A 44,178-nucleotide genomic window follows, 5' to 3' on the forward strand; every position below is an offset into this window, starting at 1 on the left:
GGAACATTGATTTCCATACGCCGGACAGGTGATGGATTTCACCCCGGATTATTCAACTTACTTGTATCAGGAGGGGTACAAGCCCCTCCTGATAAACTGCGGAACAGTTATTCGGTTATGAGCAAGTAGCGAAAGCGGATTGCGAATATCCGATTGACCCAATTGATCATTTTCCGACAGACTGCTTTATTCTTTTTTATAATCACTGCTTTTTAAACGTACGATAAATTTAATACCTTTATCCATCATATGTATAAACGCAGGTGTAGAAGGATATCCTCGGTCCATGATAATGATAAATGGAATATTTCCTATTGTTTCCGGTATTCGCTCTAATTGCTTTTATGCCAGGCGCATCTCATCAAATTTTACTTTGTTACAATCACTTTCTAGTATCATGCGATTCATTACATCATAGATACAGCCTAATCCTATTTGAGCCTGGGGTTTTGTATTTTTTCGGCTTGCAGAACCATACAGTTCCAGCGTTTCAGCAGTGGTAGGAATATTAATGTCTGAGCCGTCTGCCGACAAAATGCCTTAAATTCATTAGAACTCATTTTTTCTATGTCCATGAATGTACGTTTTTGAGAATGTTTCATCAGCATCACATCCTTTTCTGCGGCAGGTTCATGGTTTTTTTTTACAATATAAGCATATAAAAAAAAGCAGAAGACATCTAATTTTTTTAGAATAAATATCGTCTGCTTTAAGTTAATGACATTGCATAAAATCAAGGCTTCACAAATTCTTCACAAAATAATTAGCACTCACCTCTTGACAGTGCTAATAATGCGTGTTATAGTACATACAGAACAAAGGAAGAGAGAAAAAGAAATCTTCCGGAGAAAGTTCTTACAGAGTTTTCAGAAACAGTAAATTAAAAACGCCTGCATAATATGCAGCGAATATAGATCAGGAGGAATGAGTTATGTTAATGCCAAGTATTTTCGGAGAAGATTTATTTGATGATTTTATGGGATATCCTGCAGGCCGTCAGGCAGCTGCCAATGCTTATCCTCAGGTGAAAGATATGATGAAGACAGATATCCGTGATGTTGACGGAAATTATGAACTGGATATCGATCTTCCGGGATTTAAGAAAGAAGATGTGAAGATCCAGCTGAAGGATGGTTATCTGAACATCCAGGCAACCAGAGAAGAGAAAAAGGATGAGAAGGACGGTAAAGGTAAATATGTTCGAAGAGAACGTTACACTGGAACCTGCAACAGAAGCTTCTATATTGGTAAGAGTATCAAGCATGAAGACATCCATGCGAAATACGACAACGGAATCCTTCATCTGACATTCCCGAAAGAAGAGACCAAGAAAGAAGTAGAAGAGAAGAAATTCATTGCCATTGATTAAGTAATAACAATGTCCGGAACAACCCAAACAGACATTGGATACGTTTCAAAACTCCAAATTGCACATTGCATTTGTTTAAATAAATGTAACCCCCTTTTTTTCACCCCTCTGCCATGCCCCGGCAGAGGGTTTTTTTCATATCTTTACACTTTTTTTCGACTCTGTTATACTTGAGGACAGGTAAACAGCGGAAATAAAAATTATTACAGCAGAGTTTTTCAGGACAGTATATATAAATTTCGGGAAGGTTTTTACAAGGGTGAAGATATGGGAGAGAAAATAAAGGTTATCATGGACTGCGATCCGGGGATCGATGATGGTATTGCACTGGCGTATGCAGCAGCGCATCAGGATGAGATAGAACTTCTTGCAGTAACAACGTTTGCCGGAAATCAGACCATCGATAAAGTAACGAAGAATGCATTGGAACTGGTAGATTTTTACGGACTGAAAGTACCGGTGGCAAGAGGACAGGAACGTCCCCTCGTAAAAGAAGTGATTCATGCAGAAGAATTCCACGGGGAAACAGGACTGGGACATTGCGTACTTCCGGAAACAGGAACGAAGGCTGCATCAGACAATGCAGTATTTTTTATCAGAGAGATACTGGATGATCTTCCGGAAGGACAGCAGGTGACTTTTATCGAGACAGCACCTATGACCAATCTTGCGCTGCTTCTGAGAGTTTTTCCGGAAGTAAAAGATAAGATCCGAAGGATCGTATTTATGGGCGGTGCTGTGAAAGGCGGAAACGTTACTCCGGCAGCGGAATTTAATATTTATGCGGATCCGGAGGCTGCCAAGATCGTGTTTGAGGCAGGGATTCCCCTTGTTATGTGTGGACTGGATGCCACGATGAAATGTAATCTTACCAGAAACCAGATCATGAAGCTATGTCAGTCCGGTAATCCGGTTGCCAGAGCCTGCGGCGATATGGCAGGATATGTTCTTGAAAATTCATCCAAATACCGTTGCGTGGCAAGTATCCATGACGCAGTACCTTTCATGTATCTGCTTCATCCGGAATTCTTTAAGATGGAAAAAGCGATCCTGGATGTGGACTGTTCTGACGGAGCCGGACGAGGTGCCATGCTGTGTGATTTCCGCTGGTGGCTGCACGATGAAGAAAAAATAAAAGATATGATCCTGACAGACGCAGATACCGAAAGCTTTCAGCAGGAATTGTTTGAAGCAATTTATTCAGTAACCGGACAGAAAGCGTGAAGTAGTCTGTGACCGGGAAACGGGATACCGGTTTGAAACTGTCAGATAAGAGGACAGAAAACCCATGAACTATATTGTATTTGACCTGGAATGGAACCAGAATCCGGATGGAAGAAAACATCCGGACAGTCGACTCCCTTTTGAGATCATTGAGATCGGGGCAGTAAAATTAAATGAAAAAAGAGAGATCATCGACACCTTCCAGTGCCTGATCAAGCCCAAAGTGTACCATTGGATCCACGACAGCATTCATGAAGTGATCCATGTGGATTATCATGAGCTTGAAAAAGGAATTCCCTTTCCACGAGCGATCCGCAGATTTCTGGACTGGTGTGGAGAGGAGTACCGTTTTTTTACCTGGGGGAATCAGGATGTAATGGAGCTTCAGCGTAATATGAAATATTATAATCTTCTGAAGCTGATCCCGGGCCCGGTACATTATTACGATGTGCAGAAGCTTTTCAGTGTGAAATTTGAAGATGGAATTGCCAGACGTTCCCTGGAATATGCCATCGATTATCTGAAACTGCCGAAGAACCGGGATTTTCACCGGGCACTGGCTGATGCCAGCTATACGGCAAGAATCCTTCTGGAGATTGATGAAGCCTGCATGATCCGTCATCCATCCCTGGATGTATACCAGAATCCAAAATCAAAAGAGAAGGAAATTTATATTTCCTATACAGATCATGATAAGTTTGTATCCAGGGAATTTGTATCAAAAGAACGCCTGATGAAGGACCGCACTATGGTGAGCACGGTGTGTCCTATCTGCAGATGCCCTGCCAAGCGGAAGATCCGCTGGTTCAGTACCAACAATTCCAAGGTATATTACAGCCTTGCCCTCTGCCACGAGCATGGACCCGTTGCAGGGAAGATCAGAATCCGAAAAACCGATGAGGGAAAATATTTCGGGGTAAAAACCCTGAAAGCAGAAGATACAGAAGCAGCGGATGAAATCCGTGAAAAGCACGAATCTCTCCGCCGCAGAAAAATCTCAAGAAGCCTGGACAAGAAGATCTGATACGACATTCCGTTCGTATTGCATTCCCCAGCCAACCATTTGTTTTTTGTAATAATATTTGCTTTTCAGACGCAGCGGGCCGGCAGCATTCTGGAGAACGGCCTGGCGTTTGGTAAGCTGTGATTTGTCAATTCCTTTTGGTAAAGTCACATAAACCTTTGTCTTATAATAAAACGGATAAGTATTTCCGTTGTTCTTAAGAATATATTTATCACATGGAAGTACCTTAAACGGGACTGGTTCCATGGACACTTTCATATCTGTTTTTTCAAAATTTCCAAAACCATAATCAAACAGGGAAGCAGTGTCACCATAGGCGTTTGCGGCAGAAGTAGAATTCAGGATCACTGCTACAAGTGTTGTATTTCCACGCCTGCAATAGGTGACGAGTGTATTTCCGGATGCATCTGTGTAACCTGTTTTTCCACCAAGAACACCTTCGTAATAATATTCCCCGTTTTTGATCATCTTGTGGTGGTTCAGAAGCTGCCTTGCTTCCGCAAATTTGTTTGTAGGAGGAATCTCATAGTAACGTCTGGTGCAGAACTTGCGGTAAAGCGGGTTCATCCAGGCAGATTTCGCGATTTTTGCCATGTCGGAAGCAGTGGTGTAATGGTTTTCATCAGGGAGACCGTTGGGATTATTAAAATGCGTATTTTTGCAGCCGAAAAGCTTCGCACGCCAGTTCATAAGCTCTGTGAATTTTTTTACGGAGCCGGAAACTTTCTCGGCAACAGCTACGGACATTTCGTTGGCAGACTGAAGCATCACTGCCATCAGTGCCTGGTCTCTGGTGAATTTTTCTCCGGCGGCAGCATAGATGCTGGAATCTCCGGCAGATACGCTGGCAGCCGCGCTTTCGGAAACAACGATGCTGGACTTTTTGCTGATGTTTTCACAGGCCAGAAGAGAGGTCATGATCTTTGTGATACTGGCCGGGTAAAGCTGCGTATCCCCATTCTTGGAATAAAGAACGGCTTCCGTGTTTACATCCATAAGAACGGCAGCCTGGGCTTCTATGCTGGGGCCTGTGGGCCAGCCGTCAATGGAATCTGTATCGGCAGCCTGGGCATAATAAGCGGAGTGTGTGACAGCAGCCTGCGTACTCTGGCCGGCCTGACTATCCGGAACCGGGGTTGCGGTGACAATAGGATCGCCGTATTCATCATAGCCCAGGGGTGCGGAAGCACTGCAGGGCACAGCGCCTGTAAACAGAACTCCCATACAGAGAATACCTGCAAAGATCCGGCGCATGGATCGTTTTTTCATAATGTTCATCATAAAATACCTTTCAAATAATAAACGAGATTCTGTAGTAGTATACCACTTTCTTTTTGGAAAAACCACTTGCAGTCTGTGAAATTTCCATTAAGAGAGAGTGAACATACATATAATAAGAGGAAAACCACCGAAATCCGCCAAAAACACTTGACATATGGATTTTTCTCAACCTATAATATACACCGTATATAGAAAAAGCAATGACGGAGACAGTATGTTATACGGAAAGCCTTACAGCAGATGCTTTCAGCGAACGGGGATGGTGTGAGCCCGTGGTGAATAAGTATGGCAGAATATCACTCCTGAGCTTCAGCTCTGAAGTTTGCCGGCAACAGCCAGGAGCAGTTTTTCAGCGTATGTATGCGGAACTGCATTTAAGTAAGAGCTGACGGATTTCCTCCGTTACAGGGAACATATATCGGCAGATACGATAATGTCCGCCATGGGAAGACATGGCACAGGAGCCTGGCAGCTTAAGAATAAGAGGGCGCAGGGAACCGGACAACAGGCCCGTATAATGTAACAGGTGGTACAGCGAATCAGACTTCGTCCTTTTACAGGATGGGGTCTTTTTTTATAAGTGCCCGAAAGAAACACTGGCACGAACAAGTATCTGTGAAGAAATAAACCGCTGCATCTTATAAATGAGACAGCATCCAGTAATCAGACACAGGAGGTAAAAATTGTGTATCGTAAAGTTGACACGAATCTGAATTTTGTTGACCGCGAAAAAGAAGTTGAGAAATTCTGGAAAGACAATAAGATTTTTGAAAAGAGTATGGACAGCCGTAAAGAGGGCGAGACATACACATTCTATGACGGACCGCCTACCGCTAATGGTAAGCCACACATCGGACACGTTCTGACACGAGTTATCAAGGATATGATCCCGAGATACCGTACAATGAAGGGATACATGGTTCCGCGAAAAGCAGGATGGGATACTCACGGACTTCCGGTTGAGCTTGAGGTTGAGAAGAAGCTTGGTCTTGACGGAAAAGAGCAGATCGAGGAGTACGGAATTGAGCCATTTATCCAGCAGTGTAAAGAGAGCGTATGGAAATACAAAGGAATGTGGGAGGATTTCTCCTCTACCGTTGGTTTCTGGGCTGACATGGAGCATCCGTATGTAACATACGACAACAACTTCATCGAGTCCGAGTGGTGGGCACTGAAAGAAATCTGGGACAAAGGCCTTCTTTACAAAGGTTTCAAGATCGTTCCTTACTGCCCGCGTTGTGGAACTCCGCTTTCCGCACAGGAAGTTTCCCAGGGATACAAAACTGTTAAAGAGCGTTCCGCAATCGTTCGTTTCAAGGTTGTCGGTGAGGATGCATACTTCCTGGCATGGACAACAACACCGTGGACACTTCCATCCAACGTTGCACTTTGTGTAAACCCGGATGAGATCTACTGCAAGGTAAAAGCTGCAGACGGCTACACATACTACATGGCAGAGGCGCTTCTGGACAAAGTTCTCGGCAAGCTTGCAAAGGATGACGAGCCTGCATATGAGATTCTTGAGAAATACAAAGGAACAGACCTTGAGCGTAAAGAATACGAGCCGCTTTTTGCATGTGCAGGAGAGGCAGCAGCAAAACAGCACAAAAAAGCTCACTTCGTAACCTGCGACAGCTACGTTACCATGAGCGATGGTACTGGTATCGTTCATATCGCACCTGCATTTGGTGAGGATGACAGCCGTGTTGGCCGTGATTATGATCTTCCGTTTGTACAGTTCGTAGACGGACAGGGTAACATGACCAAAGAAACACCATACGCCGGTGTATTTGTTAAGAAAGCGGACCCGATGGTCCTCACAGATCTTGACAAAGAGGGCAAACTTTTTGACGCACCGAAATTCGAGCATGATTATCCGCACTGCTGGAGATGTGACACACCGCTGATCTACTATGCACGTGAGTCCTGGTTCATCAAGATGACAGCAGTGAAAGATGATCTGATCCGCAACAACAACACCATCAACTGGATTCCGGAGAGCATCGGTAAGGGACGTTTCGGTGACTGGCTTGAGAACGTTCAGGACTGGGGTATTTCCAGAAACCGTTACTGGGGAACACCACTGAATATCTGGCAGTGTGAGTGCGGACATATGGAATCCGTAGGAAGCCGCCAGGATCTCTATGAGAAGAGTGGTGACGAGCGTGCGAAGACTATCGAGCTTCACCGCCCATACATTGATGATATCACCATGAAGTGCCCGGACTGCGGCAAGACCATGCACCGTGTACCGGAGGTAATTGACTGCTGGTTTGATTCCGGAGCAATGCCTTTTGCACAGCATCATTATCCATTTGAGAACAAAGACCTGTTTGAGCAGCAGTTCCCGGCAGACTTTATTTCTGAGGCTGTTGACCAGACAAGAGGATGGTTCTACTCCCTTCTTGCTGAGTCCACACTGCTTTTCAACAAGGCTCCATATAAGAACGTAATCGTTCTGGGACATGTACAGGATGAGAATGGACAGAAGATGAGTAAGTCCAAGGGAAATGCCGTTGATCCGTTTGACGCACTGAACAAATATGGTGCAGATGCCATCCGCTGGTACTTCTACATCAACAGTGCTCCGTGGCTTCCGAACCGTTTCCACGGCAAGGCAGTTGTAGAGGGACAGAGAAAGTTCATGAGCACTCTGTGGAACACCTACGCATTCTTCGTACTGTATGCGAACATTGACAATTTTGACGCAACTAAATATACTTTAGATTACGATAAGCTTCCGGTTATGGATAAATGGCTGCTCAGCAAGCTGAATACCATGGTGAAGACTGTCGATGAGGATCTTGGTTCCTACAAGATTCCGGAAGCTGCAAGAGCACTTCAGGAATTTGTTGACGATATGAGTAACTGGTATGTAAGAAGAAGCCGTGAGCGTTTCTGGGCAAAGGGCATGGAGCAGGATAAGATCAATGCTTACATGACACTTTACACAGCACTGGTAACAGTTGCCAAGGCTGCAGCTCCGATGATCCCGTTCATGACTGAGGATATCTACCAGAACCTTGTAAGAAGCATTGATGCAAACGCTCCGGAGAGTATCCATCTCTGCGATTACCCGAAGGTAAACGAGGCATGGATCGACAAGGATCTTGAGGCAAACATGGAAGAGCTTCTTGAGATCGTTGTTCTCGGACGTGCATGCAGAAATACCGCAAACATCAAGAACCGTCAGCCGATCGGAACCATGTATGTAAAAGCTGAGAAGAAGATGGATAAATTCTACACAGATATCATCGCAGATGAGCTCAATGTAAAAGAAGTGAAATTTGCAGATGATGTGGAATCCTTTATTTCCTACAGCTTCAAACCGCAGCTTCGTACAGTAGGACCGAAATATGGTAAACTTCTGAACGGCATCCGTACCGCACTCTCCGAGATCGACGGAACCGCAGCAATGAAAGAACTGAGAGAAAATGGTGTTCTCGTTCTTGACATTGACGGAAACAAAGTTGAGCTTGCAGAGGAAGACTTATTGATCGAAACAGCCCAGACCGAGGGCTATGTTACAGAGACAGACGGTGAGACATCCGTTGTCCTTGATACAAACCTTACACCTGAACTGATCCAGGAGGGCTTTGTCCGCGAGATCATCAGCAAGGTTCAGACCATGCGTAAAGAGGCTGGTTTTGAAGTCATGGACAAGATCATTGTCTATGCAAAAGATAACGATAAGATCATGGATATCATGAAAGCAAACCAGGATGAGATCAAACGTGAAGTACTGGCAGAAAACATTATTCTGGGAGAAGCAGAGGGTTACACCAAGGAGTGGAACATCAACAAAGAGGCTGTAACACTGGGAGTATCCAAAGTACAGGAGGAAAACTAATGATTGACAAGCAGTTTGAGAAAGAGGAATTCAAAAAAAGTGTAAAAGAAAACGTAAAATTCCTTTATCGAAAAACACTGGAAGAGGCTACACAGGAGCAGATCTTTCAGGCTGTAAGCTACACTGTGAAGGACGTGATCATTGACAACTGGCTCAAGAGCCAGAAGGCGTATGAAAAACAGGACCCGAAGATCGTATATTATATGTCCATGGAGTTCCTTATGGGCCGTGCCCTTGGAAACAACCTGATCAACCTTGGTGCATACGGCGAGGTTAAGGAGGCTCTTGAGGAGCTTGGACTTGACATTAACTGCATTGAAGACCAGGAGCCGGATCCGGCTCTTGGAAACGGTGGACTTGGAAGACTGGCAGCATGCTTCCTGGATTCTCTTGCAACTCTGAACTACTGTGCATACGGATGCGGAATCCGTTACCGTTATGGTATGTTCAAGCAGGAGATCCGTGACGGTTATCAGGTAGAGGCACCGGATAACTGGCTGAAGAACGGCTATCCTTTCGAGCTCCGTCGTCCGGAGTATGCAAAAGAGGTTCATTTCGGCGGATATGTACGCGTTGAGTGGGATCCGGTGAAGAACGAGAATAAATTCATCCATGAAGGATATCAGGCAGTTAAGGCTGTTCCTTACGATATGCCGATCACAGGTTATAACAACGATGTTGTAAACACACTTCGTATTTGGGATGCAGAGCCGATCGTAGACTTCAACCTTGACTCTTTTGACAAGGGTGATTATCACAACGCAGTAGAGCAGGAGAACCTTGCACGTACTATCGTAGAGGTGCTTTATCCGAATGATAACCATATGGCAGGTAAAGAGCTTCGTCTGAAACAGCAGTACTTCTTCGTATCTGCCAGCCTTCAGGCAGCGATTGCCAAATACAAAAAAACACACGACGACATTACCAAGCTTCATGAGAAGGTTGTATTCCAGATGAATGATACTCATCCGACAGTTGCAGTTGCAGAGTTGATGCGTATTCTTATCGATGAGGAAGGTCTTGGCTGGGATCAGGCATGGGATATCACAACAAAATGCTGTGCTTACACCAACCACACCATCATGTCCGAGGCACTTGAGAAATGGCCGATCGAGCTGTTCTCCAGACTGCTTCCGCGTGTATACCAGATCATCGAGGAGATCAACCGTCGTTTCATTCTTGAGATCCAGCAGAAATATCCTGGAAACTTCGAGAAAGTTAAGAAGATGGCGATCATCTATGACGGACAGGTTAAGATGGCTCACCTTGCGATCGTTGCAGGCTACTCTGTAAACGGTGTTGCACGCCTTCATACCGAGATCCTCAAGAATCAGGAGCTGAAGGATTTCTATGAGATGATGCCTGAGAAGTTCAACAACAAAACAAACGGTATCACACAGAGACGTTTCCTTGCTCATGGAAACCCGCTTCTGGCTGACTGGGTAACAGACAAGATCGGACCGGACTGGATCACAGATCTTTCCCAGCTTTCCAAGCTTAAAGTTTACGCAGACGATGAGAAGGCTCTTCAGGAGTTCATGACCATCAAGTTCAAGAACAAAGAGCGTCTTGCAAAATATATCCTGGAGCACAATGGTGTTGAGGTTGACCCGCACTCTATCTTCGATATCCAGGTTAAGAGACTTCATGAGTACAAACGTCAGCTTCTTAACATCCTGCATGTGATCTATCTGTACAACCAGATCAAGGCACATCCGGAGATGGATTTCTATCCAAGAACATTTATCTTTGGTGCAAAAGCTTCCGCAGCTTACGCACGTGCAAAGAAGATCATCAAGCTGATCAACTGTGTGGCAGATGTTGTAAACAATGATGCTTCTATCAACGGTAAGCTGAAGGTTGTATTCATCGAGAACTACCGTGTATCCAACGCTGAGATCATTTTTGCGGCAGCAGATGTTTCCGAGCAGATCTCCACAGCAAGTAAAGAGGCTTCCGGTACAGGTAACATGAAATTCATGCTGAACGGTGCTCCGACACTTGGAACCATGGATGGTGCTAACGTTGAGATCGTACAGGAGGTTGGCGAGGAGAATGCATTTATCTTCGGTATGAGCTCCGACCAGATCATCAACTATGAGAACAACGGCGGTTACGATCCGGACTTCATCTACAACACAGATCCGGAGATCCGTCAGGTACTGATGCAGCTGATCAACGGAACCTTCTCCAGCGATACAGAGATGTTCCGTGACATCTACAATTCACTTCTCGACAAACGCAACATGCCGAGACCTGACCAGTACTTCATCCTTGGCGACTTCCGTTCCTATGCAGAAGCACAGAAACGTGTTGAGGCAGCATACAAAGATGAGAAACGCTGGGCGAAGATGGCACTTCTGAACACAGCATGCAGCGGTAAGTTCACATCCGACAGAACCATTCAGGAGTATGTAGATGATATCTGGCACCTGGATAAGGTTATCGTAAAAGAGAACTAAAAAACATTTGATTTGACAACACCTGACTTCATTTGTATAATGAAGTCAGGTGAATAATTGAATGAAAGGAAGCTTTCAGGCGAACAGGTGAGATTCCTGTACAGGAAAATGCGTTGTCGTACAGTCGGCGGGCCGGAGCTTTTTTTAAAAAGATAGTGACTACAGAAGTCAGTTTGCGCATAAAGAACGTCTATCAGGTAACAGAAATCCCGTAAGGGACTTTTTCTGTTACCTTTTTTGTTGCCCTCGTGGCATCATGATCTTTCAATTAAAACAGCAAAAAAGAAAGCTGTCACCGAAAAATCAAAAGGAGGAAAGGTTATGAAACGCAAAAAAATTCTCAGTATTCTTCTTGCAAGTGCTATGATCGGCACTGCTCCGGCATCTGCCTGGGCCGCTGATTTCACAGACACAAATGTGGTTGACGCAGAAGAAGTAACAGAGGAAGCTACAGAGGAGGACGTTCCGGAACAGCAGGAGGATGACGCAGAAAGCATTGATCTGGAAGCAGATGACGCAGAAGATCTTTCACAGGATGAAGACGCAGCAGCTGTTTCCACACAGGAGAGCGAAGATCCGTTTTCCGCAGGAGAGGCTGTAGCAGCATTTGCAGATGGTGAGGAAAGCGGAGATCTGACACTGGCAGGAACCGGTACAGAGGCAGATCCGTACCTGGTTACATCCACAGCTGACATTCAGGCAGTTGCAGATTATGTAAACAACGGAAAAGGTACTTTTGCAAACCAGTATCTGAAATTTACAGAGGATATCACACTTCCGGAAGGATGGACTCCGATCGGAATAAAAACATCCAAATTCCAGGGAAATCTGGACGGAGACAACCATCTGCTGACAGTACCGAAAGGGGAGAAATGTCTTCTTGGTTATGTAGCAGATTCTACTCTGAAAAATCTGAATATCTATGGAGAGCAGATCGCGTCTGACGGTGTTGTCTGTAATTATGAGGTTGATCACAGTTCCAGAAACCCGATCAAGATCGACAATGTAACTTTAAAAGCAGGAACACAGACTTTGAAATCCGGATTTATCGGAGGATATGCATCCGGACAGAACCAGATCACCATCACCAACAGTACTGTAGAAAAAGGTGTTGTGATCGGATATGACAAAGCACAGTCCAATATCGGTTCCTTTGGTGGTGACTTCAACGGAACTATCGAGAACTGCGTAAGTTACGCAGATGTCTACGGAACAAAATACGTAGGCGGTATCAGCGGAAACAAAGGTCAGTCTATGGGAACCTATGCACTGAAAAACTGTAAGTTCTACGGAACCGTAACTGCAAGCGGAAATTACGCAGGTGGTATTTCCGGCGGCGGATACGGCGGAACACGGTGGGGTGAATCTTCTGCGCCGAACACACCAGGTGTAACGATTCAGGACTGCTATTCCAACGGAACGATCACAGGAAATGACTATGTAGGTGGTATCCTTGGTTCTGAGACCGGTATGGTACAGTGCTGGGACAACGGTATCCAGTATATTCAGAACAACTCCTTTGAGGGAACGGTAAGCGCAACAAACGGAACACGTGTCGGCGGTGTGATCGGTTACATCAAAGGTATTGATAAATACAACATCATCGAGAACAATGAGTATACCTGTAAAGATGTAAAAGGAATCGGAGCGATCGATTTCGTTGATACAAATTATGCAAATCCCACACCTGTGGAAGGCGTAACTTATTACAATTCAGAAAACGGAAGGCCAAGTATTTCCGGTGCAACGAAAGCACAGCATAACCGTACCGATGATCCTCTCGGTGCAGATGCAGATAAGCTTACCAAACTGGTAGTGCCGAAGATCAAAGTTTCCCTTACGATCTTAGGTGACCAGGTTCACGACAGTGATAAAGATCATCAGTATCATACCTACTATGCAGGAAATCTGGAGACCTGGCTGGAGCAGAGTGAGTATACCGTTGTAGAAGGCTCTACGGCAAAAGATGTCATTGACGCAGCATTACTTGCCAACAACATGACATGCGAGAATCCATCCGGAAACTACATTGCGTCCATCACAAAAGGTGATGTTACACTTGGCGAGTTTACAAACGGAAAATACAGCGGATGGATGTATACATTAAACGGCTCTTATCCGGATCTTGGAGTTTCCGAGCAGGAAGTAAAGAACAATGACCAGATCGTTCTTCATTACACAGACTACTATCCGGAAGAAGAGAATCATGTCTGGGAGACAGCATGGACATTTGACAAAAACGCCCACTGGCATGAATGTGCAAATTCCAAAAACGAAAATTCCTGGTGCAACATCTCCAGCAATGAGAGAAAGAACGGATATGCAGCACATACCTATGACAAAGGTAAAGTAACAAAAGCAGCTACCTGTACAACAGCAGGTGTGAAAACATATACCTGTACAGTCTGCGGCGCAACAAAGACAGTAAGTATCCCGAAGACAAGACATACTTACACCTGGAAAACAACAACAAAAGCAACCGTATTCAAACCGGCAGTACAGACAAAAGTCTGCTCCAAATGCGGTTATAAAACAAAGACAACCAGACCTTACGGCAAAAAACTGACTCCAACCCTGAAACTGAACGCAACAAAGATCACTCTGAAAGTAAATCAGTCCACATCCAGAGTGAAAGTAACAGGACTTGCCAACGGTGATGCTGTAAAGGCATGGGGAACTACCAACAAAAAGATCGTAACTGTAAGCAGCAAAGGTGTGATTAAAGCCGGAAAAACAGCTGGTACAGCAAAAGTTTCCGTAACCTTAAAGAGCAAAAAGAAAGCTTATATCACAGTAACTGTTCAGAAATCTACAGTAAAAACAACAAAGATCACAGGTGTAAAATCTGCCCTTACTCTGAAAAAAGGAGCAAAGACAACCCTGAAACCGGTACGTACACCGTTCACATCCGGTGAGAAGATTACTTACACTTCTTCCAATAAGAACGTGGCAACCGTAAGCAGCACAGGTGTGATCACAGCAAAAAAAGCAGGAACAGCAGTGATCACCGTAAAGAGCGGAAGCAAAAAAGTAACATGCAAGGTAACAGTTAAATAAAGCTGTTATCCCCTGAAAAATAAAAGCGGCATTTTTTCACAGAATGAAATGTGAAAAAATGCCGTTTTTGATCATTTGATCATAAATATTCAACTTTAAAATCAAATTCCTTACAATACTCATCTACTTTGGAACCTTTATAACACCGGATGGTACAGGCACGGTTGATGATCCATGGCCCGATAAAATCGGGATCGTGTCGGATCTCCAGATATTTCATACGGTTACATCCGTGGAATACCCATTTGCCGATATAATGGATATTTGTGGGAAGACAGACATAAGTAAGATTCATACACTTAAAAAATGCGCTTTCGTCCAAAAATTCCAGGGACTGGGGAAGATGAAGTTCTTCTATGGCACAAAAATAAAAAGCCTCTTTTCCGATACGTTTCAGACCTTCCGGGAAATCCACGGAACGGAGATTTTTACAGCGGTAAAAAGCACGGTCTTCGATGAGGGTAAGTGCGGAAGACAGCTGAAGGGATTCCAGGGAGGTACACTGTGAAAAAGCTTCGGAGCGGATCCGGGAAATCTGTGAATCATGGGGAAAGATCACACATCCAAGCTTTCGGTTCTCCTGAAAGGCGGCTCTCGGGATAGAAGAAAGTGCCTGAGGAAGAATGACTTTTTTCAGGGAATTACATTGAGAAAATACGTTGGATCCCATATTTTCCACCTGGGTGGGAAGCAATACTTCTTTCAGAAGAGTGCAGCCCTGAAAGGTTCTGGCGCCGATATTTTTAAGCGTGTCCGGAAAACAGACAGAGGAGATCTTGGTCTTTTTCTGAAAAGCTTCCGACGCGATATATTCAATTGGCGCAGGGATCTTTACATTTGAGGAAAGATAGTTTCTTGCGTTGTTTTTGGAAATGACACGACTGGATCTGTAATAAGTACCTGACATAAAAAAGTCTCCTTCAACATAAAAAAAGACACCGCATCACAGGCAGATACGATGTCAAAAAAGAATTCTCCATTTATCATACGTGTAATAGCCGGCAGTATTTCCAAGCAGATCTCCTGACTTATGCAGTCACGTTTATCCCCTTCTTATACGATAAATTACAATGGTTCACGGATAAACTAAGCAAATACAGTAGCACGTCTGTTGAGGATTCTCACCTTATTCCCTTTTAATCCGGTTTTCTGCAGGAAAAAACCGGAACTTGAAAACGTCTATATTTAATATTTTTGGGTGTCTGATTATTATATCACAGAAAAAGGACAGATACAATTGTTTTCCGGGTTTTCGTTTGACAGACAAGAGGAAATAAACTATAATTTCAGTATAAAATTTCATAGAAAAGAAAGACGTGCAAACAGGTGTGATTCCTGTACATGTAAGTGCGATGCCGTACAGTCGGCGGGCGGTTTTTCTTTCATGTAAGGTAGCATTGGTTTGCGCATAGGAACATCTATCAGGTAACGGAATCCCCTTGGAAAAGAGGGATTATTTTCCGTTACCTTTTTTGTTGCTTTTTTTGTGCAGAGAAAAGGAGGAAGAATGGAAAGTAAGAGGAAAAAGACGCTGTTTAATGTGATCATGGTAGTACTGATCCTGGTCATTGCCGGATGCGGAGTGATGGCAGTGGGAAATCTGAAAGGATGGTTTGATAAAGGATCGGACAGCGTTCTTATGACAAAGAACGTAAAAGGTGTGGCCAATATTCAGAGAAACGGTGTGGGCTACGGCCTGGAAAAAAATGTGGCATTGAGAGCCGGAGATATTCTTGAGACGAAGAACGGAACCACAGCGGAGCTTTCAGCCGGAGAAAACAATACACTTTCACTTAACGCAAATACGAAACTTACTGCGGAATCCGTAGAAAAAAACAATTTGAAACTTACTGCGGATCAGGGAGAGGTTTTTGCGGATCTTACGGATTCTGTGGGAAAAGCAGAGATCGCTCTTGATGAAAATACGCTTACCTTTGAGACAGGAGTCTTTTCCGTAAGCGCACAGTCCGGAAGCGGCGCTGTGTATGTATTTAAGGATGAAGTGGAACTGGCCGGAGCGGACGGAAAAACCACAACCGTAACAGCCGGCGAAAGTGCTCAGATGACAAAAAGTGAGGACGGAAGCTGGAAAGTAGAAACAAGTAAGATCTCAGCAGGAGCATTAAATGAATATATGATCCAGCAGCTGCTGGGATGCGCAGATAAAGACAGTTTATGTTTTACACCGGAGGAACTTCAGAAAGTTCTGGATGACAGAGCCGCAGAGAAGAAAGCAGCTCTTGAGAAGAGTTTAAATTCTACAAACAAGATTCCGAAGACTTCAGAAAAATCGGATGATAAAAAGTCTGCAGATGGATCTGCGAAACAGAATTCCGATACAACAGACGGAAATACCGCAGACACTGCAGGCAGCGGAGAGAACACAACACAGGAATACACACCGGATGCTTCTCAGGATGAGACGGATTCTTCCGGAGAAGACACCGCAGGCAGTGATGGAGATGTATCCGATGACGGCAGTTCTGATGATGGTTCCGGTGACGGGGATTCTCAGGATACCAAGCAGTGTACCATCACGATCCTCTGCGATACCATCCTTAATAATATGGACAATCTGACAGCCGGAAAAGAAGCTTATGTGCCGGCAAACGGAGTGATCCTGGATACCAGTACCGTAGAGTTTACAGAGGGAGAAACCGTTTTTGAAGTACTTCAGAGAGTTTGTGAGTACGCCGGAATCCAGCTGGAATATTCCTGGACGCCTATGTATGACAGTTACTATATTCAGGGAATCAACAACCTGTATGAATTTGACTGTGGAGCACAGTCCGGATGGATGTATAAAGTAAACGGATGGTTCCCGAATTACGGATGTTCCAAGTACACACTGGAGGACGGAGACGACATTGTGTGGTGCTTTACCTGCAATGGTCTTGGCGCGGATGTCGGTGCGGAATATAACGGTGAGTGACAGCAAAGGGAGTAAAAGATATGCAGAGAAAAAAATTTCTGGCACTGATGCTGACGGCTGCTCTTGTGGGGCAGCCGGGAGCTCCTGTTTCAATTATGGCGGCAGAAACAGACGAAAGTTCCGATTTCGGATCGTTTGGATCAGAAGCTTCTGACACAGCAGAAAAAAAATTGCCGGTGATCACGGAGGACCTGTCGGAGGAGACCATTACATATGATCTCAATGAAAAGGCAGAGCCTTTAAAGGTTCAGACGGAAGAATCCGGCAAGCTGAAATATCTGTGGCTGAAAAGTGATGACAACGAGAATTTTTACAAAATAGGAAAGTCCGACAGCCAGGAAAAGACAAAAGAAGAACAGACCGGGGAACAGCAGGGGGAAAACAGCCAGCCGGAGTATGAAGATACACAGGAGTATACACCGGTTACAGATACAGCCGGAACCTTCTACTACAAAGTCCGGATCTGGAATTCAGAAGAAACAGACGAAAACGCTTACGTAGAAAGTAAGACTGTCTGTCTTCAGGTGTTGGATCCGTCCGCTGAAGACCATAGTGGATTGGATGCTACAGATGGGAAAAAGGACGGAGAGCAGAAGGATCCGGCAGCATTGGATAAAGAAGATCCGGCTGCAGATCATACATCAGGTGATACCGCAGAAAATTCGGGGAACGAAAAAGATGCGGATCCGGACGGCGAAAATTCCGGAAGTGAAGACAGTGGAAATGCGGCTGATGACGGGAAAGATTCCGGCAATGAAGCTGGTGAGAACACCGGTAACGAAGAGGACAATACCGGAGAATCTGGTGGTGAGAACATCGGAGATGAAGATCCTGCCGCTGAAGATACCGATAAAAAAGACACGGACATCGCCGAAAACGATTCCGAGAATCATCTTCCCAAACGTCAGGAAGACATCCCGGAAAGTGAAACTTACGAAACCGAAGGTTACTGGAACGTATCTCTCAGTGAGATCTTTCAGGATCCGGACGGAGATGATCTGACCTATTACGAAAAAGGAGAAAGAGATGAGGACTGGACTCCTGTAGACGGAGATTCTTACCTTTGTCACCTGGAAGAAAATCAGGAGACCTATCTTTTTACCGCAAAGGATCAGGAAGGTTACGGAGATGTTTATGCCGTAACTCTGAAAAAGAAAGACGCGGCGGAACTGGAAGTATCAGAAGCACAGAAGGCTCAGGAGAAATCCGCGGCAAAGGATACGGAAGAGGAACTTTTCTCATCCGGAGACGCAGAGGCAGCTTCTGCTTCCAATACGGCAAGTTTTAATACCATTTATAAAGAAACCGGAGAACATCTGGCATCCATGGCAGAAAAAAGCGCACCTGTAAACGGAACGCTGTGCGGCGAATGGATGGTGATCGGCCTTATGCGAAGCGGCCAGCCTGTGGACGCATCGGTTTACAGCCGTTATAAATCCAATCTTGTGGATGTGGTGAAACAGAAAAAAGGTGTACTCCATGATAAAAAATATACGGAATATTCCAGGGCAGTTCTGGCGCTTACAGCCATTGGAGAAGATGTTACCGATGTAGGAGGATACAATCTTCTGCAGCCGCTGTCCGATTTCGACCAGACAGTATGGCAGGGAGTTAACGGAACGATATGGGCTCTGATCGCCTTTGACAGCCATGATTATGAGATCCCGAAAGCAGCGGTCGGAAAAACGCAGACAACCAGGGAAAAACTGATCAACAACATTCTGTCGCAGGAAGTATCCGGCGGCGGATGGAGCATCATGGGCGGAGCAGACAGTGACGTGACAGGAATGGCACTGCAGGCTCTGGCACCATATTATAAGAGTAATTCTTCCGTAAAAGCGGCAGTAGACAGAGCGCTGAAAAAACTTTCCTCTATGCAGCTTTCGGACGGAACTTTCGGAACTATGGGACACAGCACCTCCGAGAGCTGTTCCCAGGTAGTGACCGGACTTTCGGCACTTGGTATCGACTGTGATAAGGATTCCCGCTTTATCAAAAACGGAAAGTCCCTTCTTCAGGGATTATTAAGTTACTACGACGGAAAAGAGGGATTTCTTCATGTTGCCGGAAATGGCTATGACCAGATGGCAACGGAACAGGCATACTACGCAATGACTGCATACAGCCGAATGAAAAACGGGAAAAATTCCCTTTATGATATGACCGATGTGGCGATCAAATCAGACAAGGAAAAAGCGGCAGAAGTGACGAAACTGATCGAGGCACTTCCGTCAAAGATCACCATGAGTAATTTCCAGAAAGTGATCACTGCATATGCCGCATACAATGGACTGAATTCCACACAGAAAGCGGTTATCTCCAAGACAAATAAGGATAAGCTTCTCAAAGCCTATGCGGAGGCTCAGGATGTGGAAGTGAAGTATGTGGAAGGTCTGATCTCAAAGATCGGAAAAGTAACATTGTCCAGTGAAGAAAAGATTACAGATGCAAAAACAGCCTATAATTCCCTTTCTTCCGCTCAGAAAAAGAAGGTTACAAACTATTCTGTTCTGACAGCAGCGGAGAAGGCACTGCAGCAGTTAAAAAAAGCAGCAGAACCCACACCTACCACAAAACCATCCGGCCCGTCAGGAAAACCGGGTTCCAAGGTAAACCTGGTAACACCGAAACCAACGGCAACTCCCGGGGCAGCGAATCCGTCCAAAACAAAATCTGCCGGAGGTTCCACCAAATCAGCAACTGTAGGAAGCGGCAGCAAATCCTCTTCCAAAACAGGAAGCAGCAAATCTTCCGCCAAGAAGAGCACTGCAAGTACCAAAAAAGCAAATTCCAATAAAACAGATTCCAAGACGTCTGCAGCCGAAACAAAAGCAACTGAGACAACGGCATCCAAAAAAGTTGTCAGCGAAATGAAGACGTTTTTCGACAAAAAGAGAAAAGATCCGTATCCGTCAAAGATTGATGATTATTCCGAAAAGCAGATCAAAGAACTTGGAAAAACCTGGAAAAATTATGAGAAACTTTCCGAAGGGGAAAAGAAAGCAGTTCAGGAAGAGAAAACCTATCAATCCTTCCAAAAGCTTCTTACCGCTCTTGGTGAAAAATATCATTTTGACCAGGCTACCGGAACGAATCTGGATGACAACAAGGATGAGGCATTACCGTGGTATGTCCAAATGGTGGTAAATCCAAAGATCGCAGACGAAAGCGAAGTGGAGACCATCCAGAAAGTCCTGGGCAAAAAATCCGAGGTACTTTCCCTGAATGAAATTCATTTTGTAGATACCCTTACCGGGGATGACTGGAAGCCGAAGGACATTTTGAAGGTGCAGCTTCCAATGGCAGATCTGGGCGATTATAAGAGCTGTATGATCGTACATATCACAGATAAGGGAAAAGTGGAATTCCTGAAAGGAAAGATATCAGACAGCTATATTTCCTTTGACGCGGCAGAATTTTCTTCTTACGGAATCGTAGGATTTATGGGAGATTCCGACGAGATACTTTCCGGGCAGGAAAAGAAGAAACCGGTATGGCCGTGGATCGCAGCCGGCGGAGCAGCGCTGATCCTGGTAGTGATCCTGGGCGGTGTACAGATCGCGGACAGTCGCAGAAAAAAGAAGGATAAAGGTGAAAAATAAAAATGAATGAAAAAAAAGATACTTTTTCCACCTTTCATCCGGTAATCAATTTTACCTTTTATATTGGCGCGTTTTTGCTGGGGATGATGCTGATCCATCCGGTTTTTCTGGCAGTTTCGGCAATCACAGCAGCGGCTTTTTACATTACCGTAAAAGGAAGAAAGGCGAAGAGTTTTCTGTTTGGAATGATTCCGCTTTTTCTCATGCTGTCCTTTATCAATCCTTTGTTTAACACCTACGGAGACAGGGTTCTGTTTACCTGGTGGAACGGCCGGCCCTACACGCTGGAGGCACTTGCGTACGGAACAAGCCTTGCTGCGATGGTAGTGACCATTCTTTTATGGTTTGCTTCCTACAGTTTTGTGATGACCAGCGATAAGTTCCTGTACCTGTTTGGAAAAGCAGCTCCATCGGTTTCGCTGGTGCTGACGATGATCCTGCGTCTTCTGCCTAACTACGAAAAAAAGATCGCGCAGATCGGCAATGCAAGAAAAAGCATCGGCATGTCCGCAGAGAATGGAACCACAAAAGAAAAAGCAGAGCATGGACTGACCATCGTATCCGCGATGACCTCCTGGGCTCTGGAAGGCGGCATCATCATGGCAGACAGTATGCGCAGCCGTGGGTTTGGTACCGGGAAAAGAACGACATTTTCCCTGTACCGTTTTGAAAAAAGAGATAAGATCCTGCTGGCGATCATGGCGGGTTTTCTTGCCATTGTGATCTTCTGCTGTATCATGGGCGGCAGCAGCGCGCAGTACACACCGGAATTTCTGGTGGCAATGAGCCCATATACCGTTGTAGGAGCAGTTGCCTACGGAGCGTTTCTGGCTCTTCCTACAGCAGTTAATATTACGGAGGAAATCATATGGTACATTTTGAGATCAAAGATCTGAGCTTCTATTATCCTACAGAAAAAAAGAAGCCGGCTCTTTCCCATATTAACTTAAAGATCGAGAGAGGCCAGTACGTCACAGTCTGCGGAAAAAGCGGCAGTGGCAAGACTACACTCTTAAGACATCTGAAAAGCGTACTTGCGCCTCACGGAAAAACAGAGGGCGAGATATTTTTTGAAGGAAAACCTCTGAAAGATGCGGATCTTCGGACCCAGTCGTCCAGAATTGGGTACGTTATGCAGAATCCGGATAACCAGATCGTCACAGATAAGGTGTGGCATGAGCTGGCATTTGGGCTGGAGAGTCTTGGCATGGATCAGAAGACCATCCGTCTCCGTGTAGCAGAGATGGCCAGTTATTTCGGCATCCAGGGCTGGTTCCATAAAAACGTGACAGAACTCTCCGGAGGGCAGAAACAGCTTCTGAACCTGGCTTCCATTATGGCCATGCAGCCAAGTATCCTGATCCTGGATGAGCCCACCAGTCAGCTGGATCCCATTGCGGCTACGGATTTTCTGAATACAGTGCGAAAGATCAACCGGGAGCTGCGGACAACGATCATCATTACAGAGCACAGACTGGAAGACATTTTTTATGCATCCGATAAAGTTGTGGTGGTGGAAGACGGAAAGATCATTGCAGACGATGAACCGAGAAAGATCGGTGATTTCCTGAAAAACGGAAACAACGACATGTTTGCGGCAATGCCCACACCGGTACAGATTTATTACGGAGTAAAAAAATTCCAGGAAGAAAAGAACCTGAAGCCGGAGAAAGAAACCATAAAATGTCCTCTTACAGTCAGAGAGGGCGGTGACTGGTTAAGTCACATGTTTGAAGAAAAAACGCCGGCTGTTACCAGAATCGAGGAAAAGATCACCACAGATCCGGACGAAGTAAAAGATCCGGCAGTTCTGGTAAAAGAAGTCTGGTTCCGTTACGAAAAAGACACGCCGGATGTATTGAAAGGAATCACGTTCCAGGTACCGCAAAATTCCCTGTTTGCCATTGTTGGCGGAAACGGCGCAGGAAAATCCACGACCCTGAAAGCGATCAGCAACATCTGTAAGCCTTATCGCGGAAAAGTTTTGATCCAGGGAAAACCTGTGAAGAAATATAAGTCCGGAGAACTTTTTGACCATTTACTGGCAATGCTTCCTCAGGATCCACAGAGCCTTTTTGTGAAAAAAACAGTTCGGGAAGATCTGGAAGAAATGCTTCGCGGAAAGGATGAAGAGAAGAAGAGCAGGATTGAAAAAGTAGCGGAAACCTGTCATATTTCCCATCTTCTGGAACATCATCCTTATGATCTTTCCGGAGGAGAGCAGCAGAGAGCGGCGCTGGCAAAAGTGCTCCTCACAGATCCGAAGATCCTTCTGCTGGATGAGCCTACCAAAGGAATTGATAATTTCTTCAAGCTGGAATTTGCAGAGATCCTGAAGGATCTGAAGAAACAGGGAGTGACGATCATCATGGTTTCTCATGATGTGGAATTCTGTGCAAAATACGCAGATCTGGTAAGTATGTTTTTTGATGGCAGCATCATCACCACAAATACACCAAATCGTTTCTTTTCACAGAACAGTTTCTATACAACGGCAGCAAACAGGATGAGCCGCCATATCTTTGAAAACGCTATTACAAATGAGGATGTGATCGAATTATGCAGACAGAATCTGTAAAATACTGGACTTTAAAAAGGATCCTGGGCTATGTACTGATCCTGATCCTGATGCCGGTGACTCTGATGGTGTCCTGGCATTTCGGAGATCGAAAATATTATCTGTGCAGCCTGATCCTGATCGTTTATTCTATAATCCCGTTTTTGCTCAGTTACGAAAAAAGGAAACCCCAGGCAAGAGAGCTGGTAACGATCGCCGTGATGTGTGCCATTGCAGTGGCTTCCAGAGCTGCGTTTATCATGCTTCCGCATTTTAAGCCCATGCTGGGAATCATTATGATCACAGGAATGGCTTTTGGCGCAGAAGCGGGATTTCTGACAGGAGCTCTTGGAGCTTTTGTGAGCAATTTTATCTTCGGACAGGGACCCTGGACTCCGTGGCAGATGTTTGCCTACGGGATCGGAGGACTTCTGGCAGGGCTTCTTGCAAGAAAAGGGATCATGACAGAGAAAAAGAGGATCCGCACGGCAGTGATCGGTTTTCTGATCATTCTGTGTATTGTGGGACCGCTTCTTGACACCTGCTCTGTTTTTACTATGGTAACAAACTTTACCCGGGCTTCTGTAGGCGCGATCTATATGTCAGGCCTTCCGGTAAATATTGTACATGGAGTTGCAACAGCACTGACACTTTTGATCCTGTGTAAACCGATGATGGAGAAGCTTGAGAGAATCCGGATCAAATACGGAATGATGGGTGAGGAAGATGAGATTTGACAGTTACCATCCGGTGATAAACCTGATCTACTTTGCGGCAGCAATCGTATGTACCATATGGTTTCATCATCCGGTATTCCTTGGGATATCTTATGTCTGCGCATTTGTATATTCCGTAAAACTCAATGGGAAAAGAGCGGTGATCTTCAATCTGTGTCTGATTCCGCTGATCTTTCTGTATGCGGCCTGGTATTCCTATTACAATCATTTCGGAGTGACAAATCTCCGTCAGAATTTTATCGGAAACCAGATTACCCTGGAATCTGTGGTATATGGAATTGTCCGCGGAACCACCGTGGCAGCAGTGATCATGTTTTTTTCCTGTGTGTTCGCTGTGGTGTCATCGGATAAAGTAGTATATCTTTTCGGAAGGATATCGCCCAGATTGTCGTTGTTTCTGTCCATACTTTTGCGGTGTGTCCCGAGAGTGAAGGAACGTGCCAGGAAGATTGAGATATCCAGAGAGGGTATTGGGAAAGGGGTACGGCAGGGAAATATCCTGGAGAGATTTTTGCACGGATTAAGCCTGATCTCCATTGTGATCACCTGGACGCTGGAGGATTTTGTGGAAAGTACGGTTTCCATGAAGAGCAGGGGTTATTCGCTCCGGGGAAGAACGGCTTTTTCCATTTATCGTTTTGATAACAGAGACAGAAGTTTTGTTGTGATGATCTTTCTCTGTCTGACTTTTGTGGCATCGGCCATTCTTCTGGACCAGACAGAGATCTATTATAATCCGGAGATCATTATGAATCCGGTTACTCCCATGTCTTTTGTATTTTATGTGGCTTACGCAGTGCTGCTGCTTTTGCCCATGGGATTGCAGATCGCAGGGGAGATCCGTTACAAGAGGAAGAAATAAAAAGTGTGAACATTATTGTGAAGGCTGAATTCACCGGAGGTCTTCACAAGATGTAATAAATGGCACAGGAATCTGTACCGAGAAAAAGAAAGAGAGGTAAAAAGATGCTTAGAAAAGAACTGCAGAAAAAAATGCAGGCAGTTGCAATGGCAGCTGTTGTGACACTTACCACCGTAGGTGCACCGGCTACTACCTTTGCCGGAGAACTTCCCGGAGAATTAACTGCCGAAGCCTTCTCTGATAATGGGGAGGCAGTGACAGAAGAGGTCACAGAGGATGATTTTTCGGACGGAGAAACCGCTGCGGGACAAAGCAGCGCAGGAGAAAACGAAGTAGTTGATGTTCCGGCTGCACAGGCTGAGGAGAGCAGCGAAGGAAGCACAGAGGACGAGCAGGCAAAAGCCCAGGCTTATCTGAAAGAAAACTTTATTGACGGAAGCAATAAGATCATAACCAGTGGCGGTACAGGCGTTACAAAAAGTGAGGATGGTCTTACTTACAATGTTGCCCTTACGATCCCGACCAGCGGATATGCTATCAGAAGTATGAGATTAAAATATGTGAATACTGTTTATAAAACAGGATGGTACATTGATAAGGATAATCCGTATGTTGGCTATAAAGCTCCGGCGACAAACGGTAGCAGAAGTATCACAAGACCTACCGCAGAGCAGGGTCCATACACTTCACAGCAACCCTGAAACTTTTCGCCCTTGATACAGACACAACAGCGATCAACGACGGAACTGCAACAGCGCTTGCAACACAGGACTTCACCATCGTTCTGGCTCCGGAAAAGAAGAACTATACCGTAAATATCAAACCGGTAAACGCAAAAACAGGGGAAGCCATTGAAGGCGCAACCGTAGATATTCAGAAAGACTGGAGTTCCCTTACTCCGGCAGACGATGGAAGCTATACACTGGTAGAAGGTTCCGAGTATACACTGACAGTAACCGCAGACGGATACGATAAATATACACAGACGATCCTTCCATCTGCAAGCGGAGATATAGAAGTAAAGCTTTCTCCGATCGTATACAGAAATACAACCTTCGCAGTGACAGGAAATGACGGAGCAACCATCACAGACGCGGATATCACAGTAAAAGAAGGCTGGTATACAACTCTCAGACCGCAGGAAGACGGAAGCTACAAGCTCCAGGCAGGCAAAGAGTACAAATATACCATCACAAAAGACGGATATAAAGAAGCATCCGGAAGCTTCACCGTACCGGATGAGGCAGGCGATTATACCTTCCCTGTCACCCTTCAGTCCAATATCGATCCTGCAGATCAGGCAGCGGTAGACGCAGTAAAGAAAGCCTTTGACGCAGAATTCGGAACCTTACGTCCTATTTACGGAACCGATTCTAACATTGCGGACATGGTACTGGCAAAAGTCAAAAAGTACAATCTGGATGTAGATGTATCCAATGTAAAGGTTTCTCTTGCAACATCTGAGGATACGGATTATATCGGCACTGACGGAACCATTCATTATGTAAAGAGTGATCTGAACAGCATGGGTGTGTATTCCAAGAGCCTGGACTGCACCTTTAAGTTTACCTGCAACAACGCGTCTGCAGTATCTGAGAGCCGCAGAGTAACTGTCAGCTGGGATCAGGAATATTTCAGAGGCAAAATGCAGGCAGAGGCTGACCAGCTTACCTGGGACAGCATAAAAGGAAATAATGCGTCACAGGAGGAAGTAACTTCTGATCTGACACTTCCGGGCTGCATGGGTACCAGCATGCGTAATATATGGTCTACCGTAACATGGGAATCTTCTGATCCGGATGTGATCTCTATCCAGAATCCGTCCATCGATTCCCCGATCTATCCGAGAACCGGAAAGATCAACCCGAAAACAGAGGACACAGAGGTTACTCTGACAGCTACCTTTAAGGCAAACGATATACTCCTTAATGAGTATATTGAAAAAGCCGACAGCTTCGGAACCATTACAAAAACCTTCAAAGTAACGGTAAAGGGAAGCGGAAGCCAGGCACCGACTGAGGAAGAATTAAAGGCGATTCTGGATAAATATTATACAGCAGATCAGCTGAAGGATTTTACAACGCAGACACAGCTTGATACAGCGAACTGTACCGGTGACATCCAGCTTCCTCGTTACACAAGGATCAAAGATGAAAACGGTGAGTATGTATTCAATAATAAAGAGATCACAGTAACCTCCAGTGATGCGAACCTGATGAAGATCAACGGATACAGAGCAGCGGTGGATCTGTTTACATATGATAAAGATACGACAGCAAATCTTATCGTTACCTTCACAAGAGAAGGCGTAACTGCCACAAAAGAGATCCCGATCACAGTTTCCGTAAAAGATATCAACGAAAAGCTGGACGCAGAAATTGCTATGATGGATTACGCAAAAGCCCATTATTTCGATGGTATCAAAGGTGACAATGCCGACGCGGACAGCATTACCACAAACCTTCACGCATTCCAGGAAATGTATCTGGACAACGAAGGAAAAGCTGTCTGGGTATACAATGCAGATGACAAAACAGGCGCAGGTATCATCACAGATGATTATTTTGATGACCCGTGGATCATGGAAGGACAGGGATACAATCACTTCAAATCTTCCAACAACGCAGTGATCCAGCATGAAAACCTTGTTGTAAACAGACCGGAGAGCAATACACAGATCACCATCAGTTCTCTTCTTTCCAGTGAGAAATATGGCCAGTTTGCAAAAGATCATCTGGATAACGCAAAACTTCAGAAACTTTATAAACAGAAAGCATCTGTTACAGTAACCGTAAAGGGAACAAAAGCAGAAGGCGAAGCTCTGAAAGCTAAGATCCAGGAAGCAAATACACTTCTTGAGAGCATCACAGAGGGAACAGAAGCAGGACAGTATCCGGAAGGAACAAAAGATGCCCTTTCCGAAGCAATCAAAGTTGCACAGGCAGTTTCCGATAACGCCGAGGCAACAGAAGCACAGCAGACAGAAGCAATCACAGCCCTTGCCAAGGCTATGAAAGACTGCCAGGATTCCAGGATTCCACAGAGTGCTGATGTAACTGTCATCGCCGGTACCGAAGCAAACACAGCCGGAAAAACACAGGCCCTTACAGTAAAGGCTACAGACGCAGCACTTTACGGATATGTAAAACCGGAGAAAGTACAGGCAGAGGTAACTGTTCTTGACGCACTTGCAGATCTTCATGCAGCAATGTACGGAGATGCATTTAAGGCAGCACCGGAAGATTACCTGGTAGTAAATGAGAGTGGCTTGATCAGCAAAGCGTTTGGAGTTACTACTGCTAATGTAAGCTTCTTTGTAAACAACAAAATGCCGCTGGGTGACAGTGGATATGGAAGCATGTGTAATGAAGCCGTTCTGAACAGCGGAGATGTTTTAAACGTATTCTTCTATAATGACACAGCAGGATACAGTGACGAATATCTGTATTTTGACAGCATTGCATGCGACATCATGGCTAAGAAAGACTTTATCCTGAATGTAAAAGGATTTAAGGCAGCATGGGGTGAGGAGGCTTCTGCACAGAAGGATATCACCGTAGAACTCCGTGACAGCGAAGGTAAGACAGTAGCAACAGGAACCACCGATGAGAACGGAAATGTAACACTTAATGCACCGGCAGAAGGAACTTATACAGCAGCTATCGTAAAAACACCATATGAGTACTATATTCCGGTAGATGCCAAGGTTGTTGCCAAGGCACATGAGCATAGCTACACAACCTGGAAAAAAGTAAGCTCTGCAACCGTATTTGCTCCGGAGAAACAGGAAAGCACCTGTGATTTCTGTGGCGAGAAGACAACAAAAACTGTTGGCGAGAAACTTACACCAACCGTTAAACTTACAGCAACAAAACTGGCACTGAAAACGAAACAGTCTGTAACCGTAAGGGCAACAGGACTTGCAAAGGGAGATTACGTCAAGAGCTGGACATCCTCCAAAAAGTCAGTTGCAACTGTAGACAAAAACGGTAAGATCACAGCAACCTCCAAAGAGGGAACCGCAGTGATCACAGTAACTCTTGCAAGTAAAAAAACCGCAAAAGTAACTGTAACCGTAAAAATGATCAGAACAACAAAGCTCACAAAAGTACCGAAGACACTGAGCCTTACAACCGGAAAGAAATATACCCTGAAACCGGTTGTAACACCATCCAATTCTCAGGAGAAAGTTACTTACAAGAGCAGCAACACCAAGATCGCTACTGTAAGCAGCACAGGTGTGATCACTGCGAAAAAAGTCGGAAAAGTAACGATCACCGTACAGTCCGGAAAGCAGAAAGCAACGGTAACATTAACTGTGAAAAAAGCGCCTGCATTAAAAGCAATCAAAAATGTTCCGACTAAGAAAACCATCACAAAGGGTAAAACATACACATTAAAACCACAGCTTTACCCGTCAGGAGCAATTGCAAAGATCACTTATACAACCAGCAATAAGAGCATTGCCACAGTAGATTCCAAAGGCAAGATCACAGCAAAGAAAAAAGGAACTGCAGTGATCACTGTAAAAGCCGGAAAATTTACCGCAAAATGCAAAGTTACTGTAAAATAGGAAATTGATAAGAAATTAAAGATCACAGAAATGTGAAACCAAAAAACAGGGTCTGTCAGAAATGGCAGCCCTGTTTTTTGTTGTTTCTGTCAGAAAAAATCTGATCAGGCCGGATTGATGACGATCCGGTTCCGTCTGGCCAGAGCAATGGCGATATGACAGCCTTCCGCGATGGCACAGGCTTTATCGGCAAAGCTGATGATCCAGGCTTCTCTGTTGCGTGGAAGAGGTCCCAGAGGGAACATATGTGAGAGAATTGCGTCCAGTTCTCTGTCCGTCATATCAAAGTGAGTGGCACTGTTTTCTGCGGCAGCTTTCGGGTGATAGAACGCCTGATGCTCACCGGTCGGTGTCTCTGCTTTGAAATCGTAAGGACAGAAATCGTGGAGAAGTCCTGCCCTTGCGGCGGCTTTCTCGTCACATCCCAGCTTCCTGGCAATGAACCAGGAGAGGTAGGAAACATTGATACTGTGCATGAGCCGAGTGGTCCACTGGTGGTGGGTGTACAGGCTCAGCTTCAGGAATTCTCTGTTGCAGAGGATGTTTTTCACAAGCTCATGATATTCCTGTGAGACCTCGTCCGACACTGTGATATCCATCGGCAATCACCTTCTTTCTTCTGTTTATAATTTCATTATGACGCTTATAGCGAAAAATGCAATAAAATTTATAGTTTTTTTAGAAATTAGTTGGAACAAATTTTTTTAGACTTTGCTGTGGGGTGTCGATCAGAATGTGAATGCCAGTCGCATTGGAGGTTTTGTCCGGAAGGGATGTATGGTATAGTTTAATCAAATCAAGTAAGTCCCCTGCTTAAATTGCGAAAAGCAATAAGCAGTGGGTGGGGGCTTGCTTGTATCAGGAGGAGTGAAAGCTCCTCCTGATAAACTGCGGAGCAGTTATTTGGTGTAGAGCTACGTAGCGAAGCGGATTGCGAATATCCGCTTGACTCAGCGAAAAAAATATTGTCGAGAGACATTCTTAAAAGACTGAGGAGGGTGAATGGATATGAAACCTGAAAAACTGATCGAAGTACTTTCCGTTGCAGAAAGATTAAAAGATGCGGTGCGTCATTGCTACACATCCGGTGGAAGGCGGGAGAGTGTTGCGGAGCATTCCTGGAGAATTACACTGATGGCTTATTTTGTCAGCGATGAGTTTCCGGAGGCAGATCTTCTGAAGATCATGAAAATGTGCCTGATCCATGATCTGGGAGAAGCTTTTACCGGGGATATCCCAGCCTTTGAAAAAACGGATAAAGATTCGGAGAAAGAAGCCGATGTGCTGGGAGAATGGGTGAAGACTCTGCCGGAGCCGTTCGATAAAGAGATGGCGGAACTGTATCAGGAGATGGAAGCGCAGCGGACTCTGGAAGCCAGAATCTATAAAGCGCTGGACAAGCTGGAAGCTCTGATCCAGCATAATGAATCCGATATTAAAACCTGGATCCCGCTGGAATATGATCTGCAGATGACTTACGGAGATGAGCAGGTGAAATTCTCAGATTATCTGACAGAGCTTCGTGATCAGGTACGCGAGGACAGTGTGCGGAAGATTGAATGCAACAGAAAAGAGGGAACCATATAATCTGGCTCCCTCTTTTAAAAATCTTTATTTTATTATTTTATGCGGATTTCTTATTTACCGAAGTATCTCTTAAGCAGACCGGCGAATGCTTTTCCGTGTCTTGCCTCGTCCTTAGCCATCTCATGTACTGTGTCATGGATTGCGTCAAGGTTAGCAGCTTTCGCACGTTTAGCAAGGTCAAATTTACCAGCTGTAGCGCCGTTCTCAGCCTCTACACGCATCTGAAGGTTCTTCTCTGTGCTGTCTGTTACAACTTCACCAAGGAGCTCTGCGAATTTAGCTGCATGCTCTGCTTCCTCGTAAGCTGCTTTCTCATAGTAGAGACCTACTTCCGGATATCCTTCTCTGTGAGCAACTCTTGCCATTGCAAGATACATACCAACTTCAGAGCACTCACCCTCGAAGTTTGCTCTTAAGTCTGCAAGAATGTCTTCGCTGACACCCTTAGCTACGCCTACAACATGCTCAGCTGCCCATGTGAGCTCGCCTTCCTGTTTCTGGAATTTGGAAGCTGGTGCTTTACATACTGGACAGGCTTCCGGTGCCTGCTCGCCTTCATAAACATAACCGCATACTGTACATACCCATTTAGCCATAGTAATGATCTCCTTTTCTTATTGAAATTTATTGTTTAGTTGTGTTTCTTCTTAATTAATAATAGTAATTATTACTGTTTTATAGTAACATGTGATCTTTATTTTGTCAAGACTGTTTTTCTTCTTTTTTAAGGCATTCCTTGCAGATTCCATAGAAGCTTGCATCTACGTCAAAAACCTTGCCATGGACAAATTCTGCGGCTGCCTGCTCCAGAATTCCATTGAGACTGTCTGACTGCATATCGATCACCCGGTTGCACTTCGTACACATGAAATGTGAGTGCGGTGCGACGCGTCCATCATAGCGGTCCGCGCTTCCGAAATTGGTCAGCTTCCGAATCTCGCCGATGTCACTGAGAAGAGAAAGATTACGGTAGACAGTTCCGAGACTGATATTCGGATAAATCTGCCGAAGATTCTCGTATACTGTATCTGCCGTTGGATGATCTGTTCTGGATCTCAGAAATTCCTTGATCGATTCTCTCTGACGGCTGTATTTAAGTGCTGCCATAATATTTCCTCCCTATCAGTAATAGTAATTATTACTGATATTATAATATACGACAGGACTTATTTTGTCAAGAGTTTTTGCGATAAAATTCTATACTAATTTTCTATTATATATTTGTGTATATTTGCTTTACATGGTCAGATGAAGTAAGGATATTTTTATTTGTCTGCTCTGATCGGAAATAAAAAAAGTATCTGTCAGACTGTTTTATCAGGTATATTTTGCCCATAATGATGGGATTTTATCAGTAAAAAATTCTTATTGAAAATTTTAAAAAAATAAGTTGACAGAGACTAACTTTAGTAGTATATTTACAATAGTTAGAGAAATCTAACTAAAGCGTAAAGGAGAATGCAAATGACTTGTGAAAAATTTGAATCTGTCATAGGTTATCATTGTTCCCCTGTTTTAATGGGAATGAAACCGGCGAATCTTGTTTCTTTTTCCAAAGAGAGGATGCCGGAGCTACCGGAGATCATTTCGGATTATAAGGAGGGTCTTGAACGGGAGGGTATCCGTATGGAGATCATCTGTGGATGCAGGAAGCATTATCTACTTCTGGTGTACCGGCCGGATATGCTGCAGGAATATCTGGCGCAGGATGAGGCCAGGAATCTTTTGCTTCAGGATGGCTATAATATAGATGGTTCTCTGGATGAGATGATTGTCCGTTTGAAGGAGAGATTTTTTCATAAGACGGAGTTTCCTCATGAGATCGGGCTTTTTCTGGGGTATCCTATTGAGGATGTGAAGGGCTTTCGGAAGTTCGGGGGCAGTGGCTGCAAGATGTGTGGTTACTGGAAGGTTTATGATAACGTGGAGCAGGCTCGCAGGGTTTTTGACAGTTATGATAAGTGCCGGGAGTTTACTGCGGCGCAGATCCGTGCGGGGTATTCGATTTTGCAGGTTGTTGGTATGAAGCATCTCTGTACATCTCAGATGTGCGTATAATATAAAGTTTAAAACAGGAGGTTTTTGAGATGAGCAAGGTAGGAATTATTTACTGGTCTTCTACAGGTAACACAGAGGCTATGGCGCAGGCTGTTGAGGAAGGTGCCAAGGCTGCTGGTGCAGATGTTGAGATTATGGAAGTGGCTGATGCTGATGTGGATAAAGCGCTTTCTTTTGATGTTCTGGCTCTTGGTTGTCCGGCTATGGGGGATGAGGAGCTTGAGGATGGTGAGTTTGAGCCGTTTTTCTCTGATCTTGAGGGTAAACTGTCTGGTAAGAAGGTTGCGCTGTTTGGTTCCTATGACTGGGGCGATGGTGAATGGATGAGAACCTGGTGCGACAGAGCTAAGGATGCTGGGGCTGAGCTTGTTGAGGATGAGGGGCTTATCTGCAATAATACTCCTGATGATGAGGGATTGGCTGCCTGCCGTGATCTTGGTGGCAAGCTGGTTTAAGATGTGATTAATTGAATATAGAGCTGAGCATTGGATTTTGGGAGTCGCCTGGATTGTTTGTCTGGGCGGCTTTTTTCTTTGATAATAAGGTACGGACGCTGGCAAGGCGTGTGCTGTCCGGCGCCGGGGCTTCGTCGGGGGCTGACTTCTAAGCCGCTGAAAATCTGCACCCCTCCTGCAGAGCCGTCGCCAGACAGCACACGCCTTGCCAGCTGGTGTTTCAAGACGGAGAGTATGAGGCGGCTGCTCGGGAGGTTGGATTAGGGTGTGAGGTTGAGTGGTTTCCCGGAGGTTGGATGAGCCGTCAGCGCTTCGCTGGACGGCTGGGAGGAAAGGCTGAGTTTCCTTGTGGTCTGACGGGAGGTGGTGGGGGCCGAGGCGCTTCGCTGTCGGCTTAGAGGTATTGGGCGCTTCGCTGTCGGCTTAGAGGTATTGGGCGCTTTGCTGTTGGCTTAGAGGTATTGGGCGCTTTGCTGTTGGCTTAGAGGTATTGGGTGTTTCGTTGTCGGCTTGATGGGCGTTGGGAGTTTGTTGCTTTGAGGAAATATAGAAGAAATGAATATTTAAACGTGGGGAACTTGGTTGCTTTTGATATTTAGCTGTCCTAAAATAGATGGGGATGAAATAGTTGTACAGGGAGGTGTGCCGGATGACGAGGGATGAGGCGGAGCAGTATTTGTATTATGCGATGACGATTGGGGAGCAGCTTCTTTGCTGTGGTGCTGAAGTTGGGCGTGTTGAGGATACGATCCGTCGTATCTGCCTGGCTTATGGTGCTTCCCGGGCGGATGTTTTTTCCATTACTTCCAGTATTGTGACGACGATTTATGGTGAGGATTTCGGGATTTGTACGCAGACGCGGCGGGTGCCGGGGATGGCGAATGATCTGGGGAGGCTGGATGATCTGAATCAGCTTTCCAGATTTATCTGTGAGTTTCGACCGAAGCCGGAGGAGATTCAGAGGCGGCTGGATGTGATCCGGAATAAAAAGGGATATTCTTTTCGGACGCAGATTTTGATCTATGCGGTGATCTCCGGGTCGTTTTCTGTTTTTTTTGGCGGGGATCTTAATGATATGATCGCTTCGGCGTTGATCGGTATTGCGTTGAAGTTGTTTGAGGCTTTTGTGAAAATGGGGGCGCTGAATTCGCTGCTTACGGTGCTTTTGTGTTGTGGAGCGGGTGGTGTCCTTTCCAATCTTACTGTGCTGATCGGGCTGGGGCATCATGCGGATCTGATCAGTATTGGTAATATTATGTTGCTGATTCCGGGTATTGCGTTTACTAATTCGCTGCGTGATATGTTTTCCGGGGATACGATCACGGGTTTGATCCGGTGTATGGAGTCGATTTTGCTGGCGCTGGTTGTGGGACTTGGTTTTACAGCGGCGAATCTGTTGTTCTGAGGGGGTTCAGGCAGAAATGTGATCATGGCGAAGAACGGTAACAGAGACAACGGTGTGTCCATGAATATGGAGGAAAAATATGAGAGAGATCATACAGCTGATTGTATCCTTTACAGGGTCGCTTGGTTTTGCGGCGTTGTTTAATATACATGGTAAAAAATTGTGGTTTGCGGCTCTGGGGGGCTGTTTGTCCTGGGCGGTTTATCTGGCGGTGGAGTTTGTGACTCCCAGTCCATATGTCTGTGGTTTCTGGTCAACGGTGGCGATTACTTTGTATGCGGAGTGTATGGCGAGGGTTCACAAGACGCCGGTTACGGTTTTTCTGGTTTCTGCTACGATTCCGTTGATTCCGGGGGCGGCATTGTATCGTACTATGAACTGGATGATGATGAAGGACTGGGCGAATTTTCAGAAGGACGGGATTTATACGATCCTTTTTGCGGCGAGCATGGCTGCAGGTATGACGTTGACGACCATTGCTTTTCGGATGGTTTGGCGGTGGATGTACAGGCAGAGACGGATGTGAGTGTATGAAACGCATGATAAGGTGGAATTTGGATGGCGATATCTATCTGATCTGGATGTAGATGTGGAATGATAGTTAATGACACATGGCAGGAATGAAAACTGCTGTGTGTTTTTTTTATGCCGAATGTGTAGTATGAATATTTGATTAACTTATAAGAGATTATTTGGGAATGTTCCAGGGATATGGAACTGGCTTCCGGACAGGATCAACTTACGTCGGAAGGGATTTACACTGTTGAAAAAATTAGACAAATTCTTGCAGAAACAATCAGCAGTAGTGCCAAATCTGCCGGAAATGCCTGGTTTGGCTTTGCTTTATTTGGGGATGTAGGGTAGAATTGTGATATAGAGTGTGAACGTAAGTTATGAAGTGTTTGCGTTCATATACATGTAGCAGAGCGGAATGTGAATGTCCGCTTTATTGGACAAAAGACAGGAGGATGGGGAATGAAATTGAAACAGGTTCTGGCAGTTATGCTGTCATCTGTGATGGTCTTGTCTGCGGCTCCGACAGAGGTTTTTGCTTTTGATGATCCGGGATTTCTGACGGACAGTTCCGGAGGGATAGCAGATGGAGAAGCAGGACAACTGGAGGCTGGAAATGCCAGTGCGGCATCTGCAGAAGCAGATGGGAATTTTGACGAAGGTGCGGCGCAAGAGGATATTGCAGAGAGGACATCTGATGTAAGTATGGCGCAGGGTGATACTGCGGATGCAGCGTCTGGTGGGAATGCAGTGCAGGGAGATATCTCAGAGGCGGCATCTGATGGAAATGCAGAACAGAATAATATTGCGGATGTAGCTCCTGATGGAAGCTCAGGACAGAATGATATCTCAGATGAGATATCCAATGAAGAAGAACTTCAGCAGGATATGCAGGGAGGTGACTCTCTGGAAAAAGAGGAAACGGATGCAGCTGCGATTGATGTGTTTTCGGATGGGGAGAGTGCAGATTCTGTAGATACGCAGACTGCGAAGAGTGTTACGGCCAGTGGAGCTGTAAATGATAATGTTACATGGACTTTATATGAGGACGGAGAGCTGGTAATTTCAGGAAATGGTCTGGTACCTCCATATTATAGTGAAACATCGGTACCATGGAACAGTTACAAGAGCCAGATAACAAGTCTGACAGTGGAAGATGGAATTACATATATTGGCGATTATGCTTTTTTCGGATGTGGCATTCTTGAAAACGTTACAATTGCAGACAGCGTTGTAGAAGTTGGAAGAAAACTGTTTGAGGAATGTACAAGTCTGGAGCATGTAACATTATCGAAAAATCTTAAAGCAATTCCGGAATGCATGTTTACAAAATGTGTGAGTCTTACCAGCATTGATCTGCCGGACAGTATTATAACAATTGGGGAGCAGGCTTTTGCATATTGTACGAAACTGCAGAGCGTTAAAATCCCGGATAAAGTTGCGACAATGGACTGGGGCGTTTTCTGGGAATGCAGCGGTCTGACAAGTGTAACACTTCCAGAGGGACTGGCAAGTATTGGAAATGGTGAGTTTGAGAATTGCGAAAATCTTACAGAAGTTGTGTTGCCGGAAAGTCTGTCAAGTATGGGGACAAACGTTTTTTACGGATGCAAAAAACTTACGAAAGTAAATATTCCTGAAAAAATATATACAATTCCAGGCTATACATTTGAGGACTGTATCAGTCTGGAAAGTGTTAATATTCCGAATACAGTAACGAGAATCGGAGAAAGAGCATTTTGGGGCTGTAAAAAAATATCAGAACTTGTTCTTCCGGAAAACATTACCAATATAGAACAATATACATTTTATGGCTGCATCAGCCTGAGATCTGTTAATATTCCGAATAATGTAAGGAATATTGACCAGTATGCTTTTTATCAATGTCAGTCTCTGGAAGAAATAACAATACCAGATAAAGTAAAAAGTATTGGAACAGAAGCGTTTGGTAATTGCAGCAGTTTGTCGGAGGTTGTACTGTCAGCTGAAGTTACGGATATACCGGTAGGGTTATTTGATGGTTGTACAAATCTTCAGAAAGTTACGTTGTCAGACAGCATAGAGAATATTGGAAATGGTGCATTTTCCCACTGTAGCAGTCTTCAGTCCATTAATATTCCGGACAATGTAAAAACGATCGGAGACAATGTATTTGGTAATTGCAGCAGTCTTCAGTCCATTAATATTCCAGGCAGTGTAAAAAGTATTGGTGCAGAAGCTTTTGATGGGTGCGTAGCGCTGGAAACTGCGACAATTTCGGACGGTGTAGAGAGCCTTGGAGATATGGCATTTTATTATTGTGAAGAACTGAAAGAAATTGTGCTGCCAGACAGCATTAAAAATATTGGGGAAAAAATATTCGGTCAGTGCCATAAACTCAGAAAAGTAACATTATCAAAAAACATTTCCGGTATTACAGAGGGCATGTTTATGGGATGCCATCACCTTGAAGAAGTTACAATACCGGAAGGAATTACAAGTATAGGAAAAGACAGTTTTTCGGAAGCTGGAAACAGTATTCTTCTTATACCGAATACTGTAACAAGTATCAGTAAAGAGGCTCTTAATTCCAGCTGGGGTCTTTCAGTTATCAGATTTACCGGTTCAAAAGAAGAATGGGATAAGCTTGGTTTAACGAGCAGCAATATTCACAACGCAACTGTTTATTATAATTACGATCCAAACCATGAACATTCTTATGAACCACATGTCATAGAAGCAAGCACATGTACAGAAAAAGGCCTCCAGAAGATGGTATGCAGTCTTTGCGGAGATTCCTATAAAGAGGAAATTCCGGCTGCCGGACATAAAGAGGTTATTGACGAGGCAGTAGCACCGACCTGTGAAGAAAGTGGAAAGACAGAAGGAAGTCACTGTTCTGTATGTAATGAGATCCTGAAAGAACAGGAAGAAGTTCCACCTGCCGGACACACAGTGGTAAAAGACGAAGCGATAGAGGCGACCTGTGAAGAAAATGGAAAGACAGAAGGAAGTCATTGTTCTGTATGTGGAAAAATCCTTCAGGAACAGCTGGAACTTTTCCCGGCGCTGGGACATGACTGGGAAGAGAGTGAAGTCACTCCTGCAACCTGTACAGAGAAAGGTGAGAAAAAATACACCTGTAAAAGATGCCAGAAAACAAAAACCGAAGAAATTCCGGCAACAGGCCATACGAAAGTCATTGACGAAGCAGTAGCACCAACTTGTGAAAAACCGGGAAAAACCGAAGGAAGCCATTGTTCCGGATGTGGTGAGGTTTATCAGAAACAGGAAGAAATTCCGGCAACCGGACACAGTTGGGACGAAGGAAAAATAACCAAATATCCTACGGCAACAGAAGCAGGAGAAAGGACATATACCTGTAAATCCTGCGGATCTACCAGAACAGAGGCAATTGACAAAGATAACAGTGTCCGTGCATCAGGCTATAATGGCTCGATCAGCTGGATTCTGTATAAAGACGGGAAACTGGTATTTAAAGGCGATGGAGCAATATTGAATCAAAGTGATACTCTGGAGCCATGGAACAGTTATAAAAATTACATATTTGAAGTAAGTGTAGAAGATGGGATCACGGAGATAGGAGAATCTGCTTTTTCAGGATGGAATAATATTGAAAAAGTTACAATTTCTACAAATGTTACAGATATTGGTTCAAATGCATTTTATAGCTGCATAAGTCTTGAAGAAATAAGTTTGCCGGAAGGACTTAAAAGTATTTCCAGCCAGGCGTTCCGGAATTGCAGTAACCTTATAGAGGTTATATTTCCTGAAAGCCTTACAAAAATTGGAGAAAGAACTTTTGCAGAATGCAGTAAACTAAAAAAAGCGGAACTTCCGGAGGAAATCAGTGAAATTCAGGAAGGTACTTTTGACGGATGCCGGAACTTAAAGCGTGTAATGCTTCCGGATAATGTAAAGTACATAAGAAGGCAAGCGTTTTATGGCTGTGAAAATCTTGTTGAACTGACACTGCCAAAAGATCTGAAGGAACTTGGAGCAGAGACTTTTGGGGATTGCAAAAAAATCACTTCGATCACAATTCCGGAAGGTGTTACAACTCTTCCAGAATATCTGTTTAATACCTGCGAAAGTCTTAAAACTGTTACAATCCCTGAAACAGTAACAGAGATTGATCAGAGAGCATTTCAGAACTGCAGCAGTCTGACAGGTATTGAATTACCGGGCGGTATTATCAATATACAGGAAGGGACATTTTCCAATTGTACGGCGTTGAAGGAAATTGTGATACCGGAAAATGTAAGAAACATTGGTGATAATGCGTTTGAAAGGTGTTCTTCGCTGGAAAAAGTAATACTTCCAGCTGTGTTGAAAAATATTGGAAGTGGAACATTTGCTTCCTGTAGCAGCTTAAAAGAAATTACAGTTCCGGACAAAGTCAGCAACATTGGAAGCAGTGCATTTTCCGGTTGTTCCAGTCTTGAAACTGTGAAACTTTCAGAGAAGCTTACAGAAATCAGTGATAACACATTTGAGTATTGCTCCGGTATCAGAAGAATTGAAATACCGGAAAGTGTAACTGATATCAACCAGAATGCGTTTAAATCATGTGAGAATCTTAATATTATCACAATCCCGAATACGGTAACTGATATTGCAAACACCGCTTTTGCAGAGTGCAGTGGCCTTTCCGCGATCCGATACACCGGCTCAAAGGCAGAATGGGATAAATATGGTTTAACAGAAGATGATATTAACCATGCAACGGTGTACTATAATTATGATCCGAACCACGACCATTCTTATGAAGAAACGATCATACATCCGGCATCCTGCACAGAAACCGGCCTGAAAAAGATGATCTGCAGTCTTTGCGGAGAGTTTTATGAAGAAGAGATTCCGCTTCAGGAACATAATGTGGTGATTGATGAAGGTGTAGCAGCGACCTGTGAAACAGCAGGAAAAACCGAGGGAAGCCATTGCTCTGTCTGTGGTACTGTGCTCAAAGCCCAGGAAGAAATTCCGGCTACCGGACATACGATAGTTGAAGATGCATATGTAGCACCGACTTGCGAGACACCGGGAAAGACAGAAGGAAGCCACTGTTCTGAATGTGGATATGTTTTTCAGACGCAGCAGGAAATTCCTCCGACAGGACATAGCTGGACAGAAAAAGAAATTACAAAAGAAGCAACCTGTACCGAAGATGGCCAGCGTACACTGATCTGTATGAACTGTGGAAACACCATGACAGAAAGTATTTCCGCTTTAGGCCATGAGAAAGTAAAGGATGAAGCCATAGACCCGACCTGTGAAACACCTGGAAAGACCGAGGGAAGCCGCTGCTCCAGATGCGATTTCGTATTCCAGGCACAGGAAGAGATCCCGGCTCGTGGACATGCCGAGGTAACAGATGAAAGAATAGAAGCGACCTGCGAAACAGCAGGAAAAACCGAAGGAACCCACTGCGAGATCTGTGGAAAGATCTTAAAAGAACAGGAAGAGATTCCGGCAACTGGTCACACAGAAGTAGAATTGGTAACCAGGGCAGCAACCTGTGAAGAACCAGGAAACGCAATAGTATATTGCAGCACCTGCCATAAGATCCTTACCGATCAGAAAGAAGTTCCGGCAACAGGCCATACCGAAGTCATTGATAAAGCCGTAGAGCCAACCTGTACCGAAAATGGAAAAACCGAGGGAAAACATTGTTCTGTCTGTGGAAAAATCCTCGAATTCCAGGACGTGGTTCCGGCAACCGGCCACGACTGGAAAGCAGAAGAATCCCATCGTGAGCCAACCTGTACAGAGGAAGGTGAACAGAGTTACACCTGTACAAAATGCCAGGGAACCAAAACAGAAAAAATCCCTGCCCTGGGTCATACAGAGGTGATCGATGAAGCTATAGCACCGACCTGTGAGGAAGCAGGAAAAACAGCAGGAATCCGCTGTTCTGTATGCAACGAAATTATAAAAGCGCAGGAAGAAGTTCCGGCAACCGGTCATAAAGAAGTAATCGACGAGGCCGTAGACCCGACTTGTGAGAAAACAGGAAAAACAGAGGGAAGCCACTGTAAGACCTGCGAGAAAGTTTTAAAGGCCCAGAAAGAGATTCCGGTACTGGGTCATAAAGAAGCTGAGATCATAACAAAAGAAGCGACCTGCGAAGAGGCAGGAAACATTCTTGTATATTGCAGCACCTGCGAGAAAGTTTTAAATTATCACAAAAAGATTCCGGCAACCGGCCACAGAAAAGTAGCCGATGCAGAGATCGCACCAACCTGTGAATCCATGGGATGGACAGGCGGAAGCTACTGTTCTGTATGCCAGAAAGTCCTGGAACCACGAAAGGGAATTCCACGTCTTGCTCATACAGAAGTAGAAGTAGTAACCAAAGCAGCGACCTGTGAGGAACCGGGAAATGCCCTGGTATACTGCAGCAGCTGTAAGAGAATCCTGACGGATGAAAAAGAAATTCCGGCAACCGGCCATACGATCGTGACCGATGAAGCAGAAGATGCAACCTGTGAGAAACCAGGAAAAACTTCAGGAAGCCATTGTTCTGTCTGCGGTAAGGTGTTTGAATCTCAGGAAGAGATTGAGGCATCTCCGCATACAGAAGTCGAAGTAGTAACAAAAGCCGCAACCTGTACAGAGCCAGGAAATGCGATGGTATTTTGCAGCACCTGTCATAAGATCCTGACCGATAAGAAAGAAATTCCGGCGACAGGCCATGATCCGATAACGGTTGATCCTGTAGTACCAACCTGTACCGAAGATGGAAAAACTGAGGGAATCCATTGCTCCGTCTGCGGTGAAGTATTAGAAGAGCAGAAAATAATCCCGGCAACCGGTCATAACTGGGAAGCAGGAGAAATTGTCAAAGAAGCAACCTGTACCGAAGAAGGTGAGCAGAGCTACACCTGTACAAACTGCGAGAAAACCAGAACAGAAAAACTTCCGATGATCGAGCATCAGGAAGTAACCGATGAGGCAGTAGCAGCAACCTGTGAAGAATCAGGAAAAACCGAAGGAAGCCATTGTGCAGTCTGCGGTAAAGTACTGAGAGTTCAGAAAGAAACGCCATCTCTTGGACATAAAGAAGTCATTGATAAGGCCATAGAAGCCACCTGTGAAACAGCAGGAAAAACTGAGGGAAGTCATTGTAAGATCTGCGATAAGATCCTGAAAGCCCAGAAGGAAATTCCGGCACAGGGACACAAAGAAGCGGAAATGGTAACCAAAGCAGCGACCTGTCAGGAACCGGGAAATGCCCTGGTATACTGCAGCACCTGCCACAAAATTCTGAACAGCCATAAAGAGCTTCCGGTAACAGATCATAAAGCAGTGATCGATAAAGCCGTAGCTCCAACCTGCGAAGAATCCGGAAAGACCGAAGGCAGCCATTGCCAGACCTGCGGCAAAGTACTGAAAGAACAGGAAAAAATTGCGCCAACCGGACACACAGAAGAAGTAACCGATGAGGCAACAGCCGCCACCTGTGAAACACCAGGAAAAACGGAAGGAAGTCATTGTTCCGTCTGCGGCAAAGTACTGAAAGAGCAGAAAGAAATTCCGGCTCTTGGCCATACAGAAACCATTGATCCGGCAGTAGCAGCGACCTGCGAGGAGGCAGGAAAAACGGCAGGAAGTCATTGTTTTATCTGCGGTAAAATACTGAAGGAACAGAAAGAAGTTCCGGCAACCGGTCATAAAGAAGCGGTTACAGATAAGGCAGTAGAGCCAACCTGTGAAACACCAGGAAAAACGGAAGGAAGCCATTGTACAGCCTGCGGAAAAACTCTGAAAGAGCAGCAGGAGATTCCGGCATTGGGTCATACAGAAACAATGCTTGTGATAAAAGCAGCTACCTGTGAAAAAGAAGGAATGGAAATTCCGTACTGCAGTGTCTGCAAAAAGATCCTTGGCGAGCAGAAAGAAATTCCTGCAATTGGCCACAGCTTTACAGCATGGACTACAAAAACAGCAGCAACAGTATTCAAACCGGAAGTTCAGACACGTATCTGCGATACCTGTCAGAAAACAGAGACCAGAGATTATGGAAAGAAATTAACACCATATATGAAAACTTCCGTAACTTCACTTCTCTTAAAGACAAAACAGAAAACGACAGTGCTGAAAGTTTCCGGCCTGAAAAGCGGTGACTCCATCGTTTCCTGGAAATCCAGTAATACAAAGGTTGTCACAGTATCCGGAAAAACGAATGGAACCAGCACAGTTACAGCCGGTGCATTGAAGGGAACTGCAACGATCACGATCACATTAAAGAGTGGTCTTAAGAAAACAGTGAAAGTTACTGTTCAGCCGACAACTGTAAAAACAACAAAAATCTCCGGAATCCCGGCAGGAGTAACTTTAAAGAAAGGCCAGAGCAGGGTATTACAGCCAGTTCTCGCTCCGGTAACAAGCCAGGAAAAAGTAACTTATACATCCAGCAAAACATCCGTAGCAGTTGTAGCTTCCAACGGCAAGATCACCGCAAAAGCAAAAGGAACTGCAGTGATCACCGTGAAATCCGGAACCAAAACTGTGAAATGTAAAGTAACCGTAAATTAATCACGACAAACGCATGAGTAAATAAATTGTGAACACACCCCTTTTCTAGTAAAATAAAAGAAAAAGGGGTGTTATTTATGCAGGAATTATTA

General features: G+C 44.8%; 25 protein-coding genes and 1 riboswitch. Of the genes, 20 read left to right on the top strand and 5 right to left on the bottom strand.

Features of this window, described 5'->3' with window-relative positions; all coding sequences use genetic code 11:
• Nucleotides 1-931 precede the first annotated feature (931 nt).
• The 3 genes from G5B12_RS13615 (at nucleotide 932) to G5B12_RS13625 (ending at nucleotide 3,617) form a co-directional block, all read left to right on the top strand.
• Nucleotides 932-1,369, top strand: coding sequence for an Hsp20/alpha crystallin family protein (locus G5B12_RS13615; protein ID WP_118062218.1), 438 nt, complete (start codon nucleotides 932-934; stop codon nucleotides 1,367-1,369).
• Between the two features lie 267 nt (nucleotides 1,370-1,636).
• Entirely contained in the window at nucleotides 1,637-2,593 is a 957-nt protein-coding gene (locus tag G5B12_RS13620) for a nucleoside hydrolase (protein ID WP_118062217.1), read from the top strand.
• A gap of 64 nt (nucleotides 2,594-2,657) precedes the next feature.
• The gene (locus tag G5B12_RS13625; RefSeq protein ID WP_118062216.1) at nucleotides 2,658-3,617 is read left to right on the top strand and encodes a 3'-5' exonuclease; all 960 of its coding nucleotides are present in this window, start codon (nucleotides 2,658-2,660) and stop codon (nucleotides 3,615-3,617) included.
• On the opposite strand, the gene G5B12_RS13630 is transcribed toward G5B12_RS13625, so the two are convergent.
• Nucleotides 3,591-4,898 carry a D-alanyl-D-alanine carboxypeptidase family protein gene (locus G5B12_RS13630; RefSeq protein ID WP_244096098.1) on the bottom strand — a complete coding sequence of 436 codons (1,308 nt, stop codon included), beginning with the start codon at nucleotides 4,896-4,898 and terminating at the stop codon, nucleotides 3,591-3,593. The genes G5B12_RS13625 and G5B12_RS13630 overlap by 27 nt on opposite strands.
• Before the next feature lie 685 nt (nucleotides 4,899-5,583).
• Here G5B12_RS13630 and ileS point away from each other — a divergent pair.
• The 3 genes from ileS (at nucleotide 5,584) to G5B12_RS13645 (ending at nucleotide 14,267) form a co-directional block, all read left to right on the top strand.
• Nucleotides 5,584-8,748, top strand: coding sequence for an isoleucine--tRNA ligase (gene ileS / locus G5B12_RS13635; protein ID WP_174088494.1), 3,165 nt, complete (start codon nucleotides 5,584-5,586; stop codon nucleotides 8,746-8,748).
• Nucleotides 8,748-11,210 (top strand): glycogen/starch/alpha-glucan phosphorylase, encoded by a 2,463-nt coding sequence (locus tag G5B12_RS13640; protein ID WP_174088495.1) that lies wholly within the window; start codon nucleotides 8,748-8,750, stop codon nucleotides 11,208-11,210. Before ileS ends, G5B12_RS13640 begins: the two co-directional genes overlap by 1 nt.
• Nucleotides 11,211-11,531: 321 nt before the next feature.
• Nucleotides 11,532-14,267: a DUF4430 domain-containing protein gene (locus tag G5B12_RS13645; RefSeq protein WP_021976321.1), complete on the top strand. Its 2,736-nt coding sequence runs from the start codon at nucleotides 11,532-11,534 to the stop codon at nucleotides 14,265-14,267.
• 79 nt (nucleotides 14,268-14,346) lie between these two features.
• Here G5B12_RS13645 and G5B12_RS13650 read toward each other — a convergent pair whose 3' ends face one another.
• Nucleotides 14,347-15,174 (bottom strand): leucine-rich repeat domain-containing protein, encoded by an 828-nt coding sequence (locus G5B12_RS13650; protein WP_118062212.1) that lies wholly within the window; start codon nucleotides 15,172-15,174, stop codon nucleotides 14,347-14,349.
• Between the two features lie 89 nt (nucleotides 15,175-15,263).
• Nucleotides 15,264-15,455, bottom strand: a riboswitch (cobalamin riboswitch).
• A gap of 319 nt (nucleotides 15,456-15,774) precedes the next feature.
• Here G5B12_RS13650 and G5B12_RS17590 point away from each other — a divergent pair.
• From G5B12_RS17590 to G5B12_RS18105, 8 genes are all read left to right on the top strand, one after another.
• Nucleotides 15,775-17,199, top strand: coding sequence for a DUF4430 domain-containing protein (locus G5B12_RS17590; protein ID WP_021976319.1), 1,425 nt, complete (start codon nucleotides 15,775-15,777; stop codon nucleotides 17,197-17,199).
• A 20-nt stretch (nucleotides 17,200-17,219) separates the two neighbouring features.
• Nucleotides 17,220-20,801: a prenyltransferase/squalene oxidase repeat-containing protein gene (locus G5B12_RS13660; RefSeq protein WP_174088496.1), complete on the top strand. Its 3,582-nt coding sequence runs from the start codon at nucleotides 17,220-17,222 to the stop codon at nucleotides 20,799-20,801.
• Between the two features lie 2 nt (nucleotides 20,802-20,803).
• Entirely contained in the window at nucleotides 20,804-21,697 is an 894-nt protein-coding gene (locus G5B12_RS13665; RefSeq protein ID WP_021976377.1) for an energy-coupling factor transporter transmembrane component T, read from the top strand.
• Complete coding sequence (locus tag G5B12_RS13670; RefSeq protein ID WP_021976378.1) at nucleotides 21,670-23,379, top strand: ABC transporter ATP-binding protein; 1,710 nt, start codon at nucleotides 21,670-21,672, stop codon at nucleotides 23,377-23,379. Before G5B12_RS13665 ends, G5B12_RS13670 begins: the two co-directional genes overlap by 28 nt.
• Nucleotides 23,361-24,095, top strand: coding sequence for an ECF transporter S component (locus tag G5B12_RS13675; RefSeq protein ID WP_021976379.1), 735 nt, complete (start codon nucleotides 23,361-23,363; stop codon nucleotides 24,093-24,095). Before G5B12_RS13670 ends, G5B12_RS13675 begins: the two co-directional genes overlap by 19 nt.
• Entirely contained in the window at nucleotides 24,085-24,957 is an 873-nt protein-coding gene (locus G5B12_RS13680; RefSeq protein ID WP_021976380.1) for an energy-coupling factor transporter transmembrane component T, read from the top strand. Before G5B12_RS13675 ends, G5B12_RS13680 begins: the two co-directional genes overlap by 11 nt.
• Before the next feature lie 104 nt (nucleotides 24,958-25,061).
• Nucleotides 25,062-25,658 (top strand): hypothetical protein, encoded by a 597-nt coding sequence (locus G5B12_RS13685; protein WP_174088497.1) that lies wholly within the window; start codon nucleotides 25,062-25,064, stop codon nucleotides 25,656-25,658.
• 359 nt (nucleotides 25,659-26,017) lie between these two features.
• Nucleotides 26,018-29,530 carry an Ig-like domain-containing protein gene (locus tag G5B12_RS18105; RefSeq protein ID WP_174088498.1) on the top strand — a complete coding sequence of 1,171 codons (3,513 nt, stop codon included), beginning with the start codon at nucleotides 26,018-26,020 and terminating at the stop codon, nucleotides 29,528-29,530.
• A 104-nt stretch (nucleotides 29,531-29,634) separates the two neighbouring features.
• Here the strand turns inward: G5B12_RS18105 and G5B12_RS13695 are convergent, their stop codons facing one another.
• A complete protein-coding gene (locus G5B12_RS13695; RefSeq protein WP_021976382.1) occupies nucleotides 29,635-30,129 on the bottom strand; it encodes an HD domain-containing protein in 495 nt (164 codons plus the stop codon).
• Nucleotides 30,130-30,538: 409 nt separating this feature from the next.
• Here G5B12_RS13695 and G5B12_RS13700 point away from each other — a divergent pair, with 409 nt between their 5' ends.
• Nucleotides 30,539-31,117, top strand: coding sequence for an HD domain-containing protein (locus G5B12_RS13700; RefSeq protein ID WP_174088499.1), 579 nt, complete (start codon nucleotides 30,539-30,541; stop codon nucleotides 31,115-31,117).
• A gap of 50 nt (nucleotides 31,118-31,167) precedes the next feature.
• Here the strand turns inward: G5B12_RS13700 and G5B12_RS13705 are convergent, their stop codons facing one another.
• Nucleotides 31,168-31,713: an NADH peroxidase gene (locus G5B12_RS13705; protein ID WP_021975927.1), complete on the bottom strand. Its 546-nt coding sequence runs from the start codon at nucleotides 31,711-31,713 to the stop codon at nucleotides 31,168-31,170.
• A gap of 106 nt (nucleotides 31,714-31,819) precedes the next feature.
• Entirely contained in the window at nucleotides 31,820-32,224 is a 405-nt protein-coding gene (locus tag G5B12_RS13710; protein WP_021975926.1) for a Fur family transcriptional regulator, read from the bottom strand.
• Between the two features lie 357 nt (nucleotides 32,225-32,581).
• On the opposite strand from G5B12_RS13710, the gene G5B12_RS13715 reads away from it, so the two are divergent.
• The 5 genes from G5B12_RS13715 to G5B12_RS13735 all read left to right on the top strand — a co-directional run bounded on the left by G5B12_RS13715 (nucleotide 32,582) and on the right by G5B12_RS13735 (nucleotide 44,086).
• Nucleotides 32,582-33,175 (top strand): DUF3793 family protein, encoded by a 594-nt coding sequence (locus G5B12_RS13715; RefSeq protein WP_021975925.1) that lies wholly within the window; start codon nucleotides 32,582-32,584, stop codon nucleotides 33,173-33,175.
• A 29-nt stretch (nucleotides 33,176-33,204) separates the two neighbouring features.
• Nucleotides 33,205-33,630 (top strand): flavodoxin, encoded by a 426-nt coding sequence (locus G5B12_RS13720; protein ID WP_119248193.1) that lies wholly within the window; start codon nucleotides 33,205-33,207, stop codon nucleotides 33,628-33,630.
• 649 nt (nucleotides 33,631-34,279) lie between these two features.
• Nucleotides 34,280-35,035: a threonine/serine exporter family protein gene (locus G5B12_RS13725; RefSeq protein WP_021975923.1), complete on the top strand. Its 756-nt coding sequence runs from the start codon at nucleotides 34,280-34,282 to the stop codon at nucleotides 35,033-35,035.
• A 79-nt stretch (nucleotides 35,036-35,114) separates the two neighbouring features.
• The gene (locus tag G5B12_RS13730) at nucleotides 35,115-35,561 is read left to right on the top strand and encodes a threonine/serine exporter family protein (RefSeq protein ID WP_021975922.1); all 447 of its coding nucleotides are present in this window, start codon (nucleotides 35,115-35,117) and stop codon (nucleotides 35,559-35,561) included.
• A 449-nt stretch (nucleotides 35,562-36,010) separates the two neighbouring features.
• A complete protein-coding gene (locus G5B12_RS13735) occupies nucleotides 36,011-44,086 on the top strand; it encodes a leucine-rich repeat protein (protein WP_174088501.1) in 8,076 nt (2,691 codons plus the stop codon).
• The last annotated feature ends 92 nt before the right edge of the window (nucleotides 44,087-44,178 follow it).

The organism is Blautia sp. MSK.20.85 (genome assembly GCF_013317245.1).
GTDB lineage: Bacteria > Bacillota > Clostridia > Lachnospirales > Lachnospiraceae > Blautia_A.

What these genes read in the sequence shown, in the direction of transcription:
- G5B12_RS13700 (WP_174088499.1), top strand. Translation starts at nt 30,539, where the DNA reads ATGAAACCTGAAAAACTGATCGAAGTACTTTCCGTTGCAGAAAGATTA.
- G5B12_RS13640 (WP_174088495.1), top strand. Translation starts at nt 8,748, where the DNA reads ATGATTGACAAGCAGTTTGAGAAAGAGGAATTCAAAAAAAGTGTAAAA.
- G5B12_RS13685 (WP_174088497.1), top strand. Translation starts at nt 25,062, where the DNA reads ATGCTTAGAAAAGAACTGCAGAAAAAAATGCAGGCAGTTGCAATGGCA.
- G5B12_RS13665 (WP_021976377.1), top strand. Translation starts at nt 20,804, where the DNA reads ATGAATGAAAAAAAAGATACTTTTTCCACCTTTCATCCGGTAATCAAT.
- G5B12_RS13645 (WP_021976321.1), top strand. Translation starts at nt 11,532, where the DNA reads ATGAAACGCAAAAAAATTCTCAGTATTCTTCTTGCAAGTGCTATGATC.
- G5B12_RS13705 (WP_021975927.1), bottom strand. Translation starts at nt 31,713, where the DNA reads ATGGCTAAATGGGTATGTACAGTATGCGGTTATGTTTATGAAGGCGAG.
- G5B12_RS13735 (WP_174088501.1), top strand. Translation starts at nt 36,011, where the DNA reads ATGAAATTGAAACAGGTTCTGGCAGTTATGCTGTCATCTGTGATGGTC.
- G5B12_RS13675 (WP_021976379.1), top strand. Translation starts at nt 23,361, where the DNA reads ATGCAGACAGAATCTGTAAAATACTGGACTTTAAAAAGGATCCTGGGC.
- G5B12_RS13720 (WP_119248193.1), top strand. Translation starts at nt 33,205, where the DNA reads ATGAGCAAGGTAGGAATTATTTACTGGTCTTCTACAGGTAACACAGAG.
- G5B12_RS13715 (WP_021975925.1), top strand. Translation starts at nt 32,582, where the DNA reads ATGACTTGTGAAAAATTTGAATCTGTCATAGGTTATCATTGTTCCCCT.
- G5B12_RS13710 (WP_021975926.1), bottom strand. Translation starts at nt 32,224, where the DNA reads ATGGCAGCACTTAAATACAGCCGTCAGAGAGAATCGATCAAGGAATTT.
- G5B12_RS13670 (WP_021976378.1), top strand. Translation starts at nt 21,670, where the DNA reads ATGGTACATTTTGAGATCAAAGATCTGAGCTTCTATTATCCTACAGAA.
- G5B12_RS13615 (WP_118062218.1), top strand. Translation starts at nt 932, where the DNA reads ATGTTAATGCCAAGTATTTTCGGAGAAGATTTATTTGATGATTTTATG.
- G5B12_RS13625 (WP_118062216.1), top strand. Translation starts at nt 2,658, where the DNA reads ATGAACTATATTGTATTTGACCTGGAATGGAACCAGAATCCGGATGGA.
- G5B12_RS13680 (WP_021976380.1), top strand. Translation starts at nt 24,085, where the DNA reads ATGAGATTTGACAGTTACCATCCGGTGATAAACCTGATCTACTTTGCG.
- G5B12_RS13730 (WP_021975922.1), top strand. Translation starts at nt 35,115, where the DNA reads ATGAGAGAGATCATACAGCTGATTGTATCCTTTACAGGGTCGCTTGGT.
- G5B12_RS17590 (WP_021976319.1), top strand. Translation starts at nt 15,775, where the DNA reads ATGGAAAGTAAGAGGAAAAAGACGCTGTTTAATGTGATCATGGTAGTA.
- G5B12_RS13620 (WP_118062217.1), top strand. Translation starts at nt 1,637, where the DNA reads ATGGGAGAGAAAATAAAGGTTATCATGGACTGCGATCCGGGGATCGAT.
- G5B12_RS13660 (WP_174088496.1), top strand. Translation starts at nt 17,220, where the DNA reads ATGCAGAGAAAAAAATTTCTGGCACTGATGCTGACGGCTGCTCTTGTG.
- G5B12_RS13695 (WP_021976382.1), bottom strand. Translation starts at nt 30,129, where the DNA reads ATGGATATCACAGTGTCGGACGAGGTCTCACAGGAATATCATGAGCTT.
- G5B12_RS13630 (WP_244096098.1), bottom strand. Translation starts at nt 4,898, where the DNA reads ATGATGAACATTATGAAAAAACGATCCATGCGCCGGATCTTTGCAGGT.
- G5B12_RS13650 (WP_118062212.1), bottom strand. Translation starts at nt 15,174, where the DNA reads ATGTCAGGTACTTATTACAGATCCAGTCGTGTCATTTCCAAAAACAAC.
- G5B12_RS13725 (WP_021975923.1), top strand. Translation starts at nt 34,280, where the DNA reads ATGACGAGGGATGAGGCGGAGCAGTATTTGTATTATGCGATGACGATT.